The sequence below is a fragment of the Bacillus sp. NEAU-Y102 genome (genome assembly GCF_054788175.1).
Genome location: NZ_JBTWFK010000006.1, coordinates 115,343 through 173,013 on the forward strand (window position 1 = coordinate 115,343; position 57,671 = coordinate 173,013).

The following is a 57,671-nucleotide window of genomic DNA, read 5'->3' on the forward strand; positions in this document are numbered from 1 at the left end:
GGGCATAGGATCTGACCAACCAGATGTAACACTTGGAATTGGAGCAATGATTGTCTTAGCTATTTGCGGAATCATCAGCTTATACTACTTCATCTGGAACATTGTAAAAGGAATTAAAGTACTGAAAGCTTAATTTTAAACAAACGTTTGTTTAAAAAAGGACCCTTGCAAATTGCAAGGGTCCTTTTCCCGATTAGTTACTTTATCTTCTGCGTTTCTTCTTTTTTCTCATCATTTTCTTTCGGCGCGTATTCACCTTATCCGCTATAATGTGGAGCGTACTTGCCACAACAATTCCCATTAAGAACGTTACAATTTCAACCTCATGTTTCTTCGCAATTTCTATTAAATTACCATCCAGTGCGATTACATTTAATAGGAATAAAAATGGAGAAAAGACGATTAACATGTACGCAATACGAATCACATCACCAAGTATAATCGTATGCGTAAAGAAAGATCGATGCGGCATTACTTTCTTATAAGGATACCAAAATATACGTAAGAAACCCCATTTGTTATAAGCATTACTGTACGTATCTAAATCTGGTGTTAAAAATGAAGTACCTACTAAAAAACCAATTGCAAAAGTTAATAAAAAATCAAAATTTGTTAATCCATACGAAAAGAGCAAAAACAAAACAACCGGAAGGGATATTAAGTTTATTTTCGTATGCGTTCTTCCTGATGGCATAATGCACTTCCTCGCTTACGTTCGTCCTGTCACCTTATGACAGATTTCACCTATTGACCTAATTTCTGATCGATAAATGTTGTGTCTATATCCGAACCAAACCATTCTGCCAACTTCACTCGTGCCTTATCTTTCACATCTTCATTGACGTATAACGACACCTGTATTAGTGCGGCCGTTAACGCCCCTAAATCATCCGTATAGCCAATTCCAGCAATGAAATCTGGAATCGCATCAATCGGTGCAATAAAATAAGCAAGTGCTCCAATTACAATAATTTTCACTCGTTTTGGAACATCGGGTCTTTGCAAAACGTAAAACAGTAATAAACTTGTATAAATGACCGACTGCCCTGCTTGCTTTGCAACATGTTTTACTTTCTTCCAAAACGCTTCAACTGAAAATTTTTGTTTCATGTAAAAGCCTCCCTATTTTTAAAAAGAAATAAGCTACAATATGTTATCAGTAAAAGTTCATGGAAATTACACAAAACCTATCAATGAACTTTCATTGTAACAAACAAACCAAAAAAGAACAAGTGTTCGTTAATTTTTACACGATTTCCTTCATATAATAGATTTCTAGATAACCCTTATCCATCTTCGTTTCTTATTTCTCAACAAAGAAATTTTCACTTCCACTTAACATTCTGCTCTATCTTTGTTATATTTTCTAGTTGACGGACATATAAACGAATGTTAAAGTTTTCTCTGGTAGTGACAAACCTTATACAAAAAATGTAAAATGTTATAGTGTTTCTCAGAAATGAATTTTGTTGTATAATACAGAAATGACGTTATGCTTATGAGCAACAAAAGAAACCAAAAGGGTATGCATAGTTATAGTCGTATATGGGTGAATATAGAACCTTTAATTATGGCCAAGAAAACTATGTATTTTTTATTTTAGCATTTTTCGCTCCAAAATCGACCAAGCCTGATAGAGAAAGGGTGGAAATGAATGAAAGAAACCTTGAAATCGCAATTTCAAAATGTGCGTTTCACTGTATTCGTAGCTTTAGCCTTATGGCTGAAAACTTACATTATTACACGCACAAGCTTTGATTTAAAACTTGAATCTTTCATGCAAGAATTCATTTTATTCCTTAGCCCATTAGCAGCATCATTACTGCTTGTTGGTCTTGCATTATTTGCAAAAGGGAAAAAACGTAACTATATAGCACTTGGAATTAATTTTGTCTTAACAATCGTTCTTGTTGGTAACGTAATGTTCTACGGATTCTACAATGACTTCGTTACTTTACCAGTACTCGGACAAACATCTAACTTCGGAAGTTTAGGTTCTAGTGTGAAAGAATTATTTAACTACAAAATTATTCTTGCATTCGCAGACATTATCGTATTCTTCGTTCTATTGAAGAAAATGAAAAACTTTGCACCTACAGAGCGTGTAGCACGCCCGATGCGTTCTCTATACTTCGTATCAACAGTTGCTATTTTCTTCGCAAACTTAGGACTTGCAGAAGCTGAACGCCCAGAACTATTAACACGTTCATTCGACCGCGTTATGCTTGTTAAAAACTTAGGATTATATGTACACCAAGTATACGATCTTGGCTTACAAGCGAAATCAAGTTCACAAAAAGCATTCGCTGACGGTAGTAAATTACAAGAAACAGAAAACTACGTGAAAACAACACAAAGTAAACCAGATCCAAATATATTTGGTACTGCAAAAGGGAAAAACGTAATTGTTGTCTCTCTTGAGTCATTACAAACATTCTTAATTGGCGCAACAGTTAACGGACAAGAAGTTACACCGTTCTTAAACCAATTTACGAAAGAAAGTTATTACTTTGATAACTTCTTCCATCAAACTGGGCAAGGTAAAACATCTGATGCTGAATTCCTAGTAGATACTTCTTTATATCCACTAGACCGCGGTGCTGTATTCTTCACACACGGTAACAATGAATATACAGCAACTCCAGAAATTTTACGTCAGCAAGGGTATCACACGTCGGTATTCCACGCAAACAACGCAACATTCTGGAACCGTAACATTATGTATCCAGCACTTGGTTATGATCGTTACTACAACGAGCTTGATTACAAGATTACGCCGGAAACAAAATTAAACTGGGGATTAAAAGATATCGAATACTTCGATCAATCTATTGATATGTTGAAAGAAGTGAAGCAACCATTCTATACTCGCTTCCTTACTTTAACGAATCATTACCCATTCACTTACGATGACAGTACAAAATTAATCGACGAATATAATTCTGGTGATGGAGTATTTGACCGTTACATGGTAACTGCTCGTTACTTAGACGAAGCAATGAAACACTTTATTGAGCGTCTAAAAGCAGAAGGTATTTACGACAACTCAGTAATCGTATTCTACGGTGACCACTACGGTATTTCTGAAAACCATAACCGTGCAATGGCACAGTTCTTAGGAAAAGAAGAAATCACTGCATTTGACCATATGAACTTACAAAAAACACCGATGTTTATTCACGTTCCAGGTCAAAAAGAAGGTAAAACAATTTCGAAACCAACTGGTGAAATTGATATTAAACCAACTATTCTAAACTTACTTGGTGTAGATTCTACAAATGACGTTCGATTCGGTCATGATGTATTCTCACCTGATAATAAAGGATTTGTTGTTCTTCGTGACGGTAGCTTCATTACAGATAAATACATGTACACAAACAGTACATTCTACGACCGTGCTACTGGCGAAGTTGTACAATTACCGAAAGAAGAATCTCAACCACTAATTGATCGTGCCCAAAATGAATTGCACATGTCTGATAAAATCATTGAAGGTGACTTACTTCGCTTCTCTGAAAGTAATAAGATCAAAACTGGTGAAGTAAAAACAGCTATTAAAGAAGAAAAGAAGAGCGCTGAGTAATCTCAGCCTCTTTTTTTATTTTCTTCCATACAACTGCTTATATTCATTAACTTTAAAATTACATAACCTTTACCAAATATTCACATAGGGTTAATGAAGAATCTCTATAATAAAATATGTAAACAAGGTTCTACATATTTCTTACCTCTCATCTTTCGTAAGATCCCTTAAAGAAATGTGTAAATCTTTTGTTTCTACTTTCTTATAATTGTCTTTCAACATGCTTTGTTTCCATACACAAAGCATTCAACGAGACAATGTCCCTATGAAAGATAGCTACCCTCCTTGTGCAGCATTCCATAAGAATGTTGCTTTTTTTTATTTAAAAGCAGGATTCTCATTTCTTATTTTCGAATTTGTATATACAAAATGCTGTAAAGTGAAACTTTAATCAGCCCGTTAATGCGGGGGAAATCGTCCTTACTTCTCTATGATTTACAAATACATATACGGTCATATATAGAGAATTGCTTACATAAAAATTACTATAGTGATTTTTATCTCGCATGAATGAAAGTTTCACGTTATTTACGTACTTACGAAAGGATGGGACGGAAATTGGCATACGAAAAATTTGTACTTTGGAATGATGAAGTTATTGATACAACAAAACAACAAACGTACATAGAACTTGAAGAAAGAGGTTTGCAATTCGGAGATGGTGTCTACGAGGTTATTCGCCTATATAAAGGGAACTTTCACTTATTAGATCCGCACATAACAAGATTATATCGATCCATGGAAGAAGTAGAATTATCGCTTCCTTTCTCAAAAGCTGAACTCATCACTTTACTTTACAAATTAATTGAACGAAACCATTTCCACGAAGATGGCACAATTTATTTGCAAGTATCTCGCGGTGTACAAGCTCGCACACATGTATTTTCATATGACACCCCTCCGACAATTTATGCCTATATTACAAAAAAAGAAAGACCAGCATTATGGATTGAATATGGTATACGCGCTATATCAGAACCTGATACTCGATGGCTACGCTGTGACATTAAATCATTAAATTTATTACCAAACGTACTAGCTGCTACGAAAGCTGAACGTAAAGGCTGTAAAGAGGCACTTCTCATAAGGAATGGTATCGTAACGGAAGGAAGCCATTCCAACTTCTTTTTAATTAAAAACAGAACTCTTTACACACATCCAGCCAATCACCTTATTCTAAATGGCATTATTCGTCAATATGTCCTTTCTTTAGCGAATACTCTTCACATTCCTGTACAGGAAGAACTTTTCAGCGTTCGTGACGTTTATCAAGCAGATGAATGCTTTTTTACAGGCACAACGATTGAAATTTTACCAATGACCCACCTTGATGGAACCGCGATTCAAGATGGGCAAGTTGGGCCTATCACCAAAAAACTGCAAAAATCTTTTAATCAAATCTTGTTACAATCCAATATGGCATCTTCTTAAACACGAATAATTTCTTTCCTTTCATATTCAATATATACATTTAAATGGAAATCAAGGTGTAAATTTATGCCTTGATTTTTTTTTGTAATCTTTTTGTCATATTCAGATTCCTACATAAGTCTTGACAGTAATCGACATGCTCTTTAGAATTTTTAACAGTTGGTAAATATTTCTTCACTACATTACAGACAGAAAGGAATCGACAAATTATGAAAAAGTATCTTGCCGGTCTTGCGGCAGTGTCTGTAGCAGGAGGAGCAGCACCTACACTTGATAGTGTTCAAGCTGCACCTGAACAAAATACACAAAAAGCTGCTACAACTGTCCAAGCTTCTGCATCAAACGACTCATCTTATAAGGTAAACGCGAGCGTATTACATGTTCGTGCGGGATCAAGCACTTCTCACGACATCATCTCACGCGTTTATAACGGTCAATCACTAAACGTGATTGGCGAAGAAAATGGTTGGTTCAAAATTAACATTAACGGAAAAACAGGCTTTGTTAGTGGCGAATTTGTATCAAAAAGTGGAGCAACAAACAACAATGTAAGCACAGGCGGAAACAATAAAGTTACTGCTGATGTATTACGTGTACGTACAGCTCCTAACACTTCTAGTTCTGTTTCTGGACGTGTATATGCAGGACAAACATTAAACGTAATTGGACAAGAAAATGGTTGGGTGAAAATTAACCATAATGGACAAGTAGGTTATGTAAGTGGCGAATTCGTATCTGGCGTTTCTTCTAATGCGGGTTCTTCAAACAACAATACGAATAATAACAATAACAACCAAGAAGTAAAACCAGCAAGCGGAAACTATACAGTAAATGTATCTTCCCTTCGTGTTCGTACAGGTCCTAGTACTTCTCACACAACTGTAGGTTCTGTTACAAAAGGACAAGTAGTACAAGTTGTTGGCGAAGTTCAAGATTGGTTCAAAATCAATTACGCAGGACAAACTGCTTATATAAGCAAAGACTACGTAACAAAAGGCGGTTCTAACGAAAACGTTACAGAAGGCAACAAACAAGAGCAAAACAATAATAATGGAACTATTCAAACTGGCGGTTCTTACGTGGTTAACGCTACATCTTTACGTGTTCGTACAGGCCCTGCTGCTTACCATAGTGTAATTGGTGGTGTTTTAAACGGTACAACATTAAACGTAGTTGGATCTGAAAACGGTTGGTTTAAAGTAAATTACCAAGGAAAAACAGGCTTTGTTAGTAGCGAATTTGTAAAATTCGTTAAAGGTGGTACTACTACTCCTGAGCAACCAAAACAACCTGAAAAACCTAACCAAGGTGCAATTGGCGACTACTACATTAATGCTTCTGCACTAAATGTACGTAGCGGCGAAGGTACAAATTATAGAATCATAGGTGCACTTCCACAAGGACAGAAGGTTCAAGTAATCTCTGAAAACTCTGGATGGAGCAAAATTAACTACAACGGTCAAACTGGTTATATCGGAACACGTTACCTATCTAAAACACCAGTTGGAGGCGCAGTAGATAATAAGCCTAACAATAACCAAAATAACAATCAAAACAATAACAACAATAATAATACAGGCAATAATAGTGGCGACAGTTCTTCCGTACTTGCATATGCAAAATCAATGCAAGGTGTACCATACGTTTGGGGCGGAACTTCTGCTAACGGCGTAGACTGCAGTGGCTACATCTACCATGTATTTAAGAAATTTGGTCATAACATTAGCCGTCAAAGTGTTGCGGGATATTGGAGTAGCCTACCAAAAACTTCAAGTCCACAACCTGGTGACTTAATTTATTTCCAAAACACTTATAAATCTGGTCCTTCTCACATGGGTATTTACCTTGGGGGCGGATCATTTATCCAAGCTGGAGATAAAGGTGTAGCAATCGCTTCATTAAATAACTCTTATTGGAAGAGCCACTTCTTAGGATACACGAAAGCACCTTAATTAATAGTTTCAAAGCCTTCTAGTTTACTAGAAGGCTTTTTTGTTACGAGTTCAACACATTACTCCCTTTCCCCTAGTTTCTCTCTACAAAATAATGTATCCATTCTTCTATTTCATACACTTTATTCTGCAAAAACAATGCATAACGTTATCATAATGTATATATTTTCATAAAAAACATAACCTATTTCATGTCTATTTATTTTATATGTGTTTTTTTGAAGAATTTTCTTTTTATTTAAACTTTTCATTAGACGTTTGACCTCCGATGTCCATTATGATAAGTTACTTAAGATGTTATATTCGTAAATGTATAGACAACTGGTTTATACACTGTTTTTACTATGAGGAAGGAGCATACACTGCATGAATCTTTTATGGGGAATTGGCGGCGTGATTGGAGTATTAGCAATTGCTTTCTTACTATCTTCCAACCGCAAAGCTATTAATTGGCGCACAATTTTAATTGCGCTAGCATTACAAATGTCATTTTCATTTATCGTATTACGATGGGATGCTGGTAAAGCAGGTTTAAAACACGCTGCTGACGGTGTTCAAGGATTAATTAATTTTTCTTACGAGGGAATTAAGTTCGTTGCTGGGGATTTAGTCAACGCAAAAGGACCTTGGGGATTTGTATTCTTTATTCAAGCACTACTTCCAATCGTATTTATTAGTTCATTAGTAGCAATCTTATATCATTTCGGTATTATGCAGAAATTTGTTAGCGTCGTTGGTGGTGCATTAAGTAAACTTCTTGGAACTTCTAAAGCAGAAAGCTTAAACTCAGTAACGACTGTATTTTTAGGACAAACTGAAGCTCCAATCTTAATTAAACCTTACTTAGCACGCTTAACAAATAGTGAATTCTTCACTATTATGGTAAGCGGTATGACAGCTGTTGCCGGATCAGTTCTTGTCGGCTATGCAGCAATGGGTATTCCGTTAGAGCACTTATTAGCAGCTGCAATTATGGCAGCTCCATCAAGCTTATTAATTGCGAAACTAATCATGCCAGAGACAGAAAAAGTAGATAATAACGTTGAACTTTCTACAGAACGTGAAGACGCAAACGTTATCGACGCAGCTGCACGTGGTGCATCTGAAGGTATGCAACTTGTTATTAACGTAGCAGCAATGTTAATGGCTTTCATTGCATTAATCGCTTTATTAAATGGTCTATTAGGATTAGTTGGGTCTTTATTCCATATTAAACTTAGCCTTGATTTAATCTTCGGTTACTTATTATCACCATTTGCAATCTTAATCGGGGTTTCTCCAGGTGAAGCTGTACAAGCAGCAAGCTTTATCGGTCAAAAACTTGCAATCAACGAATTCGTTGCATACGCAAACTTAGGACCACATATGGCAGAGTTCTCTGACAAAACAAATCTAATTTTAACATTCGCAATCTGTGGATTCGCAAACTTCTCTTCTATTGCAATTCAATTAGGTGTAACAGGAACGCTAGCTCCTACTCGCCGTAAACAAATTGCACAATTAGGGATTAAAGCAGTTATCGCTGGTACATTAGCTAACTTCTTAAATGCAGCAGTTGCAGGTATGATGTTCCTATAAACTTATATAGAGTCTTCTCTTTCTCCAAGAGAAGACTTTTTTCATGCACTCCAAACGCCTTTTATGTATCTATCAATCACCTTATCCCAAATATGAGAACATTATGATACAATAATGTTTAAGTCTTTTTATTTTTCTTATGAAAATAGAGATACTACTTGTTGTTGCCCTTCAAAAGAATTTAACGACATAGTCAATTTCTTAATAATTGCGCATACTACAAGTATCTATGGATGAAATAGCTTTAAGGAGGAAAGTTTTGTGAAAGATAAGTTCTATAAAATCCTCTCTATGTGGATTCTACAAATTGTATTTTATTTTATTACTGTACATGTGACGAATTATGAGCATGCGCTCATTTTTACAATAATATATGTAATCGTAAATGTACTATTCTTATTTTTAGCTGATAAAACAGCATTTATTTTCTTCATACTAGGAACCATTATTTCCGTATTTTATTTATTTTATCAAGCATGGCTTCATTTATGGAGTACATCAGATCAATGGCAATATATGATTACCCACTTCCTGATGGTAGCTAACTTCTTCATTGTATATATAACAACTCACCTATTGAAAAAAGTGATTCATGAAAATAAAACTTTAACTGAGCGTGTGAGAACGTTGGAACAATATATTGGAGAATCAAAATTATTAACTAGACAAGAATTCGAGAGACGCCAAGCGTTATTAACGACTGCAATGAATCGTCGTAATGAAACAGGCGTTATCGTTTACTTTGATTTCACTTCCTTTAGTAAATATACGAAGGAAAGTGTTATGGATCGTGTAGCTTCCTTATTAGTTGAAACGGTAAGGAATGATTTTGACCTTGCTGCTGAATATGATGAGAGTACATTAGTTATTTTATTACAGAACACAAATGAGGCTGGTGCAGATATAGTAATGAACCGTCTACAGCCAAAATTAGAAAAATGGCTTGCAGCTGAAGCAATCCAAGATATAAAAATTTCAAGCGAGCAAATTGGAAACAAAGGACAGACATTGTTATGATGACTCTCGTTATACTTCTTTTATTTCTTCTGTTTTGCGTACTCGTTTTTTGGATCAGTATCACATTTTCAATTAAATATGTACTTATTTTTACGGCCTTTCTATTCTCTGGCTTACTCGTTTACTACTCTTTCTTAACAATCGCGGGCCTAATTCACCGAAATAGCAAACGAAAAGATCGTACACTAGAACATTATCCTAGCGTCGATATTTTCATACCTGCCCATAATGAAGGGGTCGTTATTAAAGATACTTTAGAGGCGATGGCGAAGATTGAATATCCAGGAAAGCTAACTATTTATTTATTAAATGATAACTCTCAAGATGAAACACCTGAAATCGGCGATGATTTCGACAAAGCTTATGCTCATATTCGCCACATTCGTGTTCCCTCCGGTGAACCGAAGGGTAAATCACGTGTACTAAACTATGGGCTTAGTATTTCAGATGGTGAATACTTCTGTGTTTACGATGCAGATAACCAACCTGAACCACACGCACTGCGAATGCTTGTAGAGCACGCTGAAACAACTGAAGATGCGGTTGGAGCAGTTGGACACGTTCGTACTGTAAATGAAAAAAGAAACTGGTTGACGCGAATGATTTCGCTAGAATTTCAAATCTTCCAGCTCCTTATGCAATCTGGACGCTGGTTACTATTCCAAACGGGTTCACTAACAGGAACAAATATGCTTCTTCGTCGCTCAGCACTAGAAGAGCTTGGTGGCTATGACCCTTATGCAATTGCAGAAGATGCTGAATTAACATTACGAATTACACAAAAAGGTTATCTCTTACCAATCGTCCCAGAATCAGTTACTTGGGAACAAGAACCAGAGCATTTAAAAATTCTTATTAAACAACGTACACGTTGGCTCCAAGGAAATTTATACATTTTAGAAAAAATGTTCTCGTCATTAAGTTTCTTTAAAGGAAAACTGCTCGTTCATTCCTTACAACAAGTTCTAGTGTATGTTGTATTTTGGCTATTCCTAATCATTTCAAACGTTTGGTTTGTAATTGGGCTACTCGGGATATTCCAAATTCAATATAGCATTCCGCTACTATTTATGTGGTATGTAGCATATATTACATATGTTTCACAATTATTTAGTGCCCAGAGTGTCGAACGAACCTTTACACCGACTAATATTTTTATTAGCGTTATTATGTACTTTACGTATGCACAGCTCTTTACGTACTTATTTATTCGCAGCTTAATCTTATATTTACGTGCAAAGAGCAAGAAACAAGTCATCGGCTGGGATAAGACAGTTCGATTTAAAAAAGATAAATAAAAATAAGCACAGAGCGCCGTATGCTCTGTGCTTATTTATTGCCGTATAAATTATATATCAGACAATACCCCTTAGCTGAAAGTAATTTCACGTCCATCCCCCAACGAACGATCGACCTTCATTTATATACGAAAAAGTGATTGCTATTTTTGTAGAACCAATTGCTTCTCTTGCTGTTCTTTGCGCGTTTCAGTCTTAGGTTCCGTGCTTTCTTGGACACTACGATGTGCCACACGTTTCAAACAAATATGCTTCCACTTTCTTTCGTAACGTTTCATTATTCTAGATGTCCCCCTTGAATGCGCTTTAAAACTATTTGAAATCGCTTACAGGAAATAATATAGCACATATACATAAAAGTGACAACACATTTCCGACATATTTTTGACAAAAATACGAATAGAATTCGTAAGATATCGAATATTGTCGAAACCCATCGTTTTTTCTTCGTATAAAAGGCATACTACTTATATAGTAAAGTATTTTATTTCCCTTACCCGCATTTCAAATTCCTTCTATATAAAGTGAAACTTTAATCAGCCAACAAATAGAGGGATAAAAAAAGAGCTGATATAAAATCAGCTCTTTTCCTTCTATTATTAATGACGCTTCATACGTCCTTCTTTTTGTAACTCTTTAAATAATGCTGCCATCATAAAGAAAATAACAAAGACGAATGGGAATGCTGCAATGATAGCTGCCGTTTGTAAGGCTTCTAATCCGCCAATATATAATAAGGTAGAAGCTATCGCGGCTAGAACGATACCCCAAATCATTTTAATACGATTTGGTGGGTTTAAACTACCATGTGTCGTTAACATTCCTAAAACAAACGTTGCAGAGTCTGCCGATGTAATAAAGAATGTAGAAATAAGAAGAATCGCTAAAACAGATAAAGCTGATCCAAAGCTTCCCATCTGATCGAACATAGCAAACAATCCTACTTCTGTTCCCATCTCTTTAATTTTTTCAAAGATATGTGCATCACCAAACAGCTCCATGTGAATACCAGTCCCGCCGAAAACGGAGAACCAAAGCGCACCGATTACGGTCGGTACAAGTAACACACCGATAACAAACTCACGAATTGTACGACCTCGTGAAACACGAGCAATAAACGTACCTACGAACGGTGACCATGCAATCCACCATGCCCAATAGAAAATTGTCCATGACTGAATCCATTGATTTCCGCCTTCATCCAATGGACTTAAACGGAAACTCATACTTGGCAATTCCTGAATATAAGAACCTATTGTTGAAGTGAAGTAATTCATAATAAAGTTTGTTGGACCTGCAAATAATACAATGATCATAAGTGCAAATGCAAAAATAATGTTCGTATTACTTAAATATTTAATTCCTTTATCAAGACCTGTTTGTGCAGATAACATGAAAAGAACTGTTACGATTGCAATAATAACTAACTGTGTCGTTAATGAATTCGGAATAGATGTTAAATAGCTAACACCACCTGCAATTTGTTTTGCACCGAGACCTAATGAAGTTGCAACACCAAACACAGTTGCGAAAACAGCTAACACATCAAATGAATGAGCAATACGTCCGTGTTCCCCGCCCTTAAATAACGGACCTACCGTCGCACTAATCGTACTTGCTTTTCCTTTTCTAAAGGTAAAATAAGCAATACATAACGCTACAAACGCATATAGTCCCCAAGGATGTAATCCCCAATGGAAAAATGAAAAACGCAATGCAAGGCGCGCACTTTCCTCAGTTGCACCTTCTCCAAACGGAGGTGCGTACAAATGGTTTAATGGTTCAGCAACGCCCCAGAAAACTAAGCCGATACCCATACCAGCACTAAATAGCATAGCAAACCATGTCATATAACTATAATCAGGTTCGTCATCATCTTTACCTAAACGAATAGAACCGTATTTCGAAACAATTAAAAAGATAGACACACCTAAAATAATAGAAACGGAAATAATATAAAACCACCCAAACTTACTAACTAATGCAGTTTGAATTGCAGTTGTTACATTTCCTAAGCTACCTTTTCCAATAATAGATTCGGGAATAATCCCCCAAATTGTAAATGCAATACATAATGTTAATGAAACGATGAATGTTTTTGTCAGTTTCCTCATCAAATCCCCCTTCGTAGGTTTCGCTTTTATAAATAACATAAATTCCGATATGTAAAATCGGATAGAAAACTATAATTTTGCGGTGATTTTCTTACTTTCACCTTCACCAATTCGAATTCTTATAGACAGCCTTACCTTTCGTATAACCTTTTCACTCTGCAAGAGCTACAAGTTAGAAATACTGCTGTCAAATTGTGTGAGAAAAACGCGGATAGGAATGTATTTTCCTAAAAAAGGATGTGTTACATATGTAAAAAAGGGCGAATTTCTTCCTTGCAACCCTTTCGTTTTGTAACAATTATGCGGTTTTTTTGCTAGTATATAGCACGTGATTATAGCTTCACAAACAAAATGTTTATGTTTATATAACTATATTACCCATAAAACGGTAAAATACTCAAGGAATGTAATCGTTTAGTAAACATCATGTAACATTCCTGTAATATTTTTATTTACGTCGAAAAAAATATGTTGTATTAAATATTTTGAATATAACCAGCAACCTATGAGTCATATAGAATGAAAAACGCTTTCCTATATTTTTTGTTATATTACAGGATGTTAACGACTGATTACGAATGGTTTGTAATTGTGTGTTTTCCCCAAATCCGAAAAAATCTGTTGCTATAATGAGGACACGAAAACAAACGCAATGGAGGCTATCATGAAAAAATTAATTGGAATAGCAACAGCAGCAGTTTTTGGTCTTGGGATTTTCACATCATCTGCTAATGCAGAAACTGTTGTAACAACAGACGTACTAAACGTACGCGAAAACCCTACTACTGAATCAAAAGTTGTCGGTAAATTACTAAACGGTAATAAAATAGATGTTCAAAATACAGAGAACGGATGGTCAAAAGTTACTTTAGACGGTAAAGACGCATTCGTAAGTGCAGAGTTCACAAAAAGCATCTACTACGTAACAGCTAACGTATTAAACGTACGTGCTGAAGCGAACACAAACTCAGAAATTCTTGGAAAGTTGAAGAAAGACGATGTAATCGAAACAACGAGCCAAGTACAAAATGAGTGGTTACAATTTGAATATAACGGGAAAACAGCTTATGTTCATGTTCCTTTCTTAACAGGTACAGCACCTGTAATTGAGAAACAAGAAACAACTGCTCCTGCTAAAGCTAAAGTTGAAGCACCAGCTAAGGCTCAAACACCTGCAGCACAAGCAAAACCAGCTGCTAAGCCTGCTGTGAAAGCTGCTGAAACTAGCGAACCATCTGGTGGTCGTGAGTTAACAGTTGTAGCTACAGCATATACAGCTCATCCGAGCGAAAACGGTGGCACATATGGCGGCCGTGTATTAACTGCAATGGGTCATGATTTAACTGCGAATCCAAACATGAAAATGATTGCTGTTGACCCGAAAGTAATCCCATTAGGATCTAAAGTATGGGTAGAAGGTTACGGAGAAGCTATCGCTGGAGATACTGGTGGTGCAATTAAAGGTAACCGTATCGATATCTTACTTGGATCAGATAGTGCTGCTCAAAAATGGGGCCGCAAAACTGTTAAAGTGAAAATTTTAAAATAACCAATGACTGCTAAATTACAAGCCGGTTCTCTTTATTGAGAGCTGGCTTTTATTTATTTATAATACATATAAGGAGGCTATGCCCATGAATGTACAAGCAAAAATAGACTGGATTGGTACGCCAAAACCGTACATATATAAAGATGAAGTAACATATAACGCTACTTCTATTGATTTCTCACTCGCTGGCGATGATAATCGCTATAAGCTAATTGTGCTCAAGTCAGAAAAAAATACACATTACAAAATTGTGCAATATGGAATAAAATCAGGCTCTCAAAAGCCATTTCCTATCGACATTCCATTTGAACAAAACATGTTACCAATTATAGAGCAAATATTACATGATCCATATGTACAAGCGATATTAAAGGAAACGCACTCATAATTGTAAAAAAAGATATCAACGATTTTCCGAATATATCTATCATAAATCGCAATATATCAACGATTTTTCAATTATATCTATCATAACTTACGATATATCAACGGTTTGACACGAAATATCGATTTAGCTACCAAAAGAGGCTGTTCAAATATTGAACAGCCTCTCTCATATTAACGAGTTGGACCAGATACATCTTCTGATTTCAACGTATTATTTGCACCAAGAGAATGATACAACATCTTTCCATTTCCATTCACAGTTACAATATGTTCGTTGTTAAAACTTTTGAACTTCACAGATCCATCACCGTAACGAATATGATACTCTTCATATGTCGTTACTTTATATTTCGTATCACTTTGACGCTCTACATTACGAACTTCCATCGTTAATAAGTCTTCTGTAATTCCTTTTTTGTGTAAATACTGTATATAATCACGGTCTTCCTTATACGATTTCCCGCTCTTATCATAATTATTTTCAATTAAACTAAAATCATTTAATGAAATTGCACGTACGTTATCATAAATATGATTTTTTACAAATTCGCCCACTGCTGAACTTGATGTTTCTTTCGGGAATTTTAAGTAATAGGTGCTTTGGTCTCCAACTTTAACGCTTTCTGATTTAATTAAGCCAAACTCAGCATTTTTCTCTAAATGCACTTCTACCGTTTCATCTGTTGGTACAGGACCAAGTTTATAACTTCCGCGGCTTAACTTCCCACGCTTCTTACCATTCACAACTACATTTGCATCATTTTCATCAGAGGAAATTGTTACATAATTGCCTTCTAATGATAAATTTACATCTACCTTCGCACTTTTTTCATCTGCTAAATCTACTTCTTTTTCTGTTTCTAACTCAGTTAACTCTGACTTTGCTTTTGCCTTTACAACGTAAGAACCCGGAAAATATGGACCAATTTCTTTTGAAGTTTTGTCATTAGACAATTCTACTTCTTTCTTATCATTCACATATATTTCTGCATTCTTCGCAGTTGTACTTACATTCATATAATACGATTTCATGCTAAATTTATACTTCGGATATAAAAACCATTCTTTTCCGTCTTCTATAATTTGTCCATCTTTAAACGATGCTTTATCACTTGCTAGTTTTTGATCCACTGTCTCTCTTTGTAAATAAGACAGCAGCTCTTTATTATATGAAGGGTTGTCTTTTAAATAACGGATATATGCCTTAATATCCTCTGCCTTAATCTTTAAGCTCGGATCATCTACCTTTACAAACTCATCAATTGCATTCGCATCTTTCTTTTGAAACGCCTCAATCATAACGTTTACTTGTTTTTCCTTTGAAAACTTGCTTGCACCAAATTTATATGCTCCGAACAATATAGCAAAAATAACAAGAAAACCTAGCAGTAAAAATATGTTCTTCTTACTTTTCACCGGCTTTGTTTCCCGTTGTATTTCTGAACGAGAAGAAGCTGTTTGATCAGCTATTTCTTCTATCTTACTTCCACACTCTGGGCAAAAATTTAAATGGTCTGCAACTTTTTCATTACATATTCCACAAAACTTCAAGCGATTCTCCCCCTTATTTTTTTACCAACTTCATCCCAGCAAACACTAATACGTAAGAAAGAATAAAGCTACCTACTATTAAATACATCGTGCTACTTTGAATCGATAATAGCGGACCAGAAATCCCCGTAAATTCCTTCATAATTTCCTTACTACCTGAAGCTTCGATTTGGATTTTTGCTAATCCATTTACACAAAGCATCATCACAGTATAAACCGCACTAAACATCGCAATCGTTACATATATATTTTTAATTGGATATTGAGCTAATTTCATTCCAGCTCTAAATAGTAAGATACATGGTATTAAAATTAATAAACCCCACCAATGCATGTAGGAATTGAACTCATCCATATATTTAATTTCTTTAGCAGAAGCACCATTAGCAATTGCCACATCTTTTAAAGACGTACCATTTAATGATATGCCTGATGTATATGATAAATGTAACGGCCCTTTTCCTCCTGGATAGTTCTGTATTTCTTTCTCCATGTTCGCCCATTCAATTGCAGTTGGAGCAAAGTGAGCCATATTCCACATATACGGTGTTGCTTCTAATGAAATTAATGCTTTATATGTTTTCTCAGGGAAATCAATTGGTCCCATTGATTTTGAACTACTAAATAAAATCGTAATAAGTATAATACCAAATGTAATGATTAATCCTTTTAAAACAGTCACTACACTATAATAAATAGATGCTGCATATGGAACACTTTGACTAATTGCGGAAAGCATACGATGTGGTCCCGCTGCAATACTCATGCCAATAAAGCTAAATAATAAACCAAATATAATACCGTACAACAAACTAATAATATGAGAATAACTAACATTAATTGTCATTGTTTCATAGAATTGAGAAATCGTCGTAGAAGAACTTGCTACAAAACTTATAACACATAAGAAAATTCCATATACAATACCGATAATACATGCTGTTACTAGCTTCTCACGCCAAACAATAGACGGGGTTTTTTTCTCTACAAAAAAGCCAATTCCACCTAATATAAGTGCTGGAATAGTTAATAAAATGAACAATGGGACATGAAGAATAAATGACATTATGTATGTACCACTTCCACTGACTTCAAGACCCGCTAAATGATACATTAAAATTAATGGCGCTATGCCAATGAAAGATTGATTAATGGTAGTCATATCCAGCATACCGTTCGTATTTGTAACCATCGTTCTCATTAAATCATTCATCGCTGCATCGATAATTAAACTACTAATCCAGCCAGCCAAAAACATGCATATAATTGCCAGACCACCACCAAGTAAGCCTTTTTTCAAAGCAATTCCAGATGAACCCACATTTAGTTGTACACCCTGGTCTGGTAATTTCGTTTTCATTTCTTTTTTCGTAATACCTACTAGTAAGGAATCGCCGCATTTCTCACAATATGTAGCAGTTTCTTTACTTTCCACTCCACAAGTTCGGCAATATTTTGAGTCTTTAGGCGCTAATATAATATGACTTGCTACACCACCTGTACTAGACCCATCATGCGTACAATAATTTGATACATCAGACTGTTCTAAACCACAAGTTTTACAATACATGTTCCTCACTCCTTACTTTGCTTCATACCACAAACTGGACAGAATATAGCTTCTGTTGCGATTTGTTCACTACATGAAGAACATGATTCATTTTCAACATTGTTTGTTTGAAGGAGTAACTCATTTTCTTTCCCGCACTGTCCACAAAATTTATCATTTAATGATAATGAGCCACCACAGCTACACTGCCCTTTCTGACCTTGATTCTGCAAATTAGCAATTTGCTTACGCATGTTATAAATAGCAATATCAAGCTCTTGTACCGGTTCTACAATTCCTTTCAATACCTCTATTCGAACTTCATCATTGCGCAGTTGCATATATGTAGTTTGACCAAGCTCCAACAAAATTTCAGTTTTCGCTTGTAACTTCTCCTGCGTAATTTTCTTTAGTTGTGCAACCTCTTGTGCAACTTGCAACTTCATCTTTCCTTGCTCAATTCCCTCTTGCAACTTGTTCATACCATTACCAAACTTCGCTTGTAAATCTGACACAACTTCCCCTCCTATAAATATATAGTAATATACGAAATTAACATTTTATATATTACCATGATTTTCAAGTTATGTAATCCAAATTTCATTTTTTCTGTTTTGAGCATTTTTTGTTTATAATGGTAAAGGAAAGAAATATGTGTACGGAGGAATATTATGCTGCAACACTCAATTACGAAAGATGAAATTATGATGATTGCGAATGAGTTCGTTCAAGGACTAGATCCACAGCAAACAGCTGATCAGGAACATGTCGCTACAGCTCGGCACCTATATCGTAGTGGTGTTGTCTATAACGTTGACTTTGATGGTTATACACTATCAGGAACTGTAGATGCGGAAGGCAACGTATATAGCGTTCATATTCCGATTCGTAACGTCGCTGAAAGCTATTGTGATTGCTTCGCACCAACACAATGTGAGCATATGCTCGCTGTATTACTATCTGCAGCGTCTAGTTTCGGGCAAGTAGGAGATGTATTAACTTTATTTAAAAATAATACGAAACCTTCCCTTCCCCCTATTCGAACTGCAAGACAAGTATTGCAATCATCAGCTTTTGAAGAAACTGACTATAAAAGTTGGGAATCATATTTTGAAAAAGAATATGATTCATTTAAAAAAGAACAAGCTCGGCTTACTTATAAACAAATGTATTTTCTTATGAGTATCTTTACAGATTTCTATACGAAACTTGAGCGGAAAGCTCCGCGTGTCATTGCGATACATGAATTATTCAGGTTACACGCAGCACTTTACTGCTTTCAAAAATTATTAGAAGAAATTCAGGCATTCGAAGCAAACAAAACATATTCTTATCACCAACCTGTTAATGTCATTCGCCTATTTGTAGACAAAGTGGAATCCATCGTTCGGGACTTACAATCAGAAGCGATTCCTTCAGAGTCTAAAATAATTTTACAAGAAACAGCTCGTCTCGTTCATGAAGTATTCTTCTCTACCGACGCTTATACGCAAGAGCGATTTTTCATTTATCGTCACATATGGAGTGAACTTTTAAACAATAAAGAGAAAATACAAGAAGAAGAAAAACGAATCGATACGAAAATCAATCCACTATCTAAAGCGTTAGCGTCTTCTCATCTTCTCTTTTTAAATGACGAAGATCTACTAGCGATGGACTTACTAAAAAAACAGCCTGCTTCTGTTGTGAGTCTATACTTCTATTGGTTAGAAGAACTATTAAGTGCCATGCATTGGGATCGTGCAAAAAACTGGCTTTCCTTTACGTATAAACAAGTAAAGAAAACGATCCAAGATCACGAAAATACGATTTTCATAAAAGATGTCGTTCGGCTATTTGTAATCATGTATGAAACATATGCAACACATACAAATGAACAAGCTGGTTTCGAAATGATCTTACAAGAACTATTACCGTATAGTTTCACAAACTATGAACAGTACGTACTCGCGAAAAAACAGTATCGTACATGGGCAGAGCTTCATCTCCTATATGGATTTGAAGCAATTGAGCTGTTGAAAGAGCCACTGAAAGATATTGAAAAAGAAGCGCCAGAAGTGGCACTTCCTCTTTACCATCTTGCTGCTGTAGAGGCGATTGAAGAACGAAATCGTAAATCATATAAACGCGCAGTTCGTTACTTAAAGAAATTACGTACATTGTATAAACGATTAAAACGCACCGATGAATGGGATGCTTTCATTATTCACATCGCCAATCTCCATTCACGTCTGCGTGCACTACAAGAGGAATTACGGAAAGGAAAATTAATCGATGATCAATCAAACTGAAGTAACAATTAGGCTCCAGCATGTTAGTCAAGGTTGGTTCCTTTGGGGAGAAGATGACAGCGGTACTCCATTATCCGTAAAAAGTTGGAAGCGAAATGCATTCACATGGCACTCCACTTCTTTCTACGGTACTTCTCTAAAAGAAGCAACCTTCGAAGGAAAACAAGGTGTGCTCCTAACAAATGCACAAGCCTTTGAATACATTGCAAACAAACCGATGAATTCCTTTGCACATATGCAAATAAACGGACCTATTACAGCACTTACGAAAGATGCAAATGAATTATGGGACGCCTTTACGAGTGGTAGCTTCGTACCAGATATGAATCATTGGCCTAAACAGCCATCTTGGAAAGTTCAAAATACACCAATTGAAGATGATACATTAGCATCTCTTTTCTCAGCAGCAGTTAATGAAAGCATATTACAAGATAATCGCTCAAATGACGGCTGGGAAGATGCTAAAAGGCTATATGAACATTACGACTTTACGAAAAGACAATTGGAAACAGCACTACATGAAGAAGATTGGCTTCGAAAAATCGGTTATATTGAAGATGATCTTCCGTTTACAATCGGACTAAGACTACAAGAACCACAAGAAGAATTTGAAATGTGGAAGCTTGAAACAATTGTGACACCAAAGCGCGGGGCTCATCGCATATATGTATATGAAAACATCGATTCCTTACCGAAAAGATGGCACGATTACGAAGAACGGATTACAGAAACACAAGAAGGTTTTAGTAAGCTCATACCGTGGTTAAAAGAAGGAGATACATTCCGAAATGAGCTCTTTGAAACAGAAGCTTGGAACTTCTTAACAGATGCAAGCAACGAATTACTTGCAGCCGGCATTACAATTTTACTACCATCATGGTGGCAAAATTTAAAAGCAACAAAACCGAAATTACGTGTCCAGTTGAAGCAAAATACAGCACAAACACAATCGTTCTTCGGTATGAATACGCTCGTTAATTTTGACTGGCGCATTTCGACGAACGGCATTGATTTATCAGAAAGCGAATTTTTCGAGCTCGTTGAACAAAACAAACGTCTATTTAATATAAATGGTCAATGGATGCGACTAGATCCAGCCTTTATCGAAGAAGTAAGGAAACTCATGAACCGTGCCGATAAATACGGACTAGAGATGAAAGATGTCCTGCAGCAACATTTATCAAATACGGCTGAAACAGAAATTGTAGAAGATGATAGTCCGTTTACTGATATTGAAATCGAACTAGATGGATATTATGAGGAACTATTCCAAAAGCTGCTTCATATTGGAGATATTCCAAAGGTAGATGTCCCTACTTCACTAAACGCAACACTTCGTCCGTATCAACAACATGGTATTGAATGGTTATTATATTTACGAAAGCTTGGATTTGGAGCATTGCTAGCTGACGATATGGGACTCGGGAAAAGTATTCAAACAATCTCTTACTTACTATATATAAAAGAAAACAATCTCAAAACAGGCCCTGCATTAATCGTAGCGCCGACATCTGTTCTTGGAAATTGGCAAAAAGAATTTGAGCGTTTCGCACCGAATTTATGTGTCCAATTACATTACGGAAGTAATAGAGAGAAGGGCAATTCATTTGAAGATTTCCTTCAATCAGCAGATGTTGTATTAACATCTTATGCATTGGCTCAACTCGATGAGGAAGAACTGACTTCATTATGCTGGGATGCTGTTATTTTGGATGAAGCACAAAATATTAAGAACCCACATACGAAACAGTCGAAAGCAGTACGAAACTTGCAGGCAAATCACAAAATCGCTTTAACTGGTACACCAATGGAAAATCGCCTCGCTGAACTTTGGTCCATTTTCGACTTTATTAATCATGGATATCTCGGAAGCTTAGGACAATTCCAACGCCGCTTCGTCACACCGATTGAAAAAGATCGTGATGAAGGAAAAATCCAGCAAGTTCAACGGTTTATCTCACCATTTTTACTGCGCCGAACGAAGAAAGATCAAACAGTCGCATTAAATTTACCAGATAAACAAGAACAAAAAGCTTACTGTCCTCTTACTGGTGAACAAGCTTCCTTATATGAACAACTTGTTCAAGATACACTGCAAAATGTAGAAGGATTAAGCGGAATTGAAAGACGTGGCTTTATATTACTTATGTTGAACAAGCTAAAACAAATTTGTAATCATCCTGCTCTTTATTTAAAAGAAGAAGAACCACAAAATGTCGTTGAACGCTCTATGAAAACAAAAACGTTAATGGAGCTCATCGAAAATATAAAAGATCAAAATGAAAGTTGCCTCATCTTCACTCAGTACATCGGCATGGGAAACATGCTAAAACGTGTGCTAGAAGAACAATTTGGCCAGCGTGTCCTCTTCTTAAACGGTAGTGTACCGAAAAAAGATCGTGACAAGATGATTGAGGAGTTCCAAAACGGAACGTATGACATTTTCATCTTATCCTTAAAAGCTGGCGGAACAGGATTAAACTTAACTGCTGCCAACCATGTCATTCACTACGATCGTTGGTGGAATCCAGCTGTGGAAAATCAAGCAACAGACCGCGCATATCGCATTGGTCAAAAAAGATTTGTTCATGTTCACAAACTCATTACAACAGGAACATTAGAAGAAAAAATCGATGAAATGCTAGAAAGAAAACAATCTCTAAACAATGCGGTCATCACAAGCGATAGCTGGATGACTGAACTATCAACAGACGAACTAAAAGAATTACTTGGTGTATAAAGTGAAACTTGAATCAGGTCGGTTACCGGAAGTTTTACTACCCGCAAAAAAAGCGCTAATCTCGAAATGAGATTAGCGCTTTTTTCTATTCCAAAACCAATTGCTTATTATAATTCCCGTTAATCCGCCGCACGTATCAAGCAATGAATCTTGCCACATTGGTGTACGGTCCCCCGTATACCATTGGTGAATTTCATCAAATGTTGCATAACCCGCAACGAAAAGAATGGCATATATAAAACATCTTTTCCTCGAATGACCTGATCGATGAAAAGCGTAATAAATCAATGAACCTAGCATAAAGAACACCGTAAAATGAGCACCTTTACGAAGGAAAAACTCAATAAATCCGCCTACACCTTTATTCGCAATACTAACAGGGGTTCCTCCACCATAATCAATAGATACCCATGAAAAATGCTCTTTTACAAATTCAACATTTACATATTGTTCAATATCTGAACGCATATCCTGCTTTTTATATGGTTGTGCCGAAGAATAGAAAATCAGCCCCATCCATAGTAATACAGGAATCCAAAATAACCATTTACGATTCATTATCCAGAATTCTCCTCTCTTAATCTTTTAAGGGTACCAAAAAAAAGAAAAAATTTCACGCCAAAACATGACATTTGCAACCTATTTATAAAGTGAAAGGAGGTGATACACATGGCAATTGAAACAATCGTAATGGATTTAACTTTACGTCTAGTATTAAACAACGGATTAGATAAGAACGGCAAAACAGTTTTCAAGAGCAAACAATTTAAACGTGTTAAAACAAATGCGAGCTTAGATCAAATACACAACGTAGCTCATGCTCTTGCTTCCTTACAGGCATCACCACTTCACGCTGTACAACTTGTAAGCACATCAGATCTTTCTAAACTATAAAGTAAAACTCAGATCAGTGGGGATTTTATTCATCCCCACTGATTATTAGCCCGCAATTTAACCGGCAGACCCGAATCCCGTAAATAGCTTGATAAATACAAAGGAGGGAATAACACATGCAAGTACTAGAGTTGATTTTCGCGAAAGAAGATGGAAAAACAGTCGTTTTTTCTATCGATACGCCCATCACACCAATTGATGCACAAGTCGTAAATCAAGTAATGGATACAATCCTTGCCTCATCTGTATTTTCATCCATTGATGAAAATACAAGAAAAAAGGGAGCTCGCCTTGTAGAAAAAAATGTATCTGAAATTCCAATTACTCTATAAAATGAAAAAGACGAATCTGCATCATTTTGCAGATTCGTCTTTTTTCTTCGGCATTTCAATCGGAATAAAAATCTTTGAAAAACCGACGCATACGTACTTATAATGTTCTTCACCTATATCAAACTCAGTCGTATATGTTGAGAAGAATATATAATCATTTCGCTTCGTATAATGATCAATTAATAATCCAACTTGTGGCTCAACATACTTTTTCGCTAACTTTTTACCGGCCGATGCCAAGTCGCCAAGGAGACCCTCTTCATTCTCTTTTTGAACTTCATCTAGCTTCTTACTCACATCATTACGCTTCATAAACTGCTTCGCTGCCCATTCTGTATATTCGCCTTTACTCGGATTGCTGTTTGCTAAATATACTAAGAGAATGACAACTAAAGCCATAATAATATACTTTTTCTTCATACTATATCACCGCCTACTCTTTTCTATTTTCATATATATGTACAAGCGATGCAAATTAGAAAGACTATCACCTATTGATTGTAAACGAATAGCCAAAATTTACAATATGAAATAGAATATTAACAATCAATTTACTTAATTTATATATAATTATATTCAGAATGATAATTATAAGGGAGGATATAGAATTATGGATAATGAAAACAACATTTTTATTTCTAGTTCTACAATGATGCTTGAACCATGTAAACACCCTTATTACCGTACAAAAATCATCGACAGTAGCGGAAACCATCTTTACTCCTGTCAGACTGCTCTCCAACTTATACAGAAATCTTGTCTAACAAATATTCATTCTACCTATCAAGGGAGACGTAATGCCGTAAAAACAAAATTTAAATTTAAACAAAACGTTCCAATTCCGATCAATCATAGAGAATATATTTGCGCTTTCCCAACAGAATCTCCTGCTTCTCCAAATTGTATTTGGCTTTTCTTCAAACATGTTCATACAATAGAGTTTTTCAAAAAAGCTAAACGAGCTAAAATTCATTTTTCAAACGGAGCTACCGTAACAATACAAATTAGTTCCCATAAGCTAAGTCAGCAATTATGGAAAGCTGGATATGTATTATCCCAAATGAACATGCAAGATTCATCACCTTAATAACAAATAGAATGGAAGGTAGTATTTCCTTACCTTCCATTCTATTTGTTATTTTTATCCTCTTACACTATCTCGCATTTTCTCGAGTGCTTGCCGATACATCCATCTTACTTGATAATATGTCATTTCCGTCTCTAAAGCGATTTCTCCCATCGTCTTCCCTACAAAAAAACGTTCAAAAATAATATACTTCTCCTTCTCGTCTAACACACTCATAAAATCCTTCACTCTTATTTCGACATCTTCAAAATGAAAGATTTCTTCATACTCACCTACACATACATATCTTTCTTGCAAAGTAGATTCTTTCTTCAATCTTTCTAATATATAACCACGCACCGTTACAAGTGCATATGCAGGGAAATACCCCTTCTCCGCATCAAATCTTTCATACGCATGCCAAAGACCAATTAAACCACATTGATAATACTCTTCATAATCTTTACGAATACCTAATTTCTTTATTTGATTTACAATCATCCCTTCATACAAAACAACTACCTCTTTAAAAGTCGCTGGCTTCACACAGTACCCGTTTCTAAAAGGTATACCTTTCTATTATTCCGCGGTACCTTCACAATATAAAAATAAGGGAAAGATTTCACTGTGAGTAATTTCAAATACTACCGATGGAATTTGAAATTACACTAGATAGTATTTGAAATTTTGTTGGTGGTATTTGAAGTAAGGGTAAAAATAAAAAAGGTGACTCTCTTGAAGAGTCACCTTTTCTATTTTATTTCCTTATTGGAACATACCTTGTAAAGCTCCCATTCCAAGAGTTAAAACAAAGAAAACAATAGTAATAATTGTTGCCTGCTTTTTAGTTAAACCTGCTGTAATTTGAAGACCTAGCCATGTAACTGCATATCCCCAGATTGTAAACACTTCAAATTTACTTACAATACCTTTTACAACACCACTACTTGAGGCGAAAATCGGTTCTAGGCCAGTGTACATTTCTTGACCCGTTCCACCTAAAATATATGCTAAAATCGTATTTATTAATAAACCAAGTAATGAAATAACACTTGAATATACAGTAATCGCTAATAATTTTTTATAAGAAGTATCATTGCTTATAAACACCATTAACACTTTATACACCACAGCACTAAGTAGAAAGACAAATGCCATACTAATAGCAATTACCCCAAATCCCATACCGTATGTCATTGCAGCTGAAACAGTAACACCTAATTCCTTATTAAGCTTAATTGCCTCAGGTGTTAGAGAATATACATAAGCAGCAAATCCCCCAACAAGCCCAGCTATTAAAACAAGTAGCCAAAATGCACCCCAAACTGCATTACTCGTCTTCATTCTCTCAAATTGCTCACCTGGAGAAGTAATCATTCCTAATAATGATGGCTTCTTCGCACCCACATCTTGCGTATTAATATTTGCTTCCATTATAACGCCTCCTTCTATTTATATAACCCGTTCTAACGGGCGGTTCACTTCCTCACGCAAGAGGCTACGAACCGCCCATTAGAACGGTAATGTGTAGTTCTACTACACTATTAATTACTCATAACGCAATGCTTCAATTGGATCTAATTTCGCAGCTTTATTTGCTGGAATTAATCCGAAAATAATACCGAGTGTCATCGAGAACAGTACGCCTCCAACGACAACTTCCCACGAAACGAGCGGTGGCCATTTTGCGAATGTGGAAACGATATATGCTCCGCCGTATCCAAGACCAATTCCGATTAAACCACCTAGAAGTGTTAACATAACAGCTTCAATTAAAAACTGTAATAAAATTTTACTACGTGTTGCCCCGAGTGCTTTACGTACACCAATTTCACGTGTACGCTCCGTTACAGATACAAGCATGATGTTCATAACACCAATTCCACCAACGACTAATGAAATACCAGCAATACCACCGATGATCATTGTCATAATACCGGTCATCTTCGAAATACCTTCTTGAATTTCTTTTAAATTCATAACTTCATATTTACCAGTTGCATCAGTCGGTTTACGACTGTTTAAGACATCTGCAGCTTTTTTACCTGCTTTTTCTAGATTATCTACATTTTTTGCTTGAACAGAAATATTTTGAATTTCATCTTTTCCATACAGTGTCGGCCATAATGAAATTGGAACTAGTGCTTCTGATGGTCCCATTCCCATAAACTCATTATCTGATTTGTAGACACCGATAATTTGCATCGGTTGACCTTTCATTTCAATAATTTTACCGACTGGATTGGCATCCTTAAACACCTTTTCTTCCATTTGTTTACTAATCATAACAACGTTATTACCTTGATCCACATCTGATTCTTGTAAAGAACGTCCCTTTAACAACTTTACTTTATTTACTGCAAAGTACTCGCTATCTAATCCAGTAATACTCACCATTTCTTTTTTATCTTCAATATCAAGTGGTTCCATGCTGGAATTTGTTGTTACCACATGTGCGATTTCTGGAATTTTTTTAATTTCAAAAATGTCTTCTTCAGTTATCTTCGGTGCTTCTACCATTCCCATACCGAAAGGATCGTTTATATCTGCACTATAATGAATCGGAACCGTTTGATTACCTGCCCCAACAAACTGCGATTTCAATGCAGCTTCCCCGCCTTGCCCAATCGCAACGACAGTAATAATTGAACCTACCCCGATAATAATACCGAGCATCGTAAGAGCTGAACGCAATTTATGAGCTAAAATAGAAGAGAGGGCAATTTTTATACTATCTAGTAAACTCATACCGCACACCTTCTATCTTCTGTAACTTTCCCGTCTCGCAGTACAATGCGGCGGGAAGAATACGCTGCTACTTCCTCTTCATGCGTAACCATAACAATTGTTGTACCTTCTGCATTAAGCTTCGTGAAAATATCCATAACTTGCTCACCAGACTTCGTATCAAGTGCACCAGTCGGTTCATCGGCCATAATGAACGTTGGATTATTTGCAATCGCTCTTGCAATCGCTACACGCTGCTTCTGTCCACCTGATAACTCATTCGGTAAATGATGCACGCGATCTGCCAATCCAACTTTACCTAACGCCTCCAAAGCGCGCTTGCGACGCTCCGCTTTCTTCACACCACCATATACGAGCGGAAGCTCAACATTTTCCACTGCGGAAAGACGAGGCAGTAAATTAAAGTGCTGAAATACAAACCCAATATATTCATTACGAATTAAAGCAAGTTTTGACTCGTCTGCTGTTAAGATATTCACGTCATTCAGCTTATATTCGCCTTCTGTTGGACGATCTAAGCAACCAATAATATTCATAAGCGTTGACTTACCAGAACCAGACGGTCCCATAATCGAAACGAACTCACCGCTCTGAATCGTTAAACTAATACCATGCAAAATCGGCACCGCCAATTTTCCTTGATAATACGTTTTAGCAATATTATTTAACGTAATCATTTCTCTTTCACTTCCATTCCGTCATACACATCGTCGGAAGGATTTTTAACCACCTTTTGCCCCACTGTTACGCCTTCTACAACCTCTGTCCAGTCTCCATCAGTAGAACCTTTTTTCACATTTTGTTTACGAAGCTTCCCTTTTTCCTCAACATAAACAAATGCATCCTCGCCTTTTTCTACAATGCTTTTACTTGGAACAGCAATCATCGTCTTATTCTCTAAGTTTACTTGCAATGAAACGTGGTAACCTGGAGATAAACCGTCTTGACTATCAAGACTTGCTTTATATGTATACTGAGACATATTTTGAGTTGCTTCACCCATGCCGCCAGCTTGCGCCATCTCTGCACTCGTTGGGAACTCACTTACCTCTGTAATCTTACCTGTCCACTTCTTTTTATTATTTGCTTTCGCTGTTACAGTGAATGTTTGATCCTTTTGAATTTGTGACTTCTGAAGCTCAGTTAACGTACCTTGAACTTGGAATGGGTCTTTAGAAGCTACTTGTAAAAACGATTTTCCTTGACCACCTAACGCTTGAGATGAACTTTGTGCCGCATCTTTATCTAACTTTTGAACAACACCAGCGAAATTACTATAAATCGTAAGCTCTTTCTGCTTCTTACTTAACTCTTCTTTCTGCAACTTCCCTTTTTCTTTCTCAAGATCAGTTGTCTTTTGAGCAATCTCCAGCTCACTTACTTGCTCGTCCATCGGATCCGTTACTTCTTTCCCAGCTCCGCTATCTTTCGCCTTCTTAATTTCTTTCTTTAGCGAATCAATCTTCTTTTTCCCTTGATCATAACGCATATCTGCCATCTTCTGATCAAGTTCAGCTTGCTTCATCTGAAGATTAATCTCTTCATTATCATAAGAGAATAACTTCGTGCCTTTCTCTACCTCTTGCCCTTCTTTTACCTCAATATCTTTCACTTTCCCTTTGGCAGGATCTGCATAGAAGCTTTCAATATTACCAGGCTTCACCTGACCAGAAATTAACTTCGTATTATTCAGCTTACGCTCTGTCACTTTCTCAAAACTTACAGCATCAGCATTTGTTGATGCACCCTTCTTCTTCCCTTGCATAACAAAAATATTAATTGCTGCTACAATAACAATTAGTGCAATAACCCCAATAATAATCCATTTCTTCTTCTTGTTTGGAGTACGAACCGTATTTGGTAACATATTCTCGCTCCCTTTTATAACTTAATAGTTTAATATAAAAATTGTATAAAACTTTCTGAAAACAGATTACATATTATTACATTATTTTTACAAAGTTTTACACATCCATTTATATTGTAACAAAAATTCCAATGATTAGAAATATGACATTATATCTTTTAAGATAGATTTAAGGAAAGGAAAAAGAGCAATTTTAATTGAATGGAAGCCATTCTTTATTAACATACTTCTTGCCAAAATGAATCATTAAAATCATTTTCCTAATTGCACCATCGCTATTTTGTCATATATATTTGACATTTCATCTATTCAATTATAAAATGTCACATATAAATGACATTTCGGTACACGAGGTCTACAACCATCAATGGGAGGGTTATATTTGAATAACGTTAAACAATATCGAAAATCTGAAGGGCTATCGCAACTAGAGTTAGCTAAAAAAGTTAACGTGGCGAGACAGACAATAAATTTAATTGAAAACAAGAAATATAATCCCTCTTTAGCCTTATGTATCGAATTAGCAAAAGCACTAAAAACAGATTTAAATAGTCTATTTTGGGAGGGAGATTAAATGATGAAAATTGAATGGAAAGAAAGAGTTTATAATAGTTTTGTTGGAACACTAAGTGAGAGAGATGAATACCAAAAACAAGAAATCAATAAAGAGTTATCTGTAGCTGGAATTGGTTTGTGGTGGTTAAATATGTTGGTAATGCTTATTATGTTACTTGTTGATACTATGAATCACACAATATCTATAGGGACAATATTCATTTTTCTATCTAATATGATTTATGCTAATTACTTAGCCTTTAAATTCAAGAAAAAAGGTTTAAGTGATACTGAATGTGCAACAAAAGAAGAATATTTACAACACAAGAAAAAATTAAGAAAAGCTGGCTTAAAAGCAGGTGTGCTTTGGGGCTTTCAAATGTTTGTTTTTATGAATTATATCCTTCCCTATGTAGGTTCAGAGGAAATCTCTATTTCTTTATTTAAGGTTGTAATTTTCATCTGTGGCGGCGGATTTTTCGGTATAACCATGTATCTATTTGGTTTATGGAATCTAAAAAAATTATATTAATTAACAAAAATCATTTATATATTAAACTGCAATTTTTCATACTGTTTGTTTTTTCTAATATAAAAGCTATCCAATCACACACAATTGGATAGCTTTTCAAACAAAATATTACGCTACTTTAGGATCTTTTCTCTCATGTCCACGTTGAACAATAAATAAGAAGATTGTTGATAAAACCGCTCCTGTTAATAGTAAGATGAAACAACCATCCCAGCCAGAACGATCAACAATAACACCAATTGCTGCGTTAGCTACAAGACTTCCGCCTACATAACCGAATAAACCACACATACCAACTGTCGTACCTACTGCAAATTTCGGTACTAATTCCATTGCACTTAAACCGATTAAGAACTGTGGTACATAAATTAAACAACCGATAATAGAAACTGCAATACTTACAACAAGTACGCTAGTTGCTTGCCAATATATAAACGTACCAATAACAACCCCAACCATACTAATAATACATAATGGCATACGTTTTCCTTTAAATAATTTATCACTTAAAAAACCAACGATTAATGAACTTGGAATTGCCATACCTTCAAAGATTGCATATGCCGCATGCGCTTCTGCTTTTGAAAATCCTTTAACTGTCGTTAAATAAAGTGGAACCCAGTTAATAACACCGAAACGAATTAAATAAACAAATGCATTTGCAATACATAAGAACCATACAAATTTATTTTTCACTACATACTTCATTAAAATTTCTTTTGGTGACATCTTGTTAGCATTATCTGCTTTTTCAAGATTTTCATAGTCATTACGATACTCATCAATTGGAGGAAGACCTTCAGATTCTGGTGTATCCTTCGCATTAATCCAAACAAGAACTGAAATTACCATTGCGATAATTGCAGGGAAAATAAACACGCCGCCTTGCCAATGGTTTTCACCAAAAATACCTACACCAATTCCGACAAGTGGTGGCACAAGCATTCCACCAACGTTATGTGAAATATTCCAAAGACCTGTTTTCGTACCGCGTTCTTTCTTCGAGAACCATTTCGTCATAACAATACTACAAGGTGGTGCTCCCATACCTTGTACAATACCGTTAACAACAAGTAATGTAACAATCATCCCAAATGAAGATGCAAAGCCAAAACAAATATTTACAAGCCCTGATAAGAATAAACCGACTGCAATAAAGCGCTGGGCGAAAGCTTTATCTGATAAATTCCCCATAAAGAACTTACTAAATCCATAAACAATTGCCATTACTGAACCTAGTAGACCAATTTCAGCTGTACTAAAACCATATTCTTGTACTAAGTACGTACTTGATAACGTAAAGTTACTACGAACTAAATAATAAGCAGCATATCCAACTGAAATCCCGATTAACACACGAATACGTAGTAATCGATATACACGGTCGATCATATCCGCTGGCAATCTTTCAATTGCAGGTGCTGGCTTGAGCCATTTAAACATATATTTTCGTCTCCTTTTCTCACTTCAGAGAGAGACGCTGTCTATTCCATATCTCGATTATCCCGCTATTTGATATATTTTGGTTCGTCCTTCTAACCGGCTGTCCTTCTATTTCTTTCTCATTCTTCGCAAACATCGTTGGTACGCCAAACGACACTTTTTCTAAAATGTGACCCGCTTCTTCTGATAAACAATAATCAATAAATAAATCCGCAATAATACCACTCGGTGCACGTTTTAGTTTAGAAATCGCATTAACGGATAACCCTGTTTGCTCAGGTTCGTTACTTAAAATAGGAAAGCCTTGTTTTTGAAGCATTCTCTGATCTCCCATAAAGTTGATGCCTATCATATATTCACCGCTCGCAACAAGTTCTGCTGGGATGTAACCATTCACTGTTACTTCTCCAACTTGTTCTGCCAGATTCTTCACATATTCCTTCGCTTCCTCTTCACCTAATGTATCAATAAGTGATTGAAAAAACGTATATGCTGTACCTGAAACATTTGGATCGGGCATGACAATCTTTCCCTTATATACTGGATTCAATAAATCTTTCCATCTTAACGGATACGAGAGACCGAGCGGCGCTATTTCCTCGTTCCACCGCTCTTTATTAATCGCAATTGCCAGCTTCTCCACTTCATAACCGTACCAATAACCATCTTTATCTTTAACGGTTTTCGAAATACGATTTGCATGTTGGCTTATCACAGGAATAGAAAGATTTTTTTGCTTCATCATTTGATGCGCATCTACTGTACCGCCAATAATAATATCCGCCTTCGGATTGCCAGCTTCTTCTTCCACTCTACGAAGAAGTTCTTCTGTTGAAAGACGAATAAATTCATACGTACATCTGCGTGGCTTACAAAATGATGAAAGTAACGCTTCACCAACTTCCTCACGAGCCGCTACATACGCAACAATATGACGATCATCCAAAATAGGGAGACCATTTTTACTATATTTAATAGAGGTTGTATCTCGAGAGCAACTAGACATCGCTCCTCCAATTACTAGCAAAAAGAAGAAAAAGGCTATCTTTCTCATGACGCATTCTCCTTTACGAATAACTCTGCTAGAGAGCCTTTCATATACATGACGTTTCCGTTATTATCACCGAGATATTGCACCACAAAGTACGATGGATACACAGAAATCGTAAGAATATCTTCACGATCATTCTTTACACGCTTACCTGTTTTATAAGCTGTAATATAAGCAATCGGTTCATTCTGCGATTGTAATAACTTCTGAATTTCTCCGTAATCTGTAATTTGCTTTGCGTACCGAATAGAATCAAGTATGTGCGTAAGATTGATAGTACGTACCACATCACCTTGACGTACTACGACATCCTTTGCCGAAGCAAAGAAATCACTAATACGCTCTGGCGTGTAATACAGGCTTAATAAATACGTTTGAAGTGCTGAAATCATCGGATCCATGCCATTCTTTCCGTATACATTTTCCCCATACTGGAACAAGTCACCTACTGCAAAAGTACGCTTATGTCCATTCAAGTACGTTACTTCTCCAGTAAATACTTGTTCTTGGCTCTTAACGCCCTCAGGCTCTATTCGAATTCGGTCAAAGAATGAAACAATCGTATGCAAACGAACTTCATCCGTTACAACAATTTCTCCCCACTTTTCATGTCTTACTTTCACTTCAATTGGAAGAGATTCATTCACCCTTTGTAAAACGGCTTGTTTATCATTTACAATGTTGATTCGATTATATATTTGCTTCTCCATAACATAAAACAAAACAAGAGAAACAATCATACAAATGACAAACATAAGAATTTGAAATGATAGCCTTTTCATTTCTGCCTACCTCCAAGATAAAAAAACGTTGTTTCGAAAATACCGCATAATTGTTTCATAAATGTATCATTTAACCGCTTTCAAGTTTTTTATGTCTTCCATCCTTCTCGGAAGCAAAAATGTAATGAATATTGTAGTACCTATTTCTTCACTACTCTCAATCCGCATGCTTCCGCCCTGCTTATTCATAATCTCCTGACAAATATACAAACCATAACCATTCCCGTAACTAGACGGAAGTGCCTTTCCTTTCGGAGACTCATTCCACTCTGCAAGCACCACTTCATCTATACCGATCCCATCATCATGAACAAAAACCTTCGCCTCATGCTCATTTACAATTACATTCATACGAATGTGCGAAGCATCACTATATTTAATTGCATTATCAAGCACATTTAAGAAAATTTGCTTCGTCTTATCAAAATCCGCAACAACATGTACACCCGTTAACTCATTTATCACTTCAATTTCAAATTGATTTAGGCGAGGCTTCACAATTGAAACTGCTTCTTCTGCCAATTCCTTTATATTCACAACTGTAGGAGACACTTCAAACGTACTCTTCCCATATTTCGAAGACTTAAGCAGTTCCTCTACAAGTGATAATAAACGCTCACTTTCCACAGCCACATAACGAAGACTTTCCTGTACATCTTCTTTCGATTGTAACTTCGGAATTAAATCAACATAACCGATAATTGCCGTTAGCGGTGTTTTCAGCTCATGCGTAATGCGGTCTAGGAAATCTTTCTGCTTCTCTTTCTCCTCCTGCAATTGCTTAATATGCAGCTCAATTCCATCGGCCATCGCGTTAAAAGATGCTGAAAGCTGAGCGATTTCCACGTACTCATTTAACTCAATCTTACTCTTATAATCACCATTCGCGAGCCGCTGTGCCATTTGTCTCAACTGATCAATTGGTTTATGAAGAGACTTCGCCAAACGAATCGCAAAGAAAATACCCGCAGCTACTAAACAAAGGGACGCCATTAAGAATGTCCAGCTCACATTTGTTAAAACTTCCTTCTCACCCGTTAACTCATTTATAAAACGAATACTTCCAATGACATCGTTTCCATAATAAACCGGGCTTGAAAACAAAAGAATGGGAGCTGGATCCGCCTCCTCAAAAACATAAGACTTCTTTCCCTTCAAGGAACTCTCAATGTCGATGTTACGGTGAAGCAATGCTCCTTTTTGTGTATCTGCAACAACATCGCCATTCTTCCCGATCATCTGCACACGGACATCCATACGCTTCGCTAAATACGACGCAATTAAAAGTGAATTAGGACCAAGCGTATCCACTTCTGCTTCCTTCTCTAAATAATTCATCGTATAAATTTGTGCTTCTACACTTAACTTTTCTAAAGAATCTGCTGCGTTATGATACATATTCTTTTCTAACGTAATATAAACAACTGCATATAAAAGAACAAAAATCGGAATTAACAGCCCAACTATTCCAAACACCATATTTCGCTTTAAAGACATACCATCACCACTCAACAATCCAGTTTATAGCCAACGCCATAAATTGTCTTAATATATTCTCCGCTCGTACCAAGCTTCTTTCGAAGTCTCTGCACCATAATATCAACTGCTCTCGTATTTCCGATATACTCAAACCCCCATACTTTCTCAAGTAACTCATCCCTCATAAACACACGCTGCGGATTTGAAACAAATAACTGACATAAATTAAACTCTCGGTACGTTAACTGAATCTCTTGTCCACTCACATGTACCTTTCTTTCCTTAGGACAAATCACTATCTCTCCAGCCTCAATTACTTCATGACTTACAGCGGTCTCCGTCTTCTTTACACGCCGCGCCATATTCTTAACCCGAAGAATAAGCTCCGCATAATTAAACGGCTTCGTCACATAATCATCAGCACCAAGCTGCAAGCCAAGCAACTTATCATTCATCTGACTCTTTGCTGTTAACATAAGCACCGGAATATCCCTATCCCTCTCACGGAACAAACGAAGCAACTCATACCCATCCGTATCCGGAAGCATAACATCCAAAATCAATACATCCGGCCCTTCATTCCATCGCTCTAAAGCTTCTCTCCCATCAGCCGCTGCCAATACTTCATAACCTTCCATCTCCAACTGCATCCGAATCAAATTACGAATACTCGATTCATCATCAACCACAAGTATTTTCATCATTCTCCTCCTTCCATCATGTATTATAGTACAGTTTAGTATAGCAAAAATCGTACAAAAAAAGAGAGGGTATTGTCGAACATATTTTGTCGACGATACCCTCTCTTTCACTGATTATATTTATTTAGCATATCCATTCGGTTGCTTTTGATGCCAATTCCAAGCATGCTCAATAATTGTTTTCACATTTACATACTTAGGATCCCATCCTAACTTCTCTTTCGCTTTCTGAGAAGAAGCAACTAAACGTGCTGGATCGCCCGCACGGCGCGGTGCTACCTCGGCAGGAATTTCATGATTTGTAACTTCGCGAACTGCATCAACAATTTCTTTTACACTGAAACCATTACCATTTCCTAAGTTATAGAAATCACTCTCTCCGCCGTTTTGTAAATCCTTAAGCCCTAAGAAATGAGCTGCCACTAAATCTTCAACATGAATATAATCACGGATACAAGTACCGTCTGGTGTATTATAATCATCACCAAACATCATAATCTTCTCACGTTGACCTAAAGCCACTTGCAACACAAGAGGAATTAAATGTGTCTCTGGGCGATGATCTTCCCCAATAATACCATTTGGAGTCGCACCAGCCACGTTAAAGTATCTGAAGATCTTATAACGTAAATTAGAAGCTTGGCTATACCAATGAAGCATCTTCTCGATTGCTAACTTCGTCTCTCCATACGTATTCGTAGGATTTGTCATCGTTTCTTCAGTAATAAGATCAACATCTACCTCACCATACGTTGCCGCAGTAGAAGAGAAAATGAACTTATCTACCTTAAACTCATCCATTACCTCTAATAAACAAAGTGCACCATACACATTGTTATTATAATATTGAAGGGGCTTCTCCATACTAACCCCAACTAAAGAATCAGCTGCAAAGTGCATAACCGCCTCAATATTTTCTTGTTTAAAAACATCCCTTAAAAAGGCTTTATCACGAAGGTCGCCATTATAAAACTTCGCGCCTCCCGTAATTGCATCTTCATGACCAGTTTGTAAGTTATCTACTACTACTACTGATAAACCTTCGTCTACTAATTTTTTCACAGCGTGAGAACCGATGTAGCCAGCTCCGCCACAGATTAAAATTGAATTCATTGTTTTCCTCCTACTATTTTCAGTATCTTAATTATAAAAGGAAAAGGTATACGGGAACTCGTACACCTTTTATCTCTCCTTCATTACTTAGCTACAAAATAATCAGTTACATGTTTCGCCCAAACATCATGTCCTTTTGCACTTGGGAAACCAAATTCTTCTTGTAGGTATGGTAAAATTGCTTTCGTTGAAGCATCCGGCCATGCTCCCCAATGATCAATATATGTATAATTATTTTGCGTTGCAAATTGTTTTAATGCTTCAATCGATTTCGGATAATTTTTCGCACCATACACTGGATTTGATGGTTGAATCATAATCGTAGCACCCTTTGCACTAGTAGAAAGTGTTTGAACAAACTTCTGTGTATTCACAACAGAATTCCCATTACCAGTTTTACCATTATCGGTAATAAATGGAGGTTCAAATAAAATCACATCTGGATTGTCTTTCGCAATCTCTTTATCACGCTTATTTGCAATTAACTCCTCTGTGCTTTCACCCTTATATTCCTTTACCGTCACATTCCATAAACCTTTACCATAAGCAGTTTCTAAATTAGCTGTTAACTTAGCTGCCCAAGCATTTTTTTCAGATGAAGAAGCTTCATCACCAACAATAACAAGATTTACTGCCTTTTTATCCTCAGCAGCTTTCTTTAACTTCTCTTTCACTGCATCTGGCAAGTTCTTCGCGTATGCCTCATTAAAAGATGACTTCGCATCTTCTTTTTTCTCTTCTTTTTTCTCTTCTTTCTTTGCTCTGCTATCTTTTACTTCAGCTTTTGTTTTCGTTACTTCACTCGTTTGTCCTGTTGCATTTGCAATCTTCTTATTCCAGTACAATTTACCGCTCACAATCGAAGCTACAAACAATACAAAAATAACAAGGACAAGTACTGCTTTCTTATTCATCGATTCACCTCATCTATTAATCTCACAATATATAATACTAATATAAATCCATGCAAAAATAAACCCAACTCCTTCCAAAGGAGTTGGGTTATTACATATTACTTAGTCAATTCAAGATGTGTTCTTAACTTATTCGTTAAATCTTGTTTTGCTGCATCCGGAACATAGTAGTACCAAATACCATCAGCAGCTTTGTGACCATCACCTGGGATTTGGATTTCTTCACTATTCTGCATGCAATCTTTATAGTTCTTTTGAATATCAAACATTTGGTCTTGCGTTAAACTTGTTTTAACGTTTTTCTCAATTGCTTTTAATACATCACCGTAACTTGCTAAAGAAGAAACTGTAGCACCCTGTTTAATTACTCCTTGAATTACTTGACGTTGGCGCATTTGACGTCCGAAATCACCACGTGGGTCAAGCTTTCTCATCCTAGAATAATGTAATGCCTTTCTACCATCTAAATGAATGTTTCCTTTTTCAAAATGAATTCCTTCATATGTGAAATCTAAATCATTATTTACATCTACACCACCAACAGCATCTACAATATCTTTAAATCCATCCATATTTACTTCAATATAATGATCAACTGGTACATTAAGAAAATTCTCTACTGTTTTTACAGCCATATCAATTCCGCCAAAAGCATAAGCATGATTAATTTTATCCTTTGTACCTTTTCCAACGATTTCTGTATAAGAATCACGTGGAATACTAACAATTTTCATAGATTTCGTCGTAGGATTTAATGTAAATAGCATTAATGAATCCGACCTTCCTTGGTCTTCACCACGTTGGTCTACCCCCATCATTAAAATAGATATGGGTTTCTGATCTGAAATATCTACCTTCTTTTCTCGTTTTTCAGATTTCTCACGATCTAATGGTTTATGAACAGCATCTAATGTATTAGAAACATTAGAATAAACAGTATAAGCATATACTCCACCACCGACAATAAGAATTCCAATAATACCTAGAACCCAGAATAAAATTTTCTTTTTCATTTTTTAACCTTCTTTCGAAAATCGAAATCTTTTCTCAAAAAACATAGTTACAATTATAGCCTAAATGCATTCAAAATATCTATAGTCATCATAAATAATCAAATTCCTTTATGCACTTAATTGCAAGAATTCAAATTTTCATATACCCTTCGTATAAAATATCTAATTTAATAAAACACATTTTTAACCAACCATTTGCAATTAGTTCATTATACTCTTATGCTTGCTAAACTTCTTAGTTCATATAGATTATTAAAATTGTAATAAGAAATTTGTTTACTGCTTATATTCATACAATTACGTGTATCAAATATAATAGCCTTTCTTGCGTTATCAATAATGACTTGTTCATCTATTTGTTTAAACTCATTATGGTCTGTTAGTACTAAAATACATTCTGCATTTTTTACAGCATTCTCTAGACTATATAAATTAAAATGGACTTGATTTTCATGAACATGAGGATCATGTACAGCAACTTCATAACCCTGTTCTTTAAGTAAATCTACAATTGTCATAGCTGGACTTTCTCTGACATCATCAATATTACCTTTATATGTAATTCCTAAAACTGCAACTTTTGCATTTTTATCTGGAATAATTTTTGCTAATTGCTCTACAACAAATACAGGCATAGAATTATTTATAAAGCGCGCATTAGAAATTAATTGAGACTCTTCGGGTGCCTTTTCAATAATAAAATACGGGTCCACTGCTAAACAATGTCCTCCAACCCCTGGTCCTGGAAGATGTAAATTTACTCGAGGATGATGGTTAGCTAATTTAATAACTTCTAAAGCATTTACGCCAAGTTTTTCAGAGATTTTTGCTAATTCATTTGCTAATGCAATATTTACATCGCGGAATGTGTTTTCCATAAGCTTAGACATTTCTGCTGTTACAGCAGTAGTTTCAAGGATTTCCCCTTTTACAAAACAACCGTAAACTTCGGCTGCTTTTTGCGTAGATTTTTTATTAATCCCACCAACTATTCTTGTATTCTCTACTAATTCTATTAAAATACGTCCAGGTAACACACGTTCCGGACAATGTGCAAGGTAAATTTCTTCCCCTACTTTCCATCCCTGTTCCTCAATAATTGGAGCCACTATATCATCAATAGTTCTTGGCGGAATCGTAGATTCTACAATTACAATACTTTCCTTCTGTAAGAATGGTAAAATAGACTTAGTAGCTTCTACGACATAGTCTAAATTTGCAGTATGATCAGCATTGTGTGGTGTAGGAACAGCAATAATAAACACATCAGCTTTGGTTGGTTCTACACTAGCGCTTAATTTCCCCTTTTCTACTACATCTTTAACTAATTCTCCTAATCCAACCTCTTCAATATGAACTTTACCTTGATTAATCATTTCAATTGCAACAGGGTTTACATCTACCCCTATAACATCATATCCCGCTTTTGCAAAAATAGCTGAAGTTGGTAAACCAATATAACCTAAACCTACCACACAAACTTTCTTATTCATTTTCACCAATCCTTATCTTTTTATTATTTAGCTCATATATCAAAATTATAATAAATATAAATTCATACAAACTTATACTTACTAGAATATTTCATATAAAAATACTATACTTTATTATTCTTTCAGTTAATAAAATCCTATTATTACGTATTAATGATGATTAATTCTTTAATGATAAAGACTCATTGCACTACCTATATTTTTTTCATTTGGAATATAACTCTTCTATTGAAGATAGCATTTTTTCAATTGTAAAGGTTTCTTCAAATGTCCTAAGACTATTTTTAGATAGCTTGGCATATAATATAGGATCTTTTATAATTTCTAATATTTTTTGTGTTCCCTCTTCAGCATTATCTTTATCAAAAAGATAACCATTATAATCATCAAGCACTATTTCATTATTACCTACAACATCCGTCGCGATAATAGGCTTTTTATATGATAACGCCTCTATTAATGAGTAAGGCATACCTTCATATAAGGAGGTAGATAGGAATATATCAAAGCGATTTAATTCTATATCTGGATTCGAATGAAATCCTTTTAATTTAATAAATTTATCTAAATTATTTTTTTGAACATAATCGAAAACTTCTTTAAAATACTCTCCGTCCCCAATGTACACAAACTCAACGTTTTGATTTTCCCTAATTACCTGTTCAGCTATACGAATAAATAACCATGGGTTTTTTTGATAATCCATTCTCGCAATCGTTCCTACTATCAATTTCTCCTCACAATCTTTTAAAGGAAATTTACTATCTATAGCGGGAAATGAAATACCATTATATACTACCATTGACTTATTTAACGAAATGACTTTATGCTCCAAGGCAAATGTTTCTTCACCTTTTGAAACATGAAGAACTTTTGTTGTTAAGAAGCCTAATAATTTTTCGATATTTTTATATACAAATTTTTTCTTTGGGGATAAATTTGGGTTTTGAAATACATATGCATGTGGTGTATAGTATACCCTTTTTATCCCACATATTTTTGCCGCTATCCTGCCTATTGCACCTGCTTTAGAGCTATGACAATGAACAATTTGTGGCCTAATTTCTCTTAGTATTTTTATAATTAATTTTGTAGCTCTTATGTCATTCTTAATTGATAATTCCCTTACCATTTCTGTGACTTCATAAAAATAAAGCCCTTTTTTCATAAGCTTATTTTTTGCCGATAGAAATACATCATCTACCCGCTTAGTACCATGTACAACATGTACCTCATATTCATCTAAATCTAGATTGGAGAGTACGTCCACTAAATGTCTCCTAACTCCTCCACCTAACGCCTCACATATAAAAACAACCTTTTTCATTGCTCATGACCCCTTTTATCATTAGTTAGAAGATCTACTTAGTAAAGACTTAATACCAATAATTAGTTTATTAGGAGCTATTAGCAAGATAAAAGATTTTACTAATCCCACATAACTTTCTAAAACTAGGGGGTTAAAATATTTTTTTTGAATTTTAATTCTGCTATATAACTGTCTCTTTCGCCTACTTAATGAGATACTATTAGGATTAATTTCTTTACAAATGAGAACTTCATCTAAATTTGAAACCTCATACTTATTCATTATCCTAAAGAAAAATTCGTAATCTTCTGCTGCTGGGAAATCCGTATGATATACACCAATATCCTTAATAATCACTGTTCTAAACATAACAGATGGGTGTGGGAAACAACTATTAATATGCATCTTCTTTTTTATCTCTTCTGTTGAAAGCGGCACACGCTCTATAAACACTTCTTTACCATCCATATCTGTATGCCTTACGTTCGATCCTATCAACATATAATTTGGATTACCTAACATATATTGTTTCTGTTTATAAAATCGATTAGGTTCAATTGTATCTCCTGCATCTATCCTGGCAACAAATGTATAGCCATTATCACAAATATACTTTAATCCTAAATTTAAGACATGCTCAATTCCTTTATTGACTTCGGATTTTATAAAAATAATATGGTGAATTCCTATATTCTCAGGAACATTGATTGGTTCCTTACTACCGTCATCAACAACTACTACATCTACCTTCTCTTTTGTTTCCTTTAATAAAGATTCTAAGGTTTGATTTAAACCAGCTTGATCGTTATATACAGGAATTAATAATGCTATTTCTGGCATACACTCGCTCCAATCATTTTTCTAATATAAATGAGAAAAGGGATTACAGGAATCTAAATTAATCTGGATTCCCCAATCCCTAATTCTGTTATATATATCTTAAATTACTCCAGTTGATTAATAGTTGCATTAGGACTATTTGTGTTCGCTCGAATCTTTTTTGAAGAATTAAATTTAGATATTGACATCTTATTAAATGCAGCAAGTCCCCCTAGAAATATAAGCCAATAGCTTAATGAAAAATCGTATGGCCTTTGGTAAATAGATAGGAAGTAAATTATACAAAAAATCCAGATATACCTATTTCTCATAGCAAAAGCATGCCCCATAAAGTATATGGTATGAAGGACGAATAATAAAAATCCATTTACTACTACAAAGGTTTTCCAAGATAATGCCTCTGAACCATAAGCATTTGCTTTATAAAAATACTCTTTTTCTTTCATCCCTAACAATAAGTTACCATCTTGCAAAAATTCCTTATATATTTGTTCGAATGCTGCGTTCGCTCTATTATTTCCTTCTAATTCGTTATTTCCTAACTCCAATCTGTAAAGAATCTTTTCATATACATAAGTATCTTTAGGTACAGTATTCATTAATATTAGTAGCACACCCATTGATAGCAAAGCATATTTGTACTTCTTTATCAAAAGATATAAAAATACAATTACATAAAAAGCAAATGAGAAAGAGCATATCCCTGCTACAAATAATATTTTCTCATAACCTCTACGCAAAGAAAATCCTTTAGATGCTAAGATTAAACCACTAATTGTTCCAACTACTCCTGGTTCATCAAACATTCCACAAATTCTATCAATACTTCCTCCCCAAGGGAGGAAGTACCTTTGATCTGATCCGTTAAAAAAGTGGTAGATAGATAAATTAAAGTAATTCCTATAGTAAGGTTTTGTCCAAGATGTACTAGATAACTGAGACCATTGTAAATCTATTCCTACAAATAAAAGAATAGCTATCGCTATTGCTGGTATAAGAGATATGGCAACTATTTTAATAAAATTATCATAAATCTTTAAACGTTCCTCATTCCTTATCAAAACTAATGGGATAAGTGAAACAGAATATAGCCATAAGTTACGAATAATATTCTCATCCTTAAAACTAAAAATTGCTATTAATATAAAAGCTAAAAAAGCACTAAATATATTTGATTTATTAATTTTGTAATCCGATATACTAATCCATAATAAAAATACTGAGATATGAATTATTCCAAAGAGAGGTATTATGCTATTGTTCCATGTGAAAAATGGATTTAACCATAAAAATCCCAAGAATGCTGCCATAAATATATATATCTTATAAAAAAGTGAATCTATTCTACCTTTTTGCATTTATTTATATCATCCTATCTTTAATCTTACTCTATTAAATATATTTTTAATGTCGCAAGAACCCTTCCCATATTTTTAGTTAACTAATTTATCTTCCTACCGTCTTTATTAACATATTTATTATTTAAATTTAATCAAGCAAGTCCATATATTTTCTAGCATTAGAGGCATAACTATAATATTCCTTTAAATCTGCATAGTTAAAGTCTGCACTATCTAAACTAATTTCAAGTAATTTATCTGCAATTTGTTCCTTTTGATTATTTACATTATCAAATAGTTCAGTTAAAGTTGATCCTATATTCAAAATTCGTTTATTTGCATACAAATAATCAATAATTTTACTAGGTATTTGACTTGTACTCTTGTTATTTAGATTAATTAACAAGTCCATTTTTTTCATAATGCTAATAATTTCACTTCTATTTTTAAATGTATTTACCGTAATAGGAATTGTTTTTATATCCAATCCCTCAACTTTTAAAAATTCTTCTAATGCATTTACATTTCCAAAATAATGAAAATGTAATTTTGGATTATTTTTACTAGCTAATACTAGACCATGGATAAACTCCACTGGGCTCCTAATCCCTCTATAAAAAGACCCTGCGTACATTATATTAAATTTACTCTTATCTATTTTATAGTTACTTTCACCCTGTTGTTCTTCAAATAATTGAGGGATAACATGAATTTCCGACCTATTTACACCAAGATTAGTGTAGCAATCTATCGCACTTTCTGTTGGTATTACTATAGAATCTACATTATTAAGTACCCTTGATTCTAGAAACTTATCGTATTTCCTTATCTTTCTATCTGGATTAAAAGAAAAAGGATCTCCATAATCTGCTATCCACTTTAAATGCGAAGCTTCTTTTTTTAATAGGTGTCCTGTAATATGAGTAGAAACCGGTAAACCTATAGTCACCATAGCTGCACTGTTACTATGCAATTTGTTTTTTCTAACATAGCGATATGCATTGATGGCCCACTCAATTGTTCGATCTGGCCAAACAAATACATCATATAGTTTTTTCAAACCTTTAATAAGAAAATTGCTACGGGGATTATTTAATATATTTTTATTAACATCCCATCTATTTTTTTCTTTATGGAGTAAAATACCTGGCTTCACTTGATGTACAGTTATATTCTCTGATTCTTTAGTACCCATCCCTTGATACATAGTATTTCTAGGAATTATTAAATCTACATGATATCCCTCTTGTATCAAAGAAGATACAATACCTTTCACATGGAATGCACGGGCTACATTTTCCGGATAATACCAATAACTGATTACCATTACTCTCTTCATATTCCGTAATAAATCCCTTCTCGATTTTATTTAAATTTTATATTATATAAAGTAATTTTATTTTTATTATTCCTTCTTTAGTTAATTAGAAATGTATAAAAAAAATTTTATTTATTCCTAATAATTCGTCCGTAACCATTTGAATAGTAATTGAATTCTGGATTAACAATACTTGTTCCAAAATCGGTTATCACTACTTGTTTGTCACATATTTCTATTTTCCTATATACTTTCTGACCATAACCACTATGGCACCCTACAAAACTATTATTTTTAAATTCCAAACACTGGCTATTTGTATTATGTTCTAAACTAAACAAACCATTCAATCCAGCATAAAAATTATTTTGTTCTATATCACCTGATTGGATTGTAAAATGTGCTTTTGTTGATCTAAATAAATTTCTTTTCTCTGGTATTGGGGTGTATAGATATGTTCCAGGATCTTTTATAACATTTTTACCATCTATTACTAATTCGATACTAAGTTGATCATTATGATCATGACTTCCTTTTCCATTACTACCTAGCTTCCCACATCTAATAGCTAAATAAAAATCTTGAGATTTAAAAATATACATACCAAAGTCAGGATATGCTATCTTTTTTATACCCTCAACTAAATTAGATTTAGAATAAAAAACATATTGAACAAAATTTTCTTGTTGCTCTAATTTATTTATTTCATTTTTTTCCTTTTTATTTATAGAGATTTCTAAAACATTATATTTTAAAAACGGTAAAATAGATTCTTCATATGTTTCCATATGATCCTTCACCATATTTTTAATTAATACATATTCTATAGAAGGTTTATTTACAAAGCTAAAAAATTTCTTCCTTTTAAATAAAGCATTAATTCCCGCTACTAGAAAGCGATGTTCTAAAAAGTCCTCATCCCAGTAATTTTCTTTATCACTTAATTCATTATAAGTACTTAAATTTAAGTATCTTTGCTTAGCTTCCTGAACTGTTAATAAATTATAAGACGGCTGTATCTTAAAGAATCTTCCACTATCATTATCACCAAACTGTGCAACCTCTCCATTAGGCTTAGTAATATCAGCTGTAAACTCAGCCGTTTTTTCTAATCTCTCTATATACCAATTTGGAAAAATTTTTCCATTATGGAAATCCCAAAATTTATCCGAATCAATTTCAAATCCTAGTTTTTTACAAATTTCAATATGATTTTGCAATCTATAACTATGCAATACCTTTATTTTCTCTTCAGGTAATGCTAGCGCTACTGTTGTTGCATAAAGCATGAGTTCGCTAGATAAGCGATGATAAGTAGTTGAATTTTCAAAGTTTGAGCCTTCTTCATAAAATTGAAAACTCATCTCTTGAATTAATTCTTGGAATGAAAAATTTAACCACTGTGATACCACTTCTGTGGCAGGAAGGTATGTAGCTATAAAGAATAGCCCCACAATATTAGATAAATAATGATTATTCCTTATATCCTTATTACGCTCTAAATTATTAAAAATAAAATTACCATGATCATGCATAGAAAGTACAAATATTTTTTCAAATTCCTTATCAAATTCGACTCCTTGTACTTTAAATAAATCATAAACTAAAAGCCAATTAGCCGCCCGAATCGCAACGTCCATAGTACATGTCCAATTCACCCCGAATTTAGGTGGGTTTGTAGAGATGAAATCAAGGATCTCATCTTGAAATTCTCTTACATATACATATGGACTAGCAAATCCTTCCTTTCCTTGTTTCGCTAATTTATATGCCCATACAAATTGAACTAAATGTTGCATTCTTGAAAGCTCCCAAGGCACTTTAATATCGACTCCCGGTTGTTTACCAAAAGATATTTTAGAAGAATGCTTTCTTGAATCCCAACAATAACCTGATTTAAAATCTATTCTCCAATCTATCGGTAAATAGTCATCTGATATTTTACTCCGAACATATTTACTATAAGGGATATTTTTTTTATTAACTAAATTTTTTATCAATCCATCAACATTATTTGATTCAATTTTTTTAGCAATATATCTATACTCCCCTAGCCCCCTACATTCTATATTATGTTGAACCTTAGTCCATCCGGATCCTAACAAATCAAAATAATGCTTTAAATAGAGGGATGTTGTTTCTTTAATTTGCTTGATTTCAAAATCAGTAAATTCGTACTCTATGGGATCTAAAAAAATATTTTCCAACTCGTATTTATAAATTTTTTTCGAATAAGAGGGATATAAGTTATCTTGAAAACACTTAATTTCTTTAGAAATAGTAGTAAAGGTTTTTTTCTTAATTTTTACTACTATTTCCTTTGGGGATAATCCTTTTATCTTTTTTAAATACACAAAACCCCTCCTAATATTAGTATTTTTCACTTATTCCATTTTAAGATATCTACTTGGATCTGTACCTAAAACTCTCGCAGGTACTCCTCCTACCACACTATTATCAGGTACATCCTTAATAACAACCGCATTAGCACCTATTACTACATTATTTCCTATTTTAAAATCTCCTAATAATCTTGCACCAGGGCCAATATAAACATTATCCCCTATTACGGGTGGACCACCATGTCCAGCTCTGCCTCCTATGGTACATCCTTGACCAATAACGCATTTTTTTCCTATTTTACAATTTTTATGCAAAACAACTCCTATGCCACCATAACCAAATGAACTATTTTCACCTATTTGAGCAGTATGAGGTATATTTGAATTATGCACTAAATTATTTATTTTTGTAATGATTTTTGCTATCCTAAAATTTCGTTTTAAATATTGCTTTCTAGCGATTGAATATAATCTATAGGCATCTAACATGCGTTTCATCCCCTTAACAACCATTTATATAAAAAAGTATTAAACTACATAACCAATACTTTATCTAACAATAAGAAAACTAGTAGTTTATGCACATTTTTTTAAAACTCTAAATACCATAGAATACTGTAATACTAAAATAATCAGACCATTAAACACTTGCGCCCATGCCACTCCAACAACCGAGAAATTTTGAATAGCTAGATAGCTGCTAAATAAAGCTATAGGTGTTGAGATAATTGTTACATAAAAATTTTCTCTCATCTTTCCTAAAGAAACTAACATTGCAGCTGTGATTGCATACGAAGAATACAAAACATACTTAATCATTAATATTCCAGTATACTTTGCTGTGTTTATATAAGCCTCCCCATAAAAAATGGGAACAAATATCATTGAGGCAATGGAAACAGCTACTCCAACAACAATACTTATTATTATAGTCTTTTTTTGGATATCAAAAGTCATTGCCTTTAATGCCCTGATATCTTTATTTTTCTCTGCTAAATATGGTGTATAAATACTTTGTAAAGTAGCTGTAACCTGAGTTGCTCCTAGTAAAAATATAGTCGCTATAGCATAATACCCCATTTCAACTCGATCCGTAGTAAAACTATCCATAATAATAATATCTGCATAATTTCCTATATTATTGGTGAAATTCGCTAAAAAACTAAAAAACGCAATACTCCAAAATGCATATGGTACTTTAGAAGGTATTTTATGTAATATTTTTATTGAATTTATCTCTTTAAACAAAGGTAATAATCCTAATAATAATCCTAATACTGTAGCAATGATAAATCCTTTAATGCCAAACAACCATGTTCCAATAATAATAAATACAGCATTCTGTATTTTTATTATTGATTGTATAACGGCCATCCGATTTACTTTTTTTAAAGCTAGTAAATAGCTCATTAAAATATTTGTCATTGCTAGCATTGGAATGCATAAGGTATACAATCCCCACTGAGATATAGAATACTTCGGAACAAAAAACAAAAACAAATTAAATAACAATACTGCAATCATACAAAAAATTATACTTTTCCGAATCGCATATGAGAGGAGATGATTTTTTTCGCTGTCCTCCCTAGGTTCCGAACAATATTTCAATATTGCCGTATCAAGTCCAAAAGTACCTATTAAAACAGCTAATATTAAATAAGTCTGCAAGCTTTTTATCTGTGCCATACTTTCAGGAGAAATAAACTTTGCAACTAAAATAACACTTCCAAACCCAACAAACTGTACTAAAAATTTTGTTAATAATAAACTAAAAAAACCTTTTTTTCTTAGTTGGATTATATTATTATGGATTTTCCCTTTCAGCTTTGCTAATGGCTGCATCATAATGATTTCTCCTTAAAATCCATATCTTCAATACACTTTTCAATATTACATACCAAATCATTTATATTTCGATTTTCAAACAATATCGTACCCTCTGGTCGATTGCAAACATTACTTGCAATAGCTCTACAATTAAAGTAAATTGCTTCTTCAATACTTATACCGTAAGCATCACTATAAGTTGGTCGAATCATTATATCTGATTTTTTAAATAGAGGCCATAATTCTTTTTGCCCTGTAAGAAATAATATATTTCCCTCTATTTTATATTCTTTAATTTTTTCTAAAATACTTTTGAAGTACTCTTCATCGCCTATTTCTGCCAAAGCAAAAATCAATCCTATTTTAGGATACTTGTTTTTTAAAATTCTTATTACTTCTATACACATATCAATTCCATACAAATCTATATTCTTATAAAATGTAATCTTTGAGGCATTGCCTATTAATATTTGTTCATGGTTATTTAAAAAACTTATAACCTCTTCGCTATACGTCGATAAAATATATTCTTCATCCTCTAATGGAGGTGGTATAAAGGGTGATTTTACAACAACTTGTTTTGGTAGTTGTATGTTATTCTTTCTATATCCATCTTTTAAATGTTCTCCAACCAACACACAATAATCTACTTTTTTTATAAATAATTTAGTCATTATTTTTTTCATATTACGAAAAGTATCTAAAATTCTTATAGAATGATTTTGTAAAATAATCCTACATTGAAATGGCCGTAACAATAAAGCAATCATAGTTAATGTATTAAATTCATTAAGGTGGAATGTATGCTTTTGTGGTGATATTAAACAATAACGCATTAAAAATTTAAACTTTTCTAAACGCCCCATTTTATCAAAATCGATAAATTCTACTTCTTCACCTTGGTTTTCTAAAAATTTACTATACCTATATATATATATACTCACGCCCCCCAATGGAGGAGGATAAGGACCTATAAGAAAATATTTTCCGCTCATATTTTACATTACCTCTTAATTCCATTAAATGTATCAGATTTAATATTTATAATGATATATCTAATATTATTCAGCTTTCTAAAAATTTGACATAAAAAAAATAAATAGATCCCTCAGATAGAACAAGCTATAACTCTCTCAAGGAATCTATTTATGAATAATCTCAAAAACGTGATTATTATGTTTAATAAGCACCCTTACGTAATACGACCAATAAAACTGTTTTAAATAAGATAATAATATCTAATTTTAAAGATTGATTGTATACATAATATAATTCTATATCCACCCTTTCTGGGTATCCTACATCACTTCTACCACTCACTTGCCAATAACCTGTTAAACCAGGACTTACAGATAAAAAGTCTGAAGTTTTAGAGCCGTATTCTTTTAATTCCTCCTGAATTACTGGTCTTGGACCAACTAAACTCATATCACCTTTAAGGACATTGATAAACTGTGGTAGTTCATCTAAACTTGTTCTTCGTAAAAAGCGCCCTATATTTGTAATACGTGGATCTTCCTCTGGCTCAAGCTTATAGTTATTATCTACATATTTCTTATATAGAACTTCATTTTTTTCTAATTTCTCTTCTGCATTAACTACCATAGAACGGAATTTATAAATACCAAATACTTTACCATCTTTACCAATTCTGGATTGTCTAAAGAAAACTGGTCCTTTTGCATCCCCACGCATGTAAAGGATAGGAATTATAATAAAAAATGGAGAAAATACTATTAAACCCACAATAGCACCTATAATATCCAGTGTCCTTTTAAAAAATGCATGGAAAATTGATGTTTTTTTCACTACACTTATTTCTTTCTCCACAGATTTATGTATTAATCCTCTTTCTTCCAACCTTTTCACCTCACCTTTACACATGTATATTTTCTATTTTTATAAGTTCAGTCATATACTCCAATAATTCATCTTTTAATTCTTTATGTTGCAACGCCATCTCAATTGTCGTTTTAATAAACCCAAACTTCTCACCAACATCATAACGAGTTCCCTCAAAATCATAAGCAAATACACGCTGAATTTCATTTAAACGTTGAATCGCATCTGTTAATTGAATTTCGCCACCTGCACCTGTCTGCTGATTCTCTAGGAACATAAAGATTTCTGGTGTTAATATGTAACGTCCCATAATTGCCAAATTAGATGGCGCTGTTCCTTGAACTGGCTTTTCTACAAATTGACGCACCTGATAACGACGTTCATTTTGTTCAACTGGATCGATAATACCGTAACGATGTGTTTCATTTTCTGGCACTGTTTGTACACCAATAACGGATGATTGTGTACCTTCATATTGATCCATTAATTGACGTAAACATGGTGTATCAGCTTGTACAATATCATCACCAAGTAATACCGCAAATGGCTCATTTCCAATAAATTTACGTGCACACCATACTGCATGCCCTAAACCCTTTGGTTCTTTCTGTCTTATGTAATGAATATTTATTTTTGAGGAAGCTTGTACTTTTTCTAGCATTTCATACTTCCCTTTTTCTAGAAGGCTTTGTTCTAATTCGAAAGAGTGATCGAAATGATCTTCAATGGCACGTTTTCCTTTTCCAGTAACAATAATAATATCTTCAATTCCTGATTCAATCGCTTCTTCTATTATGTATTGAATTGTTGGTTTATCGACGATAGGTAACATTTCTTTCGGCATCGCCTTCGTTGCTGGTAAAAATCTTGTCCCAAGACCAGCAGCTGGGATAATTGCTTTTCTTACTTTTTTCAATTATACTCCCCCTATAAATCTATTTATTTGTATGTAACAATAACAAAAACCCTACCTATAGAGTCATTTTTATAACTCCATAGGTAGAGTTTCTATTAGAAATAAATTATGGGCATCTAACCCATCCTCACGCCATACTCCCGACGACAAGCGTCTAAGGTAGGCATGAAATAAAATTTCTACCCACAGCACGACCGAGTGCCCCCGTTGATAACGGTTAGGAGACATCACCAATTCTTTATTTAAAAAATACCGAACAATTTTTTACGACGAATTTGTTCTGGATCTTCTTTGTAAATTGCCTTCCCGCTAATTAATAAGTACGGATTTTCTTTCAAATCACTCATAACATTCGTTCCGAATTCTTTCTCAATTAGTTCATAGCTTTCCGCTAAACGAAATCCTCTTGATGTCGTGTTATGTGCATCTGAAGCAACCATATGTGTTAAATTATGTTCTACAAGTTGAAGTGAAAACTTTTTAATTTTTTTCCGAATTTACCCAACAAACTACCTGCCGTTACTTGCGTCAGTGCACCTTTATTTACAAGGTTATATAACTTATCTGGCTGCTCGATTAACTCGGCATTACGCTCCGGGTGAACGATAATTGGAATCATTCCCTTAACACGCAGTTCATATAATAGCTGTTCGGCATAACGCGGTACGTGATTTGATGGAAATTCAATGAATATATATTTATTTGTTTCGTTTAAAGTAACTATTTTACCAGCCTCATAGTCTTCTAATAAATCGCCATATAACCTGACCTCTTGCCCCGGTAAAATAGTAAGTGAGATATTATGTTGTTGTAGTTCATCATTTAGTTGTTTTACGTGATGAATAATTGAGGTACGTTCATTTACATATTTACCATTTTGATGATGTGGTGTAGCAACAATAGTATGTATTCCTTCTGACACAGCTTGTTGTGCCATTGCTAAACTATCTGTTACTGTTTGTGCACCGTCATCGATGCCATGTAAAATGTGACAATGTAAATCAATCATTCTTTCAGCCTCCATTTCTCCTATCAGTCTTTTTTCCCTTGAATATGAGACATCTCATATTCAAGGGAAAAAAGGAGATATGGTTGAAACATATCTCATCCTTTTAATTAACTTGCGCCATAATAATAATATAAGCCTTGTTCACGTTCACGGTCATTTAAAACAACACCTAACAATTTACCTTTTGCAGACTCCAATAACCCTTTTGCTTTTACCGCTGTTTCTTTCTCTGTTGATTCACTACGAACAACAAGAATAGAAGCATCGCATACATTTGCCATAATTTGCGCATCGGTTACAGCTAAAATTGGTGGCATATCAAAAATAACTAAATCATACATACTATATGCTTGTCCAAGAAGTTCTTTCATTGATTTTGAACCTAACAATTCTGCCGGGTTTGGTGGGATTGGACCACAAGCTAAAAAGTATAGATTGTCTACAGATGTCGTTTGTACACATTTTTCTAAACGTTCACTATGTGTTAATACGTTCGTAAGTCCAAAAATGTTATCTACTTGGAACATTTGATGCATTGCTGGTTTACGCATATCTGCATCAATTAATAATACTTTTTTTCCTTGTTGAGCAAACACAACTGCCATATTCGCTGTCGTTGTCGTTTTCCCTTCACTTGGGTTTGCAGACGTGACCATTAATGAATGTAAATTCGTATCAACAGCTGCAAATTCAATATTCGTTCGAATATTACGATATTGTTCTGAAATTGGTGATTTCGGTTGTTGATGAGCAATTAATTGACGGCGTTGACGATGATTCTTTTTCTTTTTAAATAAATTAAGAGCCAATTGTTTGTCCCCTCACTTTTCTTGATGATGGAGCGTGTGATTTCACGTTCATTGTTTCTTCATCCATACGAGCTACAATTCCTAACACTGGTAAGCCAAGTAAGTTTTCCACATCTTCTTCTTTTTTCACTGTGTTATCTAAGTATTCTAGTAAGAATGCAAGACCAACTGAAGTCATTAAACCAACAATGAAAGCAATTGCTACATTAAGCATTGGCGCTGGTTTAATCGGAGCTTGATTTTCTGCAACTTCTGCTTTAGACAGCACTGTTACGTTATCAACATTCATAATTTTTGCAACTTCACCTTTAAACACATCTGCAGTTGCATTAGCGATATCACGAGCTATTTTAGGGTCTTTATCCTCAGCTGTTACAGCGATTACTTGTGAATCCTTTTCATTCGCAACATTAACTTTTTTCGTTAACTCTTGCGCTGTCATATTTAAATTTAATTTTTCATTCACTTGTTCTAAGATTACTGGGCTTTTAATAATAACCTTATATGTATTCGTTAATTGAATATTCGTTTGAACTTCACCAGCTTGAAACATCGATCCCTCTTGTTTCTTCTGATTAACAAGAATCTGCGTCGAAGATTGATAGATTGGTGTCATAAAGAAGAAGCTAATGATAGCACTTACTATAGCTGCACCAAATGCGATTACGAGGATCATTGCTAAACGTTTTTTTAAGATATGAAATAACTCTTTTAAACTAATTGTTTCTTCCATAAGTTCCTCCAACTTTCTAAAATTTACACATAGGAAAAATTATAACATATAAATCTTACATTTTTTATTTTTAATAATTCAGTTCTATATTTGTTCACAAGAAACAAGTTTAATCTTACAAAATAATCTTAAATATGACAACACATTCCAATGATTTTCCAAATTATTTATCATATCACGTTTTTTATGCTATGTAACTTGAGAAATAAATTTCAAAATGAGAAAAAAAGCCAACAAGTATTCCTTATTGGCTTTTTTCTATTTTAGTAATAACCATACTGCTCTTTTTCTTCTCTTTTGTCGTTTAAAACGACTCCAAGTATTTTTCCTGATGCTTTATCTAATATTTGTTTCGCTTTTACGATTTTATCTTTTTCTGTCTTTTCACTGCGTACAACGAGTACGATTCCATCACATTTATTCGCAAGTATTTGTGCATCCGTAACCGCAAGGACAGGTGGTGTGTCAATTAATATAATATCAAACATGTTATATGCTTCTAGCAACGCCTCGTCCATTGCCCGGCTTCCTAATAGTTCTGCTGGGTTTGGCGGGATTGGACCTGCTGCCATTAAGTATACGTTCTCTATATCTGTTTTTTGAATGCATTGCATAAGTTTTGCTTGTCCTGATAATAAGTTCGTTAACCCATTTGAACTATGAATGGCAAATAAGTTTTGTATCGTCGGCTTACGCAAGTCAGCTCCAATTAATAAAACTTTCTTTCCTTGCTGTCCGAAAACAACTGCTAAGTTTGCGATTGTTGTTGTTTTCCCATCACCTGGATCTGCTGAAGTAACAATGATAGAACGAACATGATTATCTACAGATGTAAACTCAATGTTTGTACGAATGTTACGGTATTGTTCTGTAATACGCGATTTAGGCTCTTTATGTGTAATTAATTGTCGTAATGGTTTTCTTTTCTTTCTCCCGAACATATTCATAATCTCCTTTTGTGAAATGCGACATTTCCCTTTTCTCTCTTTTATGCTCGATTTCATACGTCTAATTAATATTCTTGCTGAGTTCCCCACATTTCATCATAATCAATAACATTCTACTTTGTCTTATTTAAGTACCTTAACAATATGACAATGCCCTTATTTCTTTATTACCTTTATCACTTATCCTGTTTTCTAGATAAATAATAAAGTAAGTATATGGTAATTTCCATCTATTTACAAGTTATTTTCTGATTAGTTTGTAAATTATCGTTTCATCGTTATATAGCAGAAATTAAAAAATCTCCTTGTCTTTTCACAAGGAGATTTTTTAATTTCTATTCTTTTTTATCACCAATCGCAAATGTAATTTCTGCCTCACATGCAACTTCACCATCTACTGTTGCGATTGCTTTTCCTTTTCCAATCGGGCCGCGTACGCGTGTCATTTCTACTTCTAGACGAAGCTGATCACCTGGTCGTACTTGTTTTTTGAAACGGCAATTGTCGATACCTGCAAAGAAAGCAAGTCTTCCGCGGTTTTCTTCTTTCTTTAATACTGCAACTGCTCCAACTTGCGCTAATGCTTCTACAATAAGTACACCAGGCATAACTGCATAGTCAGGGAAGTGTCCGTTAAAGAATTCTTCGTTTGCGGATACATTTTTAATCCCAACCGCTCTTTTTCCTTCATCTACTTCTAATATTTTATCAACAAGCAAAAATGGATAGCGGTGAGGAATGATTTCTTTAATTTGTTCTATATTTAGCATGTAACAATCGCCCCTTTTGTAATATTGGTCTTACCACTCGGACATATTGCTATTATCCCATTTTGTTTATTGTTTGTCATTACAAAGTAACATTTTATATTTAGCACAGCTTCCTAAAAAAAATGCACACACTCTATTCCATTAAAATAGTTGCACATTTTTGCAACTGACACGGAGGTGGAAAAGAGTGTATGCCCAAATTAGGGAAAGGCAATATGTATTGAAACATTATTTGCCTTAATGTCGTATTCGACTCATTATATTATAAACGTTTTCAAATAAGGAAATATTAAATTTAACCATATATATGAATATTTTACCTGTTTCCTTCATATTTCTCTATTTTCCTTCCATTTTCGCAAAAAATCAAAATAAAAAAATATAAAAACGAAAAAAAGAACTAAGGCGTCAGCCTTAGTTCTTTCAAATTATCTCAAAGCACGCTTTGGTAATCTGTCGATATTCTCTAACATAATACCTGTACCAACCGCAACGCAGTGCATTGGGTTTTCAGCAATTAATACTGGTACTTTTAGTTCTTCTGCTAGAAGCATGTCGATACCGTGTAGTAAAGCTCCACCGCCTGTTAGAATAACACCGCGGTCGATAATATCTGCAGATAATTCTGGTGGTGTGCGCTCTAATA

Annotated in this window: 53 protein-coding genes and 1 pseudogene (2 of these 54 running past the window's edge); 16 read left to right on the forward strand and 38 right to left on the reverse strand. The window is 34.6% G+C overall.

Annotated elements, in window-relative coordinates:
• Positions 1-133 carry the 3' end of a DUF4870 domain-containing protein gene (locus tag ACYFX0_RS16690; RefSeq protein WP_001014091.1) on the forward strand. The gene continues 185 nt to the left of window position 1, outside the view, so only the last 133 of its 318 coding nucleotides appear in the window; its start codon lies off the left edge, out of view; it ends in the stop codon at positions 131-133.
• A 69-nt stretch (positions 134-202) separates the two neighbouring features.
• Here the strand turns inward: ACYFX0_RS16690 and ACYFX0_RS16695 are convergent, their stop codons facing one another.
• Together ACYFX0_RS16695 and ACYFX0_RS16700 are read right to left on the reverse strand one after the other, a co-directional pair.
• On the reverse strand, positions 203-694 hold the full coding sequence (locus ACYFX0_RS16695; protein ID WP_001139059.1) for a metal-binding protein: 492 nt from the start codon (positions 692-694) through the stop codon (positions 203-205).
• A gap of 50 nt (positions 695-744) precedes the next feature.
• Positions 745-1,110 carry a YkvA family protein gene (locus ACYFX0_RS16700; RefSeq protein ID WP_000810378.1) on the reverse strand — a complete coding sequence of 122 codons (366 nt, stop codon included), beginning with the start codon at positions 1,108-1,110 and terminating at the stop codon, positions 745-747.
• A 544-nt stretch (positions 1,111-1,654) separates the two neighbouring features.
• Here ACYFX0_RS16700 and ACYFX0_RS16705 point away from each other — a divergent pair.
• From ACYFX0_RS16705 to ACYFX0_RS16730, 6 genes are all read left to right on the forward strand, one after another.
• A complete protein-coding gene (locus tag ACYFX0_RS16705) occupies positions 1,655-3,583 on the forward strand; it encodes an LTA synthase family protein (RefSeq protein WP_460270984.1) in 1,929 nt (642 codons plus the stop codon).
• A gap of 546 nt (positions 3,584-4,129) precedes the next feature.
• On the forward strand, positions 4,130-5,014 hold the full coding sequence (locus ACYFX0_RS16710; protein WP_079997269.1) for a D-amino-acid transaminase: 885 nt from the start codon (positions 4,130-4,132) through the stop codon (positions 5,012-5,014).
• A gap of 209 nt (positions 5,015-5,223) precedes the next feature.
• Positions 5,224-6,966 (forward strand): C40 family peptidase, encoded by a 1,743-nt coding sequence (locus ACYFX0_RS16715; RefSeq protein WP_000760264.1) that lies wholly within the window; start codon positions 5,224-5,226, stop codon positions 6,964-6,966.
• 366 nt (positions 6,967-7,332) lie between these two features.
• Positions 7,333-8,544 carry a NupC/NupG family nucleoside CNT transporter gene (locus ACYFX0_RS16720; RefSeq protein WP_001051018.1) on the forward strand — a complete coding sequence of 404 codons (1,212 nt, stop codon included), beginning with the start codon at positions 7,333-7,335 and terminating at the stop codon, positions 8,542-8,544.
• A gap of 261 nt (positions 8,545-8,805) precedes the next feature.
• On the forward strand, positions 8,806-9,561 hold the full coding sequence (locus ACYFX0_RS16725; protein ID WP_460270986.1) for a diguanylate cyclase domain-containing protein: 756 nt from the start codon (positions 8,806-8,808) through the stop codon (positions 9,559-9,561).
• Entirely contained in the window at positions 9,558-10,859 is a 1,302-nt protein-coding gene (locus ACYFX0_RS16730) for a glycosyltransferase family 2 protein (protein WP_000988755.1), read from the forward strand. The genes ACYFX0_RS16725 and ACYFX0_RS16730 overlap by 4 nt, the downstream gene beginning before the upstream one ends.
• Before the next feature lie 599 nt (positions 10,860-11,458).
• On the opposite strand, the gene opuD is transcribed toward ACYFX0_RS16730, so the two are convergent.
• Positions 11,459-12,973 (reverse strand): glycine betaine transporter OpuD, encoded by a 1,515-nt coding sequence (gene opuD, locus ACYFX0_RS16735; protein ID WP_001230116.1) that lies wholly within the window; start codon positions 12,971-12,973, stop codon positions 11,459-11,461.
• Between the two features lie 664 nt (positions 12,974-13,637).
• Here opuD and ACYFX0_RS16740 point away from each other — a divergent pair.
• Complete coding sequence (locus tag ACYFX0_RS16740; RefSeq protein ID WP_000733345.1) at positions 13,638-14,522, forward strand: cell wall-binding protein EntA; 885 nt, start codon at positions 13,638-13,640, stop codon at positions 14,520-14,522.
• Positions 14,523-14,607: 85 nt separating this feature from the next.
• The gene (locus ACYFX0_RS16745; protein WP_136804403.1) at positions 14,608-14,910 is read left to right on the forward strand and encodes a DUF3910 family protein; all 303 of its coding nucleotides are present in this window, start codon (positions 14,608-14,610) and stop codon (positions 14,908-14,910) included.
• Positions 14,911-15,080: 170 nt separating this feature from the next.
• Here the strand turns inward: ACYFX0_RS16745 and ACYFX0_RS16750 are convergent, their stop codons facing one another.
• Genes ACYFX0_RS16750 through ACYFX0_RS16760 form a run of 3 tightly spaced genes read right to left on the reverse strand, consistent with a single transcriptional unit; the run spans position 15,081 to position 18,524 of the window.
• Positions 15,081-16,460: a zinc ribbon domain-containing protein gene (locus tag ACYFX0_RS16750; protein ID WP_000666859.1), complete on the reverse strand. Its 1,380-nt coding sequence runs from the start codon at positions 16,458-16,460 to the stop codon at positions 15,081-15,083.
• A 13-nt stretch (positions 16,461-16,473) separates the two neighbouring features.
• A complete protein-coding gene (locus tag ACYFX0_RS16755) occupies positions 16,474-18,030 on the reverse strand; it encodes a zinc ribbon domain-containing protein (RefSeq protein WP_106103398.1) in 1,557 nt (518 codons plus the stop codon).
• A gap of 5 nt (positions 18,031-18,035) precedes the next feature.
• Positions 18,036-18,524, reverse strand: coding sequence for a zinc ribbon domain-containing protein (locus ACYFX0_RS16760; RefSeq protein ID WP_001281736.1), 489 nt, complete (start codon positions 18,522-18,524; stop codon positions 18,036-18,038).
• Between the two features lie 156 nt (positions 18,525-18,680).
• On the opposite strand from ACYFX0_RS16760, the gene ACYFX0_RS16765 reads away from it, so the two are divergent.
• Together ACYFX0_RS16765 and ACYFX0_RS16770 are read left to right on the forward strand one after the other, a co-directional pair.
• Complete coding sequence (locus tag ACYFX0_RS16765) at positions 18,681-20,300, forward strand: SWIM zinc finger family protein (RefSeq protein ID WP_017763767.1); 1,620 nt, start codon at positions 18,681-18,683, stop codon at positions 20,298-20,300.
• Positions 20,284-23,040: a DEAD/DEAH box helicase gene (locus ACYFX0_RS16770; protein ID WP_000610096.1), complete on the forward strand. Its 2,757-nt coding sequence runs from the start codon at positions 20,284-20,286 to the stop codon at positions 23,038-23,040. The genes ACYFX0_RS16765 and ACYFX0_RS16770 overlap by 17 nt, the downstream gene beginning before the upstream one ends.
• 72 nt (positions 23,041-23,112) lie before the next feature.
• Here the strand turns inward: ACYFX0_RS16770 and ACYFX0_RS16775 are convergent, their stop codons facing one another.
• Entirely contained in the window at positions 23,113-23,598 is a 486-nt protein-coding gene (locus ACYFX0_RS16775) for a VanZ family protein (RefSeq protein WP_098829182.1), read from the reverse strand.
• A 111-nt stretch (positions 23,599-23,709) separates the two neighbouring features.
• Between ACYFX0_RS16775 and ACYFX0_RS16780 the strand changes: the two genes are divergently transcribed.
• Both ACYFX0_RS16780 and ACYFX0_RS16785 read left to right on the forward strand, forming a co-directional pair.
• Positions 23,710-23,934 (forward strand): DUF1659 domain-containing protein, encoded by a 225-nt coding sequence (locus tag ACYFX0_RS16780; protein ID WP_000963859.1) that lies wholly within the window; start codon positions 23,710-23,712, stop codon positions 23,932-23,934.
• A 116-nt stretch (positions 23,935-24,050) separates the two neighbouring features.
• Positions 24,051-24,266, forward strand: coding sequence for a DUF2922 domain-containing protein (locus tag ACYFX0_RS16785; RefSeq protein WP_001197592.1), 216 nt, complete (start codon positions 24,051-24,053; stop codon positions 24,264-24,266).
• Positions 24,267-24,287: 21 nt separating this feature from the next.
• Here ACYFX0_RS16785 and ACYFX0_RS16790 read toward each other — a convergent pair whose 3' ends face one another.
• The gene (locus ACYFX0_RS16790; RefSeq protein WP_000731400.1) at positions 24,288-24,686 is read right to left on the reverse strand and encodes a DUF4359 domain-containing protein; all 399 of its coding nucleotides are present in this window, start codon (positions 24,684-24,686) and stop codon (positions 24,288-24,290) included.
• 190 nt (positions 24,687-24,876) lie between these two features.
• Between ACYFX0_RS16790 and ACYFX0_RS16795 the strand changes: the two genes are divergently transcribed.
• A complete protein-coding gene (locus ACYFX0_RS16795; RefSeq protein WP_000368313.1) occupies positions 24,877-25,353 on the forward strand; it encodes a competence protein ComK in 477 nt (158 codons plus the stop codon).
• Positions 25,354-25,407: 54 nt separating this feature from the next.
• On the opposite strand, the gene ACYFX0_RS16800 is transcribed toward ACYFX0_RS16795, so the two are convergent.
• The 5 genes from ACYFX0_RS16800 to ACYFX0_RS16820 all read right to left on the reverse strand — a co-directional run bounded on the left by ACYFX0_RS16800 (position 25,408) and on the right by ACYFX0_RS16820 (position 29,947).
• Positions 25,408-25,878, reverse strand: a complete 471-nt coding sequence (locus ACYFX0_RS16800) for a sigma-70 family RNA polymerase sigma factor (protein WP_460270992.1) — start codon at positions 25,876-25,878, stop codon at positions 25,408-25,410.
• 219 nt (positions 25,879-26,097) lie between these two features.
• Positions 26,098-26,766: a YknW family membrane protein gene (yknW, locus tag ACYFX0_RS16805; protein ID WP_000387928.1), complete on the reverse strand. Its 669-nt coding sequence runs from the start codon at positions 26,764-26,766 to the stop codon at positions 26,098-26,100.
• Positions 26,767-26,880: 114 nt separating this feature from the next.
• Positions 26,881-28,080 carry an ABC transporter permease gene (locus tag ACYFX0_RS16810; RefSeq protein WP_000054346.1) on the reverse strand — a complete coding sequence of 400 codons (1,200 nt, stop codon included), beginning with the start codon at positions 28,078-28,080 and terminating at the stop codon, positions 26,881-26,883.
• A complete protein-coding gene (locus ACYFX0_RS16815) occupies positions 28,077-28,757 on the reverse strand; it encodes an ABC transporter ATP-binding protein (RefSeq protein WP_000631619.1) in 681 nt (226 codons plus the stop codon). The genes ACYFX0_RS16810 and ACYFX0_RS16815 overlap by 4 nt, the downstream gene beginning before the upstream one ends.
• Entirely contained in the window at positions 28,754-29,947 is a 1,194-nt protein-coding gene (locus tag ACYFX0_RS16820; protein WP_081144096.1) for an efflux RND transporter periplasmic adaptor subunit, read from the reverse strand. Before ACYFX0_RS16820 ends, ACYFX0_RS16815 begins: the two co-directional genes overlap by 4 nt.
• A 382-nt stretch (positions 29,948-30,329) precedes the next feature.
• Here ACYFX0_RS16820 and ACYFX0_RS16825 point away from each other — a divergent pair, with 382 nt between their 5' ends.
• Together ACYFX0_RS16825 and ACYFX0_RS16830 are read left to right on the forward strand one after the other, a co-directional pair.
• A complete protein-coding gene (locus ACYFX0_RS16825) occupies positions 30,330-30,521 on the forward strand; it encodes a helix-turn-helix transcriptional regulator (RefSeq protein ID WP_001067014.1) in 192 nt (63 codons plus the stop codon).
• Positions 30,522-31,034: a DUF3278 domain-containing protein gene (locus tag ACYFX0_RS16830; protein WP_000975590.1), complete on the forward strand. Its 513-nt coding sequence runs from the start codon at positions 30,522-30,524 to the stop codon at positions 31,032-31,034. It begins immediately after the preceding gene.
• 108 nt (positions 31,035-31,142) lie between these two features.
• Here the strand turns inward: ACYFX0_RS16830 and pgtP are convergent, their stop codons facing one another.
• The 25 genes and pseudogenes from pgtP to mreB all read right to left on the reverse strand — a co-directional run.
• Positions 31,143-32,477 (reverse strand): MFS transporter, encoded by a 1,335-nt coding sequence (gene pgtP, locus ACYFX0_RS16835; RefSeq protein WP_000477603.1) that lies wholly within the window; start codon positions 32,475-32,477, stop codon positions 31,143-31,145.
• Positions 32,478-32,496: 19 nt separating this feature from the next.
• Complete coding sequence (locus ACYFX0_RS16840; protein ID WP_042596732.1) at positions 32,497-33,531, reverse strand: ABC transporter substrate-binding protein; 1,035 nt, start codon at positions 33,529-33,531, stop codon at positions 32,497-32,499.
• Complete coding sequence (locus ACYFX0_RS16845; protein WP_000826618.1) at positions 33,528-34,310, reverse strand: DUF3919 family protein; 783 nt, start codon at positions 34,308-34,310, stop codon at positions 33,528-33,530. Before ACYFX0_RS16845 ends, ACYFX0_RS16840 begins: the two co-directional genes overlap by 4 nt.
• Before the next feature lie 66 nt (positions 34,311-34,376).
• The gene (locus ACYFX0_RS16850; protein ID WP_079246190.1) at positions 34,377-35,807 is read right to left on the reverse strand and encodes a HAMP domain-containing sensor histidine kinase; all 1,431 of its coding nucleotides are present in this window, start codon (positions 35,805-35,807) and stop codon (positions 34,377-34,379) included.
• An 11-nt stretch (positions 35,808-35,818) separates the two neighbouring features.
• Positions 35,819-36,490: a response regulator transcription factor gene (locus ACYFX0_RS16855; RefSeq protein WP_000699556.1), complete on the reverse strand. Its 672-nt coding sequence runs from the start codon at positions 36,488-36,490 to the stop codon at positions 35,819-35,821.
• A 120-nt stretch (positions 36,491-36,610) separates the two neighbouring features.
• Positions 36,611-37,603, reverse strand: a complete 993-nt coding sequence (gene galE / locus ACYFX0_RS16860) for a UDP-glucose 4-epimerase GalE (RefSeq protein ID WP_106081675.1) — start codon at positions 37,601-37,603, stop codon at positions 36,611-36,613.
• An 83-nt stretch (positions 37,604-37,686) separates the two neighbouring features.
• Positions 37,687-38,517 (reverse strand): SGNH/GDSL hydrolase family protein, encoded by an 831-nt coding sequence (locus ACYFX0_RS16865; protein WP_106081676.1) that lies wholly within the window; start codon positions 38,515-38,517, stop codon positions 37,687-37,689.
• A gap of 98 nt (positions 38,518-38,615) precedes the next feature.
• Positions 38,616-39,530: a polyisoprenyl-teichoic acid--peptidoglycan teichoic acid transferase TagU gene (gene tagU / locus ACYFX0_RS16870; RefSeq protein ID WP_029443643.1), complete on the reverse strand. Its 915-nt coding sequence runs from the start codon at positions 39,528-39,530 to the stop codon at positions 38,616-38,618.
• A 209-nt stretch (positions 39,531-39,739) separates the two neighbouring features.
• Positions 39,740-41,023 (reverse strand): nucleotide sugar dehydrogenase, encoded by a 1,284-nt coding sequence (locus tag ACYFX0_RS16875; protein WP_001036872.1) that lies wholly within the window; start codon positions 41,021-41,023, stop codon positions 39,740-39,742.
• 205 nt (positions 41,024-41,228) lie between these two features.
• Entirely contained in the window at positions 41,229-42,350 is a 1,122-nt protein-coding gene (locus ACYFX0_RS16880; RefSeq protein WP_106081679.1) for a glycosyltransferase family 4 protein, read from the reverse strand.
• A 21-nt stretch (positions 42,351-42,371) separates the two neighbouring features.
• A complete protein-coding gene (locus ACYFX0_RS16885; RefSeq protein WP_106081680.1) occupies positions 42,372-43,172 on the reverse strand; it encodes a glycosyltransferase in 801 nt (266 codons plus the stop codon).
• Between the two features lie 104 nt (positions 43,173-43,276).
• Positions 43,277-44,530 (reverse strand): transcriptional regulator, encoded by a 1,254-nt coding sequence (locus ACYFX0_RS16890; RefSeq protein WP_097853599.1) that lies wholly within the window; start codon positions 44,528-44,530, stop codon positions 43,277-43,279.
• A gap of 130 nt (positions 44,531-44,660) precedes the next feature.
• A complete protein-coding gene (locus ACYFX0_RS16895; RefSeq protein WP_097888484.1) occupies positions 44,661-45,851 on the reverse strand; it encodes a glycosyltransferase family protein in 1,191 nt (396 codons plus the stop codon).
• Between the two features lie 107 nt (positions 45,852-45,958).
• Complete coding sequence (locus ACYFX0_RS16900; RefSeq protein WP_106081681.1) at positions 45,959-48,184, reverse strand: heparinase II/III domain-containing protein; 2,226 nt, start codon at positions 48,182-48,184, stop codon at positions 45,959-45,961.
• Between the two features lie 30 nt (positions 48,185-48,214).
• Positions 48,215-48,661: a serine O-acetyltransferase gene (locus ACYFX0_RS16905; protein WP_097853602.1), complete on the reverse strand. Its 447-nt coding sequence runs from the start codon at positions 48,659-48,661 to the stop codon at positions 48,215-48,217.
• An 87-nt stretch (positions 48,662-48,748) separates the two neighbouring features.
• The gene (locus ACYFX0_RS16910; RefSeq protein WP_106081682.1) at positions 48,749-50,017 is read right to left on the reverse strand and encodes a lipopolysaccharide biosynthesis protein; all 1,269 of its coding nucleotides are present in this window, start codon (positions 50,015-50,017) and stop codon (positions 48,749-48,751) included.
• Positions 50,014-50,994 carry a glycosyltransferase family 4 protein gene (locus ACYFX0_RS16915; protein ID WP_106081683.1) on the reverse strand — a complete coding sequence of 327 codons (981 nt, stop codon included), beginning with the start codon at positions 50,992-50,994 and terminating at the stop codon, positions 50,014-50,016. Before ACYFX0_RS16915 ends, ACYFX0_RS16910 begins: the two co-directional genes overlap by 4 nt.
• A gap of 184 nt (positions 50,995-51,178) precedes the next feature.
• Entirely contained in the window at positions 51,179-51,859 is a 681-nt protein-coding gene (locus tag ACYFX0_RS16920; protein ID WP_106081722.1) for a sugar transferase, read from the reverse strand.
• 16 nt (positions 51,860-51,875) lie between these two features.
• Positions 51,876-52,757 (reverse strand): UTP--glucose-1-phosphate uridylyltransferase BpsC, encoded by an 882-nt coding sequence (gene bpsC, locus ACYFX0_RS16925; RefSeq protein ID WP_000757786.1) that lies wholly within the window; start codon positions 52,755-52,757, stop codon positions 51,876-51,878.
• Positions 52,758-52,999: 242 nt separating this feature from the next.
• Positions 53,000-53,766, reverse strand: a pseudogene (locus tag ACYFX0_RS16930) (tyrosine-protein phosphatase).
• Between the two features lie 107 nt (positions 53,767-53,873).
• Complete coding sequence (locus tag ACYFX0_RS16935) at positions 53,874-54,575, reverse strand: CpsD/CapB family tyrosine-protein kinase (RefSeq protein ID WP_106081685.1); 702 nt, start codon at positions 54,573-54,575, stop codon at positions 53,874-53,876.
• Positions 54,565-55,308 (reverse strand): YveK family protein, encoded by a 744-nt coding sequence (locus ACYFX0_RS16940; protein ID WP_106081686.1) that lies wholly within the window; start codon positions 55,306-55,308, stop codon positions 54,565-54,567. The genes ACYFX0_RS16935 and ACYFX0_RS16940 overlap by 11 nt, the downstream gene beginning before the upstream one ends.
• A gap of 263 nt (positions 55,309-55,571) precedes the next feature.
• Positions 55,572-56,249 (reverse strand): CpsD/CapB family tyrosine-protein kinase, encoded by a 678-nt coding sequence (locus ACYFX0_RS16945; protein WP_000467944.1) that lies wholly within the window; start codon positions 56,247-56,249, stop codon positions 55,572-55,574.
• Between the two features lie 341 nt (positions 56,250-56,590).
• The gene (gene fabZ, locus ACYFX0_RS16950; protein ID WP_000931959.1) at positions 56,591-57,025 is read right to left on the reverse strand and encodes a 3-hydroxyacyl-ACP dehydratase FabZ; all 435 of its coding nucleotides are present in this window, start codon (positions 57,023-57,025) and stop codon (positions 56,591-56,593) included.
• A 428-nt stretch (positions 57,026-57,453) separates the two neighbouring features.
• Positions 57,454-57,671, reverse strand: partial view of a rod shape-determining protein gene (gene mreB / locus ACYFX0_RS16955; RefSeq protein WP_000457978.1) — the end only. It continues 784 nt past the right edge of the window; the window shows 218 of its 1,002 coding nt (coding positions 785-1,002); the start codon falls outside the window, past its right edge; it ends in the stop codon at positions 57,454-57,456.

Bases quoted from the DNA above. Each gene is read 5' to 3' on its own strand.
- ACYFX0_RS16790 (WP_000731400.1), bottom strand. From the start codon at position 24,686: ATGAAGAAAAAGTATATTATTATGGCTTTAGTTGTCATTCTCTTAGTA.
- ACYFX0_RS16700 (WP_000810378.1), bottom strand. From the start codon at position 1,110: ATGAAACAAAAATTTTCAGTTGAAGCGTTTTGGAAGAAAGTAAAACAT.
- ACYFX0_RS16730 (WP_000988755.1), top strand. From the start codon at position 9,558: ATGATGACTCTCGTTATACTTCTTTTATTTCTTCTGTTTTGCGTACTC.
- ACYFX0_RS16885 (WP_106081680.1), bottom strand. From the start codon at position 43,172: ATGCCAGAAATAGCATTATTAATTCCTGTATATAACGATCAAGCTGGT.
- fabZ (WP_000931959.1), bottom strand. From the start codon at position 57,025: ATGCTAAATATAGAACAAATTAAAGAAATCATTCCTCACCGCTATCCA.
- ACYFX0_RS16840 (WP_042596732.1), bottom strand. From the start codon at position 33,531: ATGAGAAAGATAGCCTTTTTCTTCTTTTTGCTAGTAATTGGAGGAGCG.
- opuD (WP_001230116.1), bottom strand. From the start codon at position 12,973: ATGAGGAAACTGACAAAAACATTCATCGTTTCATTAACATTATGTATT.
- tagU (WP_029443643.1), bottom strand. From the start codon at position 39,530: ATGAAAAAGAAAATTTTATTCTGGGTTCTAGGTATTATTGGAATTCTT.
- ACYFX0_RS16785 (WP_001197592.1), top strand. From the start codon at position 24,051: ATGCAAGTACTAGAGTTGATTTTCGCGAAAGAAGATGGAAAAACAGTC.
- ACYFX0_RS16705 (WP_460270984.1), top strand. From the start codon at position 1,655: ATGAAAGAAACCTTGAAATCGCAATTTCAAAATGTGCGTTTCACTGTA.
- ACYFX0_RS16745 (WP_136804403.1), top strand. From the start codon at position 14,608: ATGAATGTACAAGCAAAAATAGACTGGATTGGTACGCCAAAACCGTAC.
- ACYFX0_RS16875 (WP_001036872.1), bottom strand. From the start codon at position 41,023: ATGAATAAGAAAGTTTGTGTGGTAGGTTTAGGTTATATTGGTTTACCA.
- ACYFX0_RS16795 (WP_000368313.1), top strand. From the start codon at position 24,877: ATGGATAATGAAAACAACATTTTTATTTCTAGTTCTACAATGATGCTT.
- yknW (WP_000387928.1), bottom strand. From the start codon at position 26,766: ATGGAAGCAAATATTAATACGCAAGATGTGGGTGCGAAGAAGCCATCA.
- ACYFX0_RS16895 (WP_097888484.1), bottom strand. From the start codon at position 45,851: ATGAAGAGAGTAATGGTAATCAGTTATTGGTATTATCCGGAAAATGTA.
- ACYFX0_RS16740 (WP_000733345.1), top strand. From the start codon at position 13,638: ATGAAAAAATTAATTGGAATAGCAACAGCAGCAGTTTTTGGTCTTGGG.
- ACYFX0_RS16845 (WP_000826618.1), bottom strand. From the start codon at position 34,310: ATGAAAAGGCTATCATTTCAAATTCTTATGTTTGTCATTTGTATGATT.
- ACYFX0_RS16940 (WP_106081686.1), bottom strand. From the start codon at position 55,308: ATGGAAGAAACAATTAGTTTAAAAGAGTTATTTCATATCTTAAAAAAA.
- ACYFX0_RS16905 (WP_097853602.1), bottom strand. From the start codon at position 48,661: ATGTTAGATGCCTATAGATTATATTCAATCGCTAGAAAGCAATATTTA.
- ACYFX0_RS16775 (WP_098829182.1), bottom strand. From the start codon at position 23,598: ATGAATCGTAAATGGTTATTTTGGATTCCTGTATTACTATGGATGGGG.
- ACYFX0_RS16855 (WP_000699556.1), bottom strand. From the start codon at position 36,490: ATGAAAATACTTGTGGTTGATGATGAATCGAGTATTCGTAATTTGATT.
- ACYFX0_RS16945 (WP_000467944.1), bottom strand. From the start codon at position 56,249: ATGTTCGGGAGAAAGAAAAGAAAACCATTACGACAATTAATTACACAT.
- pgtP (WP_000477603.1), bottom strand. From the start codon at position 32,477: ATGTTTAAATGGCTCAAGCCAGCACCTGCAATTGAAAGATTGCCAGCG.
- ACYFX0_RS16890 (WP_097853599.1), bottom strand. From the start codon at position 44,530: ATGCAAAAAGGTAGAATAGATTCACTTTTTTATAAGATATATATATTT.
- ACYFX0_RS16695 (WP_001139059.1), bottom strand. From the start codon at position 694: ATGCCATCAGGAAGAACGCATACGAAAATAAACTTAATATCCCTTCCG.
- ACYFX0_RS16770 (WP_000610096.1), top strand. From the start codon at position 20,284: ATGATCAATCAAACTGAAGTAACAATTAGGCTCCAGCATGTTAGTCAA.
- ACYFX0_RS16820 (WP_081144096.1), bottom strand. From the start codon at position 29,947: ATGTTACCAAATACGGTTCGTACTCCAAACAAGAAGAAGAAATGGATT.
- ACYFX0_RS16880 (WP_106081679.1), bottom strand. From the start codon at position 42,350: ATGAAAAAGGTTGTTTTTATATGTGAGGCGTTAGGTGGAGGAGTTAGG.
- ACYFX0_RS16710 (WP_079997269.1), top strand. From the start codon at position 4,130: ATGGGACGGAAATTGGCATACGAAAAATTTGTACTTTGGAATGATGAA.
- ACYFX0_RS16915 (WP_106081683.1), bottom strand. From the start codon at position 50,994: ATGAGCGGAAAATATTTTCTTATAGGTCCTTATCCTCCTCCATTGGGG.
- ACYFX0_RS16830 (WP_000975590.1), top strand. From the start codon at position 30,522: ATGATGAAAATTGAATGGAAAGAAAGAGTTTATAATAGTTTTGTTGGA.
- ACYFX0_RS16720 (WP_001051018.1), top strand. From the start codon at position 7,333: ATGAATCTTTTATGGGGAATTGGCGGCGTGATTGGAGTATTAGCAATT.
- ACYFX0_RS16850 (WP_079246190.1), bottom strand. From the start codon at position 35,807: ATGTCTTTAAAGCGAAATATGGTGTTTGGAATAGTTGGGCTGTTAATT.
- galE (WP_106081675.1), bottom strand. From the start codon at position 37,603: ATGAATTCAATTTTAATCTGTGGCGGAGCTGGCTACATCGGTTCTCAC.
- ACYFX0_RS16755 (WP_106103398.1), bottom strand. From the start codon at position 18,030: ATGTATTGTAAAACTTGTGGTTTAGAACAGTCTGATGTATCAAATTAT.
- ACYFX0_RS16910 (WP_106081682.1), bottom strand. From the start codon at position 50,017: ATGATGCAGCCATTAGCAAAGCTGAAAGGGAAAATCCATAATAATATA.
- ACYFX0_RS16865 (WP_106081676.1), bottom strand. From the start codon at position 38,517: ATGAATAAGAAAGCAGTACTTGTCCTTGTTATTTTTGTATTGTTTGTA.
- ACYFX0_RS16815 (WP_000631619.1), bottom strand. From the start codon at position 28,757: ATGATTACGTTAAATAATATTGCTAAAACGTATTATCAAGGAAAATTG.
- ACYFX0_RS16715 (WP_000760264.1), top strand. From the start codon at position 5,224: ATGAAAAAGTATCTTGCCGGTCTTGCGGCAGTGTCTGTAGCAGGAGGA.
- ACYFX0_RS16810 (WP_000054346.1), bottom strand. From the start codon at position 28,080: ATGAGTTTACTAGATAGTATAAAAATTGCCCTCTCTTCTATTTTAGCT.
- ACYFX0_RS16780 (WP_000963859.1), top strand. From the start codon at position 23,710: ATGGCAATTGAAACAATCGTAATGGATTTAACTTTACGTCTAGTATTA.
- ACYFX0_RS16765 (WP_017763767.1), top strand. From the start codon at position 18,681: ATGCTGCAACACTCAATTACGAAAGATGAAATTATGATGATTGCGAAT.